The following is a 57,671-nucleotide window of genomic DNA, read 5'->3' as shown; positions in this document are numbered from 1 at the left end:
CAGCTCACCATTTTTACCAATCCTCTGCGCAATGTGAAAAGGTGATCCTTTCGAATCCAATTTTATAAGGATTGTTAGTATCATAAGTATCGGTAAAATGCAGATGAAAACAACACTGCCGACAACTATGTCAAACAGACGCTTTAAGACTTGATTAGACTTACGATTTAAGTTATTACAAGTATTAATCAAAAGAGCTTGTTCATTAAACAAAACTTCCGTTTTTATATTACCAATTGGTACACCAAATACATCTGGTACAATTGTTAGATTTCTTACATAAGGTTGAATCCGATAAAAAAGCTGCACAAGCTCTTCTCGTTTGAGCCCAGGTGTTGCCAAAATAACATCCTGCACATCAGCCGCTTTTATTATCTCTTCAGCTTGATCAAATTCACCTAAGTGTTGATATTTTGCTAATAAAGGTCGATCTTTTTCATCTTCAATAAATCCAACAATTTTATAGCCCACACTTTTATCTTCTTCAAACGCAGCAGCCAAAATTTCAGCCGTCTTCCCTGCTCCTACAATAATGACTGGCCATTGCCACATACCAAATTTCACCAGAAGTTTTTTTGTCCAAAAACGTTCTAGAGAAATAAGCAAAAAACTAACAAGCCAAAATAAAACCATAAAAACTCGTGATATTGGCTCTGCTATATTTATCAAATATCCGATAAATATAATCATAATCGATACATACGTAGAAATGCGAAACAGTGAACCCGCAAACTGATAGAACATCATGCGGCGCCTATACATATCAGCATAAGCAATAAAGCCAATATAAATGATCGGTAAAACAAAATACAAGTGAATATCTTTTATTGTCAAAACATTACTGTCCATTCCACAAAATGCCACTATTGCATCTCTAAAAAATATTGATGTGTAGATTCCCAGACATACTGCCAGATAATCTGTAACAACTAAAATACCCGGACTAAGATAATAATTCAACTTTACTGCCCAGTTGCGTTGCCGCAATATTACATTTATCATAACTACGCTCCTCAAAAGCCTAGACAGCAAGAGTATTCTTTATTACATCAAAAATCTATCCATAATAAAGAATACCATCTATCTCCTTATATTATCTCCGTTTACTATACAGTAGCAGCGTATAGCCAAATGCAATGATTAAACCGACAAGCATTCCAATCGCTGTGATTAATTTTTTATTTGGTCCACTTGGTCCGTTCGGTAAATCCGCCGCATCAACAATTTGAATATCCATGCTATTCATCGCTTCTTGGACACGTGCTGTTTCATAGTTTTGCACCAAACTCACATAAATACCCTGTTTTATGGTTACATCACGTTGTAGTTTAATATATTCCATACTGTCCGAAGATAGTTTGCTCATATCGCCTTCTGCTTTTTTTTGCAGTCCTTGAATTGCACTTAAGCTTGCCTGTGTAACAGCAAGATCCGTCTCAGCACCTACTTTATCTTTAATAAGTCCCGCCTGCACCGGATTCATCGTCACGGTTCCGGCATCCACATAGTTAGAAACTTCCCTGCCAAGCTGCGTGTTAAGCTCTGCGATTTCCTGTTGTTTTGCAATAATATCAGGGTGCTTATCTTGGTATCGCTGCTGCAGTCCCACTAATTCAACTTGCGCTGAAACAATGCTATCACGGATTTTTTGAATCGTAGGATTATCCGCTACATTAAATTCTTTTAAAGCAGAATTCTGTTTACCAAGCTGCGACGTAGCACTCTGCAGCTGTGCATTGGCGCTATCTTCTTTAACTTTTAGTTGACTGTACATGGTATCAAACGCTGCCATTTTTTCAATTTCTGCTTTTGCTTGCACTTCTGGTACATAAACTTTTTTGTCTTGTCCAAAAGCATCTAACTTCTGTGTAGCCTGATCCAGGTCATCTCGCGCTACATCAATCCGCCCTGATAAGAACTTCGCCATAAGCGATTGTTGATCCTGATTCATCTGGGTCATCAAATTCAAAAAACCATCCACCACGCCTTGGGAAATCTGTTGTGCTTCTTCTGGGGATTCCCCTTTCGCCTTGATTTCAATCAAATCCGTACCTTTCGTATTTATAATTTCAAGACTACTCTTAGCAAAACCTTTTGCTGTGAGATTTTCTTTTTTTTCTGCTGGTAAATCAAGCTGTTCAATAATCGGGTTAACTACCGCACGGCTTTTCATAAGCTCTATATACACCATGGTAGGTGATGTTGCAGCCCCACCTACCCCAAGTGCAGCCATCGCTGCTGAAGCCCCTGACAGATCCAATTTGCTGCTTGATTTGGCTCGAACCAAGGTTGTTGATTCGTAAGTTTTTGGCAATATAAAAAATGCCGTAATCATCGCTATTGCTGTACACACAGTAATTATAATACACATGATTTTTTTATGTCGAATAACGATCTGCATAAGTTCCCGCAAATCGATTGATTCTTCTTTATCCATAAAAGTTAAACTCTCCTTGTTTTCTTTTAGTAATTAATTGGTCAAACCACGATATACACCATATAAACTCACTAATGGTAAAATATCTTCTGTAATATCAATCTTGTTCGAAGCAGGAACATAAACAATATCGCCATCTTGTAAGGCAAGATTCTGACTCAAATCATGCTTTTTGATAAAGGCATCTATATTCACTTCTTTATAATACATCGTATCACCGATACTTCGTAAAACTTGAATATGTTTTGGTCGACCATGGGTAGCTACACCACTTGCTGACGAAACAGCGGCAAACACATTCATCGAATCCACGGTAAGTTCTTGAATCCCTGGTTTTTTCACTTCTCCCATAACATAAACTTTTCGCGGTCCATACCGTTTAATCATCACCGACATGCTAGGAATTTTTATATATTCGCTCAGTTTTTGTGATAAAACATCCGTTGCCTCTTTCACGGTAAGTCCAGCAAGCTTAACTGCTCCAGCATAAGGAAGTTGAGCATAACCATCCGGTCCTATCATAATGTCATTTGCACCTAGTGTTTCGGTCGTAGTAGCAGATTGCGTGGACGATATGCCAACACTATTATCACTGTTACTAACACCAAACGTATTGGAAAACCCAACAATCATGATATTGATTACATCATATTTAGACAATCTGTATTCATCTGTCAATTGTCCCGCACCCAATTGAGCAATTTTAAATTGATCATTCGCTACAAGTTCTACGGGTTTTTCTTCTTGAGCAGCATAGGCACACGAAAAATTCGCCACAGCAAATGTCAACGCGAGCAAGCCTGCCAATATAGAACGTTTAATGATATTAAACACTCCCATCTCATTTTATTTTATTTTATTATAAATATACCTTGTATTATAACATATTTCAATTCTATGGTGCATGAATTTTCCAGTTATAACTCAAATCTTCTACGAAATGATATCATCTTTATACATATTTCTATTTCAAGCACACATAACATGTATGCTTATGCACAAACTTTATCTCAGTATAATACAAAATCCTTTTATTATACTTTGAATTTGAAATATTACCACTGCCTTTTATAAAAAACAAACGCTCTCTATAAAAAAAGTGAGAAACAAAAAAGGTATACGTACACTTGCCAAACCGCAAATGTCTATACGTATACCCTACACAATAACTGTAAAACTTCTATTGTGTTGTTATATAGTTCAGCACATTCCCTTGTTATTTCCACAGTCCTTTGTGGTTTTCATTCAAACAGTTTACTTATTCTTTATAAATCTTAATATTCTCACCTAATTTTGATTTATACCCTTTAACAATATAGCAAACGTGTCCCTGAAGTAAAATAGGCTTATTGTCCTATTTTATTGTGTTAGAATTCCAGATTTAAAAACCCTATCGACTGCTTCGGTTTTTATATGCATACCATCATAAAAATCAACTGCAGATAAACCATTGATAGCTGGATTGTAAGACCCCAATACACTAATGTTGTGTTGTTTGGCAAAATCTCTAAAGTAAGTTTCCGTTTCTCTTGCGACCGAATATTGAGGATTTATTTGCAAAACATTATAAACAAGTGGATGGTAGGGCGGTAAAAAGAAAACAACTTCTATATCTTGAGATTGTAAATAGGCAATAAATTTCTCAAATTCTTGCTGATAATCTTTGTCCATTTCATTAAAATCACCAAGGAACTCTATTGGTTTAGACGCAGCCAATTTAACAGCTTTTGCTTCTGCATCTTCTACTGTGACATTGCGCTGCGCAGCTGGATAACCTAATGCCCCATCCGCAAACTTAATAGAAACTGGTAAGTCAGTTGCCGTCGTTTCATAATATGTGTTTTGTTTCGTTTTGCGCTGTTTCCAATTTTGATAAGATGCCTGCAAATAAGGCAATGATATCAACTCCAGATATTTTTTATACATCCTTTGCTCTAACGTTTTTCCTTTTGCTGAAGAATAGCTTATCCCCATATAACCACACGCATTTTTGTAATCATTCGCAATAGACTGCCAATCCATACGTCCATTATATTTATTTAAAAGCCATGGATCTAACCCAATAATAACTTTTTTAGGAAGTATTTTTTTTTTCTGATACATTCCGAAGATAGCAATATCATCTTCCAAAGCAGCACTAGACACACTATTATTAAAAAATTTCTTTTGAGGGAATAAGTAGCTATGAATTTGCATCGTTCGACTTGAACCCAGAACCAAAACGTCTAATTGATCTTTGCTATTTTCGACAATGTATTTTTGTACTAATCTTTCATCACAATTACCTACATTAGCTGCATTTTTTCCGCTAAGAATTATATTGGCAATTCCGGCTTCATATTGGCTCGTCCGAAAGATCCCCGCTGGATCGATATAATAATTAAAAACGGCACTTCCCGCTAATCCAAATAATAATACAGATAAAATTAAAATAAAACTGCGTTTGTATGACATGACGTAACCACCTATATAATTTAAAATTGAAAATATAAAAATGCTGAGACATTTGACATTGATAAAATGCTAAGAACAGCAATAATTCCAAGTGCAATAGACCATACATAAGATGGTTTCCATTGCCAATATTGTACATATTTTGTCTCAATATTTTTTGCACTAATTCGCAATGCAGGTTTATAGGCAGCCGTAAGTTCCATAGTATTCGGCAAAAGCAAAACAATAATCAAAGCTATAAGAATCCAAGGCACTACTTTAGTTAGCGACAAATTTGTTATTGTCATAAACCCAGAAAAATCAAAGCCAAAGCCTGATAATAGTGGTATTCGATAAGCTAGGTTTTCTGCTAAGCTTATCCCATTGAAACCAAACATGCCCTTTATTATAAGGATCGCCGTCTGTAGTGTATCGGCACGAAAAAATACCCAGGCCGTCACTACACTGACAAAAGTTAGACCCCAATTTATAATATTTGGCAAACAAATTTCAAATTTTCGCCAGGTATGGTTCACTATTAAATAAAAACCATGTAACCCACCCCAAACAAAAAAAGTCCAACCTGCACCATGCCATATACCACCAAGCAACATAGTCACAAGTAAATTTCTTAAACGACGAAATTCCCCATACCGATTTCCACCTAATGGAATATATACATAATCTTTTAGATAACGCGATAACGTCATATGCCATCTACGCCAAAAATCAATAACAGACTTTGCCTTATATGGAGAAAAAAAATTCACAGGCAATCGAACATTACATAACAATGCAAGTCCAATAGCCATATCCGAATAGCCTGAAAAATCAAAATACAACTGTAATGTATAAGCCAGAGCTCCAATCCAAGCTTCAAATAATTGTGGTACATTGCCTTGTGCTGCAGCATCAAAAATTGGTGTAGCATATAGTGCAAGATGATCCGCAATAATTACTTTTTTAAAAAGTCCTAAAATAAAAACCACTGTGCCAATTATTATATTTTCCCAGTTAACCTTCAATAATTTGTCTGATTCAAATTGCGACATCATTTCTTTGTGATGTAAAATGGGACCCGCAATTAAATGTGGAAAAAAAGTCACAAACAACATATAAGAGATAAATCTATATTCTTCAACGCAACCACGGTAAGCATCAACTAAAAAAGCAATTTGCGTAAATGTAAAAAATGAAATGCCTATAGGTAAAATTATATTTTCACTTGGTATAGATAAATTAAATAAAGTATTCATATTTAAAATAAAAAAATTAAAGTATTTATAATAAGCTAATGCCAATAAGTTTATAAAAACCCCAAAAATTAATAGATATATGGGTTTTATATTCTTATAAGAATGGTAATTTTTCTGCAACAAAAAATAACCAACACCATAGTTAAAACAAACGGAGGCACCCAACAATATTAAAAAGACTGGATTCCACCATGCATAGAATATAAAAGATACAAAAACGAGCCACGGCACAGCCAATCTTTTAGATTTTAATTTTACAATGAAATAGAAAATCCCCATTGCAACCGGCAAAAAAAAGAATAAAAACTCATAGGAATTAAATAACATCGGACTAAGAAACCTTCCTTTTCTGTAATGTATTGACCTTTATTTAACCAAAAGTTTTACCATATATTTTATTTTTTGATCAACCAGTAGAACATAAGCTAGTGTTTTTAAATAATCATGTTCAAAGAGCCATGCGTATATTTTATTTTTCAATCGTTTACTCTGTTCTGTTTTATGAAAACCAACAAAAGCAGGAAGATAATATGTTTCTCGTAGCGTATGAAGAACCTGCAATACTTCTTGCCATGATAATTGTGCTTCTGGTTTTCTCATGATACTGCAAATTAAAATCACATAGGTGATAACTCGCTGCTGCCAATAAGCAGGATAACTTTTTGATAATTGCAGGCTATCAAATAAATTTTGTTCATATGTCAACAGCCTTTTCGTATCGTCAATGCGATCAATTGAAAAAACTCTTGATGTCGATGTTTTATAGACAATATGTTGATAATAAATTTTAGGATTTATCACTACACACTTGCTATGTGGATATAACTGCATGCAAAAAACTCGATCTTCATGTCCATATTTAAACTGCGAGTCAAAGGTAATTTGTTTTTCTCGAATCAACTCCGTCTTAAAAAGACCATCCCACACATATACTAATAAGTCCGCTTCATTCAGTTTCTTATATTCTGCCGGCAGATCATTTTTCCTTATAACAAGCAACGCTTCTTCATTGAGCTTTCCCGATGAATGAATCGCATCAACTGAAAATTTTTTTGTTTGATATATTGGTTTCCATATTTTAAAATATCAGCATTATATTTTTTTGCCAAAATATAATTTTCTTCTAATAAATCCGGCAAATAAACATCATCATTATCAATAAATGCGATATATTCGCCTCGAGCTAATGTCAAACCTTTGTTACGGGCTGAGCAAATTCCACCATTTTTTTGATGAATCAGCGTTATTCGTTGATCGTTTCGTGCATACGATGCACAAATTTCAGCACTTTTATCAGTTGATCCATCATTGATTAAAATAAGTTCAAAGTCTGTCATCGTTTGGTTTAAAACACTGTCAATTGCCTGTGATACATATTTTTCAGCATTATAGATTGGCATCACTATACTTACTAAAGCCATAACTCACCTGTCCTTTGTGGCAAAACCAACATTGTATTTATCCTTGTCTCGGACATCTCCATATTTTTTCTTTTCCATATTTCAGATACCATTTTATGGCTTCTTGATATCTTCTTTCCTGCCAATGTTTTCTGGCCTCTCTTTTATAGGTCTTATAAAGCGGCTTAGCATGTTTAATCGACAAATGCGTCGCCCCAAATTCTTTTAATACCATAAACCAATCCATCACAGCATGCACAGAAAACAAGCTTGGTTTTTCACGATAAGCCATAACAAGCAAGGTCTGATCTGCATCAGCTAATCCGCAATGCGTTAGATGTAAAATCGACTGTCTGAATAGTACCGCGAGCTCCGCCCATAATGATGCAGGAGCTACAATAATTCCACCTGATATATAAACTTTCATTTTATGGATAATATCAAATATGGGCATATCATCAATATCTTGTGTCGTAAAAATATGAATATGCTTTGAAAAATCATATTCCCATAAAAAATCAAATTCTTTTGTATTTGGATATGCTTCACCATTATGATTATAGCCAAAATCAACCCACGCTATCATTCCATCAATTCGTTGTTTTTTTATCGCATCAGCAATAAAATATGGTTTCAAATAGGTAACATAATTATATTTGGCACTATGTGATTCTGGATTTTCTGGTCGTTCACGAAATTTTAGCAGAATTTCATTGGCTACTACTTGATTTAACTGCGAAGCGACCTCTGGATCTAATTGATCAATTTCATTCACTATTATAACTTGTGTTTGATTTTTCAATCCATATCCTTCGCGAATTTTCCACACTTGCTGCGCTGTAGCTTCATCTGTATACACAACCAGTTTATTTTTTATTCGAGCCCAAAACTTGAAATACTCCACATATTTATTTGAGTTTCTTTCAAAACCTTTCCAATTAGCTCTGCCTATATCAAAGAATGCAGTTACGATTGTAAGTTCAGACATTATTTTCCCCACACCACCAAATCTACTAGATTAACTTTTTGCTTTTATTTTCGCAACGGCATAAGCAAGGTACCAATAAAGCGCCTGCAAATACATATTTCGCTTCCGATAAGAACGAGCCATTCTTTTTTTCTCTTTATAATGTTTTGGTTTTACTAACGGAACATTAGCCCACGGCGTTTTTTGTGCATATTTCTGATAAAGCTTCACCATGAAATGATGTTCAGACCAATGCTGCCATGGTTTATCACCAATAAAATGTATAAAAATAACGTCTTTTGGAGGTTTATTATCCATTTTGCGCATATCATATAGATAATTCCACTGCTGTGCAATAAATAAAGTTTTACCATCTAATAGTATATTCAAGACATCCTGATCAAGATATGTATATTTTTCTGGATTTTCCGTTAATAAAGCAACCGCCTGCTCGGCAATCTGAGCATCGTTCCATTTATTAATGTCAATATACAAGAAACCAGCGTTAAAATATTTCCCGTTTTTCAGTGACAGCCGATTTACATTAAATTTCCCCTCTTCACTGATTGCTAAAACAATGTTACCCTTCATATCCATCGTTTGCAGTTTGTCCAGCATTCCAATACATAAAATATCCGCGTCAATATAAAGTACTTTATCTACCAATCCATGTAAAACTTTCCCCATAATAAAGCGATAGTAAGTAGCATATGACCAAGCCAATGTCGTTGGTAAATTTCTAAATGCTTCAATATTAATATAATAAATTTTTATACTAATATTATTATATTGTGTTAATTCTTGTAATTTTGCTAAATCTTGCTGCTCAATTCCATCTGTAAAAACATGAAAACTAATGTTTTTTTCTTGATTATGGCAATGGATACTATCCATTAAAATCCCCATACCTCTGGCAAAATTTTTATCAATACCAAAGGCAATGTGAAAATCAGTCTGACATTCTTCAACGTTACGTTTCATGTTTATTTGTTCTATTTTTAAAATAATATTATCAAATAGTTCCATCAGTAAGACCCTCAACTTATCGTTTTGTCTGAAGTTTTTCCCTTGCATATTTTCCATACCATTTTAAAGCTTGTGTATAGTTACCAGCTTGCCACAAGGCTTGCGCTTGTTTTTTTGATTCTTTATATTGTATTTTTGAAGCTCTTGTCAAATGTTCACCGCCCACTTCTTTTAAAGCAATAAACCAATCATCCACGGGATGAATTTCAAATAGATCTGGATTTTCTCTATATGCCATAACCGAAACGGTCTGATCATCATCAGCAAACCCACAATGCGTTAAATGCAATACCGACTGCTTGTACAAATCGGCAAACTCCTGCCATAGTGGCGCTGGGGCTGCCATAATAGCACCTGCGATGTAAGCCCGCATGGTTCGTACTATTTCAAAAACCGGCATATCATCCATTGGTTCCATAGCAAACAAATGAATTTTCGGAGTAAAATCATAACACCATAGAAAATCAAACTCTTCCGCATGAATGCAGGTTTGTCCACCATGATTGTAGCCAAAATCAACCCAGGCTACCATTCCATCTGCATAACCATTCTTTACTGCATCAGCAACAAAATACGGTTTTAGACAAGTAACGTAGTTATACTTTGGATTCCAAGATTCTGGATTTTGTGGACAAGTTCGAAAGTTAACTGCCTCTTTATTATCAGTCACAACACAAATTTGTTTAAATAAGTCCGGTTCAAGTTTATATACATCATCAATAATAATAATTCGTGTTCTATCTTTTAAATGAAATGAATCTCTTATTTTCAATACTTGTTCAGCCGTAACTTTATCTGTATAAACAACAAGTTTATTCTTCATTCTTGCCCAAAATCTAAAATATTCTACATATTTTTGAGTACTACGCTGAAAGCCTGCCATATCACCTCGGCCAATATCAAAAAAGCCACTCACGATCGTGATTTCAGACATACGGATTCGCCTCCTTTTCATTCTTTACATTTTATTTGAATTCTTGTATATATATATTTGACAAACCATATGAATGCCTGTAGGTACTCCCCATTTTTTTTGCAAGATTTCGCCATTCTACGTTTTTCCTTGTAATGGAAAGGTACTGTCAGCGGCACACTATTCCATGGTGATTTAAGACTATAAGCTTCGTAGCATTTAACCATAAAATGGTGTTGCGTCCATTGCTGCCAAGGTTTATCACCTGTAAAATGGATTAAATTTACATTGCCGGGCAAAACCTGTTCCATATAGCCTAAATTATAAATATAGTTCCATTTTCGATCTATAAAATTTGTCTTTCCATCCAGTAAAACATTTAAAACATCCTGATCAAATGATTTATATCGTTCTGGATATTTTCGCAATAAATCGATCGCTTTATCTGTAATCTTTTCTTTATTCCACCGATTAATGTCTATATACATTACACCAGAATTGAAATATTGTTTACTTTGCATCGATAAATATGTAATTCTTTCTTGCAGTCCACCAACTTGATCTTCAATAGCTAAAATTATGTTTCCTTGCATATCTTCTTGAATAAGACCATCTAAGGACCCTATACACAAAATATCTGCATCAAGATATAAAACTTTATCTACTTTATCGCATAAAAATTTTGCCATTATAAATCGATAATAAATAGCCTGTGACCATGCTATCGTAATAGGAAAAGCTTTAAATCCATTGGCATCTATATAATAAATCTTAATGCTTATGTTTTTATACGTCGTTAACTGTTTTAATTTTTCTAAATCAACAACATGTAGTTGATCTGTGAAAATATGGAATTCAATTTTTTTATCTAAATTATTTAAAATAATAGACGTGATACAAACTCCCATACCGCGAGCAAAATTGGCATCAATTCCAAAAGCAATATGTATATCTATCTTTTTATTTTTAATTTCATCTCCACTGAACGATTCCATTCTAGTTATAATATTATCAAAAATATCCATAAAAAACCTCGCAATCTATTTTTTTAGCTGTCTCGCTACAAGATATTTCCAATACCACTGTATTGCAATAATATATTCCTGCCGCCGAAAATATGATCGCGCCAATTTGCGTTTTTCTTTATAACTGGAAGCGTCTCTCATTTTAACATTATGCCAAGGAGATTTTTGTATATATTCCATATAATATTTCGCTAAAAAGTGATGCTGCGTCCAACTTTGCCATGGTTTATCACCCGTAAAATGAATTAAAATCGTATCGTTAGGCAATAGATGTTTCATTCGTATCGTATTATACATATAATCCCACTTTTTATTAACAAACTTTACTTTTCCATCCAAAAGAACATTCAATACGTCTTGATCTAAAGACTTATATTTTGTTGGGTCTTTACTCAATAATTGTATGGCACGCTCAGATATTTCATCCTCACACCAGCGCTCAACATCAATGTACATAACACCTGCATTGAAATATTTTCCATTTTTTATTGATAATTCTTGCATGCGTACGATAAAGTTTTCTAAAAAATCACAAATTCCAATAATTGTATTATTTTCCATATTAATTTCAATCAATTCTTTTAAAGAACCTATACATAATACATCTGCATCTAAATATAAAACCTTCTTAGCTTGTCCATATAAGACTTTCCCCATAATAAACCGATAATAGGTAGCATAAGTCCACCCGACAGAAGTTGGGAATTTCTCGAAAACTTTTTTGTTTATATAATATATTATAAGCTTCACATTTTTATAATGCGTCAACTGTTTTAAGCGTTCAAAATCTTCGGCTTGAATGCCATCTGTAAAAACATGAAAATTTATTTTTTCTTGCTGGTTATGTAAAGCGATTGACGTCATACATACACCCATGCCTATTGCAAAATTAGCATCTATTCCAAAGGCAATATGCAAATCTTCTTTTTGCATTTCAAATGTTGGATTTTCATCTATAATTTCAGTTTTTAAAATAACATTGTCAAAAAGGTTCATAATTCCACCGCCTCATTTCTTTTCCACCCGCTTAGCCTGCCAGTATTTCCAATACCAAAGAATTGCTTCTTTATATTTTCCCTGCTGAAGTTTGGCTGCCCCCATCATTTTCATCTCTTTATAACTACGCGGTACAGAAAAAAACGGGACATCGCACCAAAGAGAAGCTTTGGCATAACGAATAAACAATTCTTTTTCTTTATGCATACACCAGACATGCCATGGTTTATTTCGAGAAGCAAAATGGACAATTATGGCTTCATCCGAAATCTTGCTATATTTTTTCTCCATATTACAAATTTCATTCCATTTACGTTCAATAAACTTGGCTCTGCCATCTAACAGAATATTTAAAGCATCCTGATCGAGCAAAAAAAACTTTCTTTTTGCTAAAAGGTCCATTGCCTGTTCTGAAATCTGATTTTCATTCCAGGCTTTGAGATCAATGTATAACATGCCTGCATTAAAATACTGTCCATTTTTCAAATCTAATGTTTTCATATGGTTTGCCACAAATTTCCCCTGGTCGGCAACAACCATGGCAATCTTATCAGAAAAATCAAACTGTACCAATTCTGCTAAATCTCCCTTACAGACCATATCTGCATCCATATAAATCACTTTGTCAATCGAAGGATACAGAAGTTTCGCTACGATAAACCGGTTGTACGTAGCTGCTGTATAATTCCAGGTCGTTTGCATCGACTCAAAAATAACTGGATTAATATGATATAAATGGATAAGAACCTTCTCCGCCTGTGCCAACTTGTTTAGTCGTTCAATATCTACCAGTTCAATCGAATTAGCAAACACATGAAACACCAAACTATGCTGCTGGTTATTATCGAGCAATGACGTCATCGCTACGCCCATTGGTCGAATGAAATTCGCATCCACACCAAATGCGATATGTATAGGCTGTTTGTCTTCATATTTGAGAGCACCAAAAGTTTCTTGTTTTTTTACCGCATGATTTAAATTCATAGTGTTCTCTCCTTGATTTCGCTTGCTAACCAGCCTTGTTCTATAATCACTTGTTTTACTTGTTCCGGAAAAATGAGTTCCATACAGTTTTGTTCACATTTTGGCAACGTACAATCCAGTCTCTGACAGGGCACACAAGGTAGGCTGCTCTTTAGTATGATAGCATTTCCTGGAGCCCAGCGTATTGGATCACTGGGACCATATAAGACAATAGTCGGCACGTTTACCGTACTTATAATATGCATAGGCCCTGTACAAACTGAAATGGCAAATGCGGCCTGTTTAGCAATTGATGGCAGTTCTCGCAAACTAAACAGACCGGCCGCATTGATTTTATTTCCTTTAATCTGGTTAATATAGTCTTTATCACCATTTGAACCAATATACAATGGAATAATGCCTTCTGCATTTAAAAAATCATTTATTTCACTGAAATATGAAATTGGCCAATTTTTATTAAGCGCTGCACTTTTGGGTACAACAAGAACTAGTTTCTTTGTTATCTTTTTGTGTTCTGCCAGCCAGTTTTCTAGATAATGGCTTCTTGTTTTATCAGGATTTCCCAATACGGCTGTTATTTCATAATTTTCTGCCTGCGGATTGATCAGTTTAATATAAGAAGCAAAGTCCTCTATTGCTTTTACGTTATGAAGTTTACGCTTAAAGAGCCGATTTGCCCCTAAAGATATCTCAAATCCCTTATTTAACAATTTACATTTTGCTTTCCAGGCTAATACGGTCGAAGTAAAACGATCATCCACAATAATAGCTTCATTATACCCTTTTTCCTTGATATCCAAAATGATATTTTTTTTATTTTTTTTGCTATAAGGAAAAACATCATCAATATAAGGATGATTAACGAGTAAATCCGCAGACTTTGCCGCAACGACAAATCCAACTTTAGCACCATTATACTCCTTGATGAGTTTTGCCAATGGTGTAGTCACTACGACATCACCAATTCCCAATCGATTGATAATTAAAATTTTTCTCACCAGGGAAACCTCCTTCTATGTAATCCGTTTAAATACATCCATATAAGCTTGTGCCATCGTGTCTAAACTCAAACGATCTTTAATATAATCAGCAATTTTCTGGCTTTCCTCTTGCTCTAGTTGAAAGGCCCGCTCCATCGCACTTGCCATATTATCTGCATTTACCGGCTGATCTTTCCCATCGAAATTCACATCACAAGCATACGCAATATTGGCTCCATTTATAGCGCCAATAAACGTATCAGCATTTCGAATCGCGACAATCGGCTTTAAACAAGCCAAAGTCTCCATCGCAACGCGCCCTTCACCAATCAGTATGTCAACAGCATTATACCATTCGGTAAGGGACGAAACAAAATCATAAATTTGAATTTTATCGCCATATTGCTGATTAAAAGCAAGAATTTTTTCATTGATTGTTGCTCTTAATGGCCCCTCACCGATAAGGATCAGTTTTGCTTCGGGTCTTTTTTGCAGTACCCTTGGTATACTGTCAATAATCTTTAACGTCACTGCTCCCTTGACTCGACTGAGACGACTGACGTGCAGGACAAGAGGGGCTGTTGGATCAAGGCCTAGTTCCTGCCTGCATGTTTGTTTGTCTTTTGGTTTAAATTTTCTAAAATCAATACCATTATTGATGAGTTGAATCTGCTTGGGAAGAAAACCAAAGTCTTTTTGTAATGTATCGGAAAGATTCCGACTAACACAAAACACCTGAGAAAATATTTTTGCATAAACCGATTTGAACATAGCGCGATGCCATGGATCATGCATGGTTACCGTATAAGGGATCCGCGTATAATGACGAATTATATACGCCCAAATCCCAGCCGTTCTTTGTTGCGCTGAAATCACCTGTATATGTTCTTTTTTTATGAAAGCACATAAGCTTTTAATGTCGCTTATCCACCGAAAAATATTTGCGCCACGTGCTTGTATTTTGATGATTTCTACGTTAGGGAACTTTTTTTGCAGCTGTCTCAATTTGTCTGTATCGCTGCCCTCATTAACCGTTAAAAATAAAGTATGCCCGACGAGTCCCTGCATTAATGCTTCCACATGTGTTTCAGCTCCACCAACGCGCCATGGCTGTGAAAATAAAATCAAAATATTCACGATCCCTGTACTCCTTATAATTGATTTCCTTTGACTAAAAGCCACCAGGACAGAGTTCTCATCATAGATATTTTATCTTGTGAACTATCTTGTGCTGCCTCTATCTTTGACAGATCACCATGATTGAATACTTCATAATCTGTTGGATTTGTTATCTTGCCAATCGCATAAGGCGTAATCGAATAGTCATTATTAAAACCTATTTGATTGCCTTTGGTTAAACTATTTGCAATCGAATAGTAAGTAAAACCTTTCGGTGCTAAAAGTTCAATTAAAGTTGGCATAATATTCACCTGACTGCCAGCTATATCACTTGGCAGCAAAGCTTTGGTAATACCAGGTCCAGAAATAACAAGTGGAATCGTATACCGTTCATAAGGGGTTGGTGTGTCCGTAACATTAACCCGATCTGAATGATCCCCTGTAATAATAAATAGGCTGTCCGGATATTTTTCTTTTGTTTCTTTGACAAAGTCATGAACCACTTTATCCATATACCAGTAATGTCCAAGTTTACGAATTAATTCTTTATTATTTTTCTGATCTTCTGGTAGTCCATCCATGATTTTTGCCGCATCAAATCCAGCCTTATCCAAGTCTAAATTATAGGGTGGATGATTGGATACAGTTAAAATTAGATGCACCGTCGGTGCTTCTTCATCAAGATGTTTTGATAACGCCTGGAAGATATATTCATCTTTTGTTCCCCAAATATTATCTGGTTCAGCACCAAAATCTGCACAACTATAAAAATGATCAAAACCTTGAGCCAAGGTAAAATCTTTAATCCGTTCCCAAGAGGGAAAACCACCATACCAAAAATCAACTTTATAGCCCAATTTCTGCATTTGTGGTGCCAATGCCGTAATATAGGTTTGTTCATAGCTCCGCTGTTGATAATTCACGGGAATTGAAACGTCTGAGAGCCCTGTGACGAGTGCTGTAACAGCCATTGCGGTAAAGGATGCATTGGGCAAAAAAGCCTGCGTATACGCTGTGTCATCTTGTTTGATGATATCTTTCAAGCCATTTGCTAGATTCAATTTATCAAATTTTTCCATCAAAGGCCATTGTGAATAGGTTTCACCAATCACGATAAAAATATGACGTGGTTTTGCAATCTTAGCACCCGCTGCCTGCCGTGCTAAGTAAGGTGTCAAATCATCTGATTCTACATTATTCCCAGCAACCAGTTTGCTGTATTCGCGGATTTTCTCTTTGTGAATACCACTTATCTGATCCCCCTGTGCCATACGATCATGAACAGCATACGCACGATACAATGCCTGCATATCATCCAGGATAGCTTCATTCAAAAAGCTGGACTTCGTAATAGCTCCATTTTCCCAGTTGATAGAATGATTATAATTAAAACTGCCACCAAATCGCATAAAAAGCATAAAAATTGGGATCATCACTATGACAACGACACGAAAAAATAAATGTTGTGTCTTTGTCGTAAACTGTGGCAAAGGATAATTGGGACTTTTCAGCAATGTTTTGAACAAAAAATACAAAAAATACAAAATAACCAGTGCGCCTAAAAGTCTGACAGGTAAATTGTACTCTTGAATCATCGTAATAAACAATGCATAGACATCATCATTCATGGTATTAAACACATTTTGATTAAATGTCACATGAAATGCATTGTAGTAGGGAAAACGTGCCTGAAATAGAATCGACAAAACGGCAATGTAAAGGCCGCCCAGCCATAAACGAATTGAAGTTGTTTTAAGTTTTGGTACAAAAACATTGCTCATTGTGCAGACTAAAAAAGATAACAAAGCCAAGACTCCAGCTGATTTCAAGCTCAGACGAAACCCGGCCCACATAGCCAATGCTATATCAGTCATACCTGTATTCGGTTCGATATAACTTTGCATAATCCATATAAAAGCTCCACGATACAAACAAAATAATAATAATAAAAACACATACGTTTTTATATCTCTTTGAATATTTTCAAAAAACACCGAAAATCGCGACATCATATCACTCCACAATTCTATCTTTCATCCTATCTAGAATTACTTAAAATAACCCTAAATAAGATTTTTAATTTTTTCAATCACTTGTTGTACGGATATCGCGTCGAGACAATCTCTGTCAAACTTACACGTACGATTCCAACAGTGTTTACAATCATAGGACACTTCGATCACGTGATCCAGCTGACGATATGGACCATTGCGATTTGCATCCGTTGGTCCCATTAACATAATGGTTAGTATATTAAGCCCCGCTGCCAAATGGACGGGCCCGGTATCGCCACCGAGCGTAACTTTTGATTTTTTAATAATGTGGGCTAGCTGTTTGAGCGTTGTTTTTCCCACAAGGTTCACCGGAGGAATTTCCGCTGCTGCTGCAATTTCATCAGCCAAACGTTCATCGACTACACCACCGCCAATCAGAACCGGAATAATATTTTGATTATAGAACCAGTCGACTAATTTTGCATAATATTTAGCTGGCCAGCGTTTATTCGGCCAATTTGCACCGACGGCTAAAACCACATATGGATTTTGACTATTCATACCAGCCTGCACCATTAATTTATCAGCAATATCAGCTTCTTTGTCCGTTATTACAAGGGGAAATATAACCTGTTCGACCTTGCAGCCAAGTTCACGTACCACATCAAGATATCGTTCAACAATATGGCCTTTTGCATTTGTTCCTATGACTGGTCGACTTATTTTATCGCTAAATTCACGCATATCCACACATCCCAGCTTCAAAGACGCTTTGCTAAGCCAGGCGATGGCAGCAGATTTAAAAAGCCCCTGCAAATCAAGAACGACATCATATTTTGTTTTTTGTAGAGCAGACGAAAACGGCCCTATCTGTTCCATAAAGCCGCCGATTGATTTGAATTTCTTTTTTTCAAAAACAATAATTTCATCTATGTAAGGATTATTCGTCAAAAGGTCATAAGCCGGCGGTTCAACAACCCAGGTAATTTTTGCCTTGGGAAAGGTTTCTTTAAGCGCATGGGATACTGGCAGGGCATGAATAACATCACCAATTGCGCTGAGTTTGATAACGAGGATATTTTGAATTATCATCAGAGGAAGACCCCTTTCTCTATGAATTCGGAGCTGCTTTTATTTTTTCAATTACATTCGTCGTTGAGCGTCCTTCAACAAGGTTCACAAATTCAATTCTACCACCATTCGCTTGAACTGTTTTTGCTTCAGGCAATGTAGCAATTGTGTAATCGCCGCCTTTGACATAAACATCTGGTTTTACTTTACCAAGCAAAGATTCAGCCGTGGGTTCATCAAACAGAACTACATAATCGACCGATTTTAGCGCCCCCACAACTTCAGCCCGATCAAGTTCATTATTGATTGGACGGTTCTCGCCTTTGAGACGGCGTACGGAAGCATCCGTATTGAGTCCAAGTAGAAGACAATCACCAAAGGACTTTGCTTTATTTAAATACCGTACATGTCCAGCATGGAGAATATCGAAACATCCATTGGTAAAAACAATGTTCTTTCCATTTTTACGCAGTTCGGCACAGAACGCTTCTATTTTAGTGGCATCAATCAGCATACATTTCTCCTACCTTCTTCACAGTTTTTTAATTTTTTATTTTACAAGTTTCATTAATTCACTAGCCGATACTGTGGCCGTACCCAATTTTCGAACTGCAATTCCAGAGGCAAAGTTCGATAATTCGGCAGCCAAAGCCGGTTCAACTCCAGCAGCAAGGGCCAAAATCATAGTTGCAACACAAGTATCACCAGCCCCCGATACATCATACACTTCGCTTTTATCCGATACAGGTATATCATGAATCGCTCCATTGTTTTCAAACAAAACCATCCCTTTTTCACCACGAGTTATAAGTACGCCTTTGGCTTCCATCTGGTGTAGTAATTTTGTTCCAGCTTCATATAAAAGTTCTTCTGTAGTCAATTTAAACCCCACGGCTGCTGCCAGTTCACCATCATTTTGCTTGATAAAATCTATACCTTTAAAACTCAAAATATCGTAGCGCGAATCTACCATCGTTGGAATACTATTTTTTGCACAATGATAAAGTATCATTGCCTTAATGCTGTCCGTCAAGGTTCCACTGCCGTAATCACTTAGTACCACACCTTGAACCTGTGGCAATATTGATTCCAGATATTGCATGATATTCGCTTCAAAAGCTGGAATCATCGGCATTTTGCTTTCTTTATCAATCCGAACGATCTGCTGACTCACCGTTGCTCTGCCGCCGGCAATAATCCTTGTTTTCGTGATCGTTGGTCTTTTTTCATCACAAAAAAATCCCGCCGTATTGACGCCCTTTGCTTCCAGAATTTCTTTTAAGCCGCGCCCGGCATTATCCAGACCAAGCAGGCCTACGGCAAACACTTTACCGCCAAGCGTTGCTGCATTGTGTACGACATTAGCTGCGCCGCCGGCAATGATTTCTTCATCCGCTTGTTCTAAAACTAACACCGGGGCTTCCCGCGAAATTCGCGAAATTGTTCCATGCAAATAAACATCCGCCACCATATCACCAATGACAAGTACCCGTTTACCTTGCATCTGCTCTATTACATCTAATAAATCACTTTTCATAACGATCTCCTACCAATTCTTTAAATGAAATTTCACACTCCAGGCATCCCGTTTTTCACGATAACGGACTTCCATTTGTGCACAATGTAAATCATGGTACCAATAATAATCAAAATCATGCGTCTGTTTTTTATCTACATCATAACTTTGTTCTGCAACAAAGCGATTTTTGTCATCAAATTTATAAGAAAAGCCACTTTCAATATTTTTGGCAAAATCTGCATTTCCATAGTCGAAAGCGGATTGTACTTTACTGTCTTTTGTATAATGATAACTTGTATAAACTGTTAATTTAGGATTGATATCTTTCAGTAAAACGCCATCATACATGACCGTATTAATTTGTGAATTATCATACGATTCTTTAATGATTTTATAACCAAAGCCTGTATAAAGACTTAAGCTTGGACTAAACTTAATAGGATCACGATCTACATAGACAGAATAGCTTTGATGCCAGCTTGTCTTGATATCATCATCCCATTTACCATATTCAGAACTAAAGGAATAGTGGAACGGAAAATCACCGATTTGCTTTGGACCATAATCGATCAAAAACGTTGGTTCTTTTTTAATCCAGTTGTTATCGCCATCTTCGTAATCACCTGTTTCAAGTGCTAGTTTCAATAAACTATTTTTCCAGCCAACACCATACACATTTTTAAAATCGCGTTTTGGTGAATAGGATAGCTCCGCATAGGCATTCACATTTTTTTTGAGTTCTTGTTCAAAGTCCTGACGGATGGTTATACCATCTTCTTTACTATAGCGAACGCGGGGAAAGGCTGTGTTTTCGCCTTTTTTATTTTTCCCGATTTTCGTTTCATATTTTTTGGTCGAATAAATGACTTGATTTTTAATATAAAATTTAACATTATAAGCAACCATATGATCATCCGGCCAAATTTCAATTTTTTCCGCACTAATATGATAGTCTGGTTTAATCGCCGGACATTTTGTAACGGAACCATTATAAATGATCATTTCATCCGGATAAAACTCCAGTTTTTCGCCTTTTATATACCGTCCATCAACTTTGCCTTTGGCATTTTCCATAGTTCCTGTTTTCTTTTGATAATTATAGTTTGTCTTATAACCATCCAAAACCAATGGTGGTGCTTGAACCTGCAAGAGATGCATTTTGTCCTCGACATATACATCTGAGTTTTGTGTATTGCCACGCAAAGCATCTGTCGTCATCCGTGCCTCCAGCTGCGTAACTTTTACATGCCCTTTTGCAAAGACTTCGCCATTTTTTTCATTGAAAGAAATATCATCGCCTTCAAAGGTTACCGGGGGCGGCAATTTTGCATCAATAGTTTTCGGTTCATTTTTTTGCTGAGCGGCAAGTTCGTCATGCAGTGCCTGCAGCTCCGGGTCCAGACGGTCTTTGGCTGCTTCTCGTTCATTTTCCCGATCTGTTAAAATATCTAATGCATTCGGTGCCGCTTCTGCTAAAAGATAGGAATTAAATACCGTAACCAAAGCAAACAAACCTGAACATATTTTTATCTTATTTTTCATTACGTTCTCCTGTCTATATCCGTCAGAATCTCTAACTTAATTTATGTTCGACATCCATTCATAAATACCTGCTCTTATGATACTCCCTTATATTGTATCAAATAACAAAAAAAAAGACAGCCTTTTTTGACTGTCTTGTTTTTCCCATATAAAATTTATTTGGCAGCAGCTTGAATACCAAAGACAGTTGTATCCTCTTTTGTTTGGATATACAGCTCCGTACCAGCTTCAATATTAATGTTTTTACCATTAATAAAAGCACCTGTCACCACGCCAATTGGTCCTAAAAGAACCATGCCCGCAACCGTTGCACCTGCTGCCATAGCAACGGATTTCATTTCTTGTTTGGCTTTTTCGCCCAGAAATGTCGTTACGGTACTGCCATCAATCGCGGTCGTCTGATCAAAACCAATTTCGACTTTCGCATCACGACCAAAATTGCGTGCCTGTGTCACTTTGTTAACAGTTCCTGTTCCCGGTGCGCCTTTGGCAAAAACCAAAGTCCCGTTGATCATAACATCTTCCGCTACCTGATATTTTATTGTATCACCCACTTTGAGTTCCTGACTTTTAATTGGTGTCACAAGCGCTATTTTCACCAAGGTATCGGTTGGAATACTGGTCTGCACCAGAGGAATTTTCACTCCCCCAAAAGCCAGTTCTCCTAGTTTCGCTATACGTTTTTTCAAGGTACCTTCTTTTGGTCCGCCTTCAATGACAGTTTCCAGTTGTTCACTTCTTGCCTGGATGGAGTTCATCGTAACTTCATGTGTCACCGCCCATTCAATAGCATTCAATTGTGTTATAGCCGATGGTGCAGATGTATTATCGTACAAAATATTATAGAGATTATCAATACGGCTAATCATTGTACCGGTGGGATGCATTCCCAAATAGTCTTTTTCTAATTTATTGGTTCGTTCCAACAATGCACCTGTTTGTGTATGCCCGTACATGCCATTTTCAATTGCCACGAGTTTGCCTTGTACTGTATTGTCGATCTCCTGTGCGGATACCATTACGGTCGAAAAGAAGAACATTCCTGCCAGCAGCAAGGATGTAATTTTACGAAATTTCAACATATTTTTTTAAAACCTCCTATTATTTTCCTGGTTATATTTTTACATCGATTTGTGCAGATACGCCAACTCCCTGAACACGCGAAAAGTTAGTAGCGGTTTTCGTGTTGATTGGAATCAACGCCTTGACCCGGAAACGATCCCCACTAAAATCTCCTTCAAGCTGCAAAACCGCTTTCGTTTGATCAACTAAATCCTGCGGCCCGGTAACCTGTGCTGCCCCGGCATAAGTTCCATTGCCCACAGTAATAACTGGTACGACTTTTGTTGCATAATCTGAGCTAACACCATTTTTCGCTGTAAGCGTATTAATGAAACTATTCAGCTGCCCGGAAAATGTATCCACCAATACGGCAATCCCACCAGCTTTTATGATGCCCCCCAGGCTACCCAGACTAAAAGCCTGCGTTGAATTGATCGCTGCCGTACAAGTCAGGCTTAACACCAAAATTGATGCAATAAGTATTTTCTTAAAATTCATACGATCCCCTCACTTTGAATAAATACATTTTTTGTTGACTCTTTTACAGATTCGCGATGAAAAAGAAAAACCCTTTTAATTGAGTTCATTCCAAGAGAAATCAAATTTATAGCAGACAAAAAGAGCTTTTGCCGAAGCAAAAGCTCTTTTTGTCTGCTATAAATAGCAAATTATAAAATCTAAAATTAGAATGCGAATTCAAGACGTTCGAATACTTTTTTAATATCTTTACCACCCGTGATATTTTCACCATCATAGTAAACTGTTTTGGATAAAATATTTTTATCAAGCATATACATTGCGCCTAGTTCATACCCTTTTGTGCCAGTTTCAGCACCATTAAAAGTCGTATTGATGGTTGCAAAGGAACCAAGCTGACGATAAGCAGCCCAGAGACCATAAGAACCAGGAACGCTGGCTTTTACGCCTTTGTAAGTTAACTGTATAGAATAAGATTTAGCTTCACTACTATCGGCTTGAATGGAATTAATCGTTGCATTATTTGTTTCGGCATCACTTTTTACATAAACACCGCCAAAAGTGAAATCTTTTGTGAGTTTATAATCAAAACCAGCATTCCAGAAACCATAATTATCACCTATGTTTTTTCCGGCATATTTAACATTTGTGAAACCATCATCACTCAAATAATTATAACCAGCTGCTACGGTTAAAGCTTTTGTCGGTGCATAGCTAAATTGTGCCGATGCATAATCTGCAACCTGACCAGCTTTTGAACCAACTACGCCAAGAATGCTCCCGTTTGCAATGCGACCATAAGTTAATGTAGTTTTTACTGCTTTACCAAAGGCAAATTCTGCCCCAGTAAGTTCTTTATCGATAATAAGACCACCATTGGTTAATGCAGCATTATCGAATGTACCAAATTTACCAATTTTTGCTGTTGCACCAAATAATGGTCCTTGAGCAAAAATTCTTTTGGTAGTAACCTGGTCTTTACCAGTCGATGTGCCAATTGTACCATTATCATTATTCAAACTAGTTTGTCCATCTAAACGGGCTCTTACTAACCAGTCATCATTAACAGCGGCATTAATTTCTAAACGAAGCAAGCCTGTACCTGCGATGTCATCATTACCTTTATACGCTTTGTTATAACGTGTACCTTCCAAACGCATTAAACCATTGAATTTAACATTATCAGATTTTTTTCGAGGTTCGTCACACGAACACCAAGGTTGTTTAATTCATCGGCATATTCAGCTGACAATTTGTCAATCATTGCTTTATCAGCAGCAGAAACATCGGATTTTGTCATTGCTTTTGCTACCATTTGAGCCATTTCATAGCGAGTGATTTTCTGGTCACCACGGAATGATCCGTCGCCATAACCTTCAATAACACCGTCTTTTGCTAATTTGCTGACAGCATCATAAGACCAATGGTCTGTTGGAACATCGCTGAAAGGATTGGCAGCAGCAAACGTTGTGCTGGCAGCGCCTACTACTAATGCAGTTGTGATCGCTGTGATTAGAGTTTTTTTCATAAAAATAAGTCCTCCTAAAATTTATTGATGAATTCTAAATTTTTAGAAAGAAGAACAATTCGCTGAGTTTCCTCGTTTCCTCATTGCTGTTTTCTTCCAATGAATCTCAAATTCTTTTTCATGATAGCATGTAAAGCTGTTAATTACAAGATGTACACCAAAGATTTACATAAATTTAACCAAAAATCAATATAATCACCCTGATTTTGGTTATTTTACCCAATGCACATCTTTTATGCTCAATTTATCTATATGAGTTGTATTATATTTCTTTAATGCATTATTATATATGGTATTTGACGTAAAAAAAGGCTCTCACCGAAGTGAGAGCCTTTTTGATATTGTATCTCAAATTAGAATGCGAATTCAAGACGACCGAATACTTTTTTGATATCCGTATCGGAAGTAATTTCGCTACCATCAAAATAAACTACTTTAGTCATGATATTTTTATCAAGCATGTAATTTACACCAAGTTCATAACCTTTAAGACCAGCTTCAGCACCATCATATGTTGGAGCAATTGTAGCTAATTCACCGATTGAACGGTAAGCAGCCCATAAGCCATAAGAACCAGCAACATCGGATTTAGCACCTTTGTATGTTAACTGTGCAGAATAAGCCTTTTCTTCATCGCTGTTATAACCAACGTCTTTAGCATCAGCATCACTGCTTGCATATTCGCCGCCGAAAGTGAAATCTTTGCTTAATGCATAGTCAAAACCAACATTCCAGATTCCAACTTTGTCATCACCATAATTGTTTGTAAATCCAGTGGTATTACCGCTAGCATTATCTTTAAGATGTGTATAACCTGCACCCAAAGCTACTTTACCTGCAGTATAACCAAACTGGATAGCAGCATAATCAGCAGCAGATGTAGAATAACCAATATTAGCGATATCTTCTGTATCTAAACGACCATATGTTACTTTTGTTTTTAAGGCATTACCAAATATAAATTCAGCACCAGTTAAGTCAGTATCGATGATTAAACCACCATTGGTTAAACTTTCGTTGTCAAAAGCACCAAATTTACCAACTTTAGTATCCGCACCGAACAAAGGACCTTCTGCATAAATTCTCTTAAGTGTAACTTTATCTTCACCATTAAGAGCTTTATCCTGATTCAAGCTAGTCTGACCATCTAAACGTGCTTTTACATTCCAGTTGTCATTTACAGCTGCATTAACTTCTAAACGAAGTAAGCCAGTTCCAACTGTATCATCATTATGAACAGGACTATTATTGTATCTTTTACCATCCAAACGCATTAAACCAGTGAATTTAACGTTATCGGATTTCTTTTCAAGGTTTGATACACGTACGCCAAGGTTGTTCAATTCATCAGCATATTCAGCAGCTAATTTGTCGATCATTGCTTTATCAGCAGCGGAAACATCCGATTTAGCCATTGCTTTTGCTACCATTTGAGCCATTTCATAACGAGTGATTTTCTGGTCGCCACGATATGTTCCGTCGCCGTAACCATCGATAACACCGTCTTTTGCTAATTGGCTTACAGCGTCATAAGACCAATGGTCAGATGGAACGTCGCTGAAAGGATTTGCTGCAGCAAAAGTTGTGCTTGCTGCGCCTACTACTAATGCAGTAGTAATTGCTGTGATTAAAGTTTTTTTCATTTGAAAAATCCCCCTAAAATTTATTTTCGAACTATCGATTTTTTTAGGAAGAATAACCGTTCGCTGAGTATCCACGTTTCCTCATCCAAGTCTTTCCTCTTCATCCAATCTCAAGTTCTTTTTTATAATAGCATATTCCGTTGATGATTGCAACAAATATTATGAAAAATTTTACAAAAAATTTACGAATTCTTAATAAAATATCGTTCAGCTAAAATCACGGCAGCATAATCATCCACCGGATCCGGGGGTACCTGCATCGTCGTTGGCAGTAAGCGCCTCCAGCCGCTCGGAGGATTTTCCTGCCAGTAACGAATTTTTGCCGCATCAGTGGTGCGATATTCCTCACAAATTTGCAGGGGCATATCAGGAAAAGCGGCTTTGATTTGAAGCTGCGCCGCCTTACTGGTCGTGCCATTTCCCATGATAATCAGATCAACCGGATAATAATCGCACAGTTTTCCGATTTCTGGCAGGATATTTATTGTTGCCACCACTCGCTTGATTAGTATACCGGCGCGTGAAACAACCGCTACTCCGCATTTTTCACGTCCCGGATCAATGGATAGTATTGTCTTTTGCATTTCAATCACCTTGACTATTTCTTTCATTTTTGCCCCAAAATTTCTTCTACCTTTATCCGTAACTTAAGCGGCCCCAGCGCATTGGTATCTGATTGAGCATAGGCAGTAAGCAAAATATCGCCGCGTATCGGATCGATGCTGTTAATAATATCATAAAATTGTGATCCCGTCATAACACCTACGGAACCTTTAATCGGATCGGACAGAATACCTTTTTTAATAGCCGAAATGTTGACATGCTTCAGAAATTCAATAACCGTGCGTTCTGCTTCATCCGCACTTTGTCCTTTTACACTGAATTTTTCAGCAAAAACATAATCATTTTCATGATAAATAAGACTGTTTTTATAAATCTGTATATTAGCCCGAACCGGTTCACCATAGACAATATTGCCAGCAGCTACAATACGAATAACTGTATTTTGCCTGGCATTTTTTATCGTATTAAAGGCTTCATCAAATTCCTTTTGCGAAATCCAAACCCCTTCTATCGGGCTCTTAGCTCCCATGCGCTGTGTAATATTCCGGTTAGCCAGATAGACAAGGCTCGTAAGATCAGCATTGATCGTTTTGTCATTGTTTGCGACATCCACCACACCACTGGCAATAATTTCTCCGGCCCGATAAATGATATCACCTTGACGAACAAATTGCAGACCTTGGCGAAATTCGGCACTTCGCACAGCCAATATATTATTCTCTTCATTCAATGAACTATTAGCTTGCATGAGACTGGTATTTTGATCACCTAAAGCGCTGTTTTGTGCCATTAAATCATCATTGTGCAAAACAAGCTGGGCATTCCCAGCTTCAAGGTTTCGATTATTGGATTCCAATGCCGTATTGCGGCTTTCCAGTTCCACCTGAATTGTTTTTAATGAACTTACCTCGTTTTTTGTTTTCGCCAAGTCTTTATTTGTGTTTTCCTGTTCAAGATTAGCCGCAGCCAGTTCATCCGTTACTACGGTGAGGTTTGTCTGCGTTTCTTTAATCTGCTGATTGAGTTTTTCCATACCGAATAATGCCGTTCGTACGTCTTTCGACACCGCAGCCATAATACCAAATGTCAATGTTGTAATCAAAATCCCCGTGATAATCGTTACAATAATCGAAGTATGCCTTGGACGCAGCCCAAAAATCGACAATTTTTTCTTACCGACTTTTGTCCCTAACCGATCACCAATAAAAGCAATCGCACCACCCGTAATCACAAGAACTATGATAAGAACGATTCCATACATAAGGTGTCACATCCCTAATAAAATTAAACTTTATTATTTCGCTGCTTTGCGCAATAATGTCACTCCAGCAATGAACCCGATCAAATTTGGAATCCAAACCGCATAAGCCGGGGACAGTATGCCGCCCTGACCAAGCGCACTTGATACCGTCATGATACTATAATAAATAAAAATAATGATAATACTAAGTCCAAAGCCAATGGAGGAGCTGGTCCGATTCGGCTGCAGCCCCAATGGCATGCCAATTAAAGCAAAGACCAGGCTTGCCATGGGAATTGTAATCCTCTGATACAATTCTGTTTCAAGTTTTTTCGTATCTACATACTGCGATTTCATAATGTTAATCTGAGCCCTTAGCTCTTTCATCGTAAGTTCTTCCGGTTTTTTTTGTTCTCGTACCAGTGCCTTTGGATCTTGCATAATTGGCAGATTTTGTTTATCAAATCGAATCGTTCGTTCTGTTTCTCCACCAGAAAAATCATACAGCATTCCATTATACATAGTCCAATGATCCGATTCCCATGTAGCATATTCGGCATTTTCCACATGAACGAGGACTTCTTTTTCAAACTCCTGCACGGATACGCCCTGCATAGAATTGGTTTCTGCATCATAACGCCGTGCATAAACAAGCCGTTGAATATTATTATCTTTTATCTCTTTCACTATGATATGATCCTGTGATTTTGGCGAAGTATTTCCCTGAATTTCATAACGCACAATATTATTATACGATTCGTTTGCTTTGGGAACGACAAACTCACTAAAGGCAATCGCAAAGATGCTGACAAAAAACGCAATACAAATCACCGGCATTGCAATTCGCGAAAAACTAATACCACAAGATTTCATAGCCGTGAGTTCACTTGATCCTGATAATTTACCAAATGTGAGTAATGTAGCCAAAAGCATTGACATGGGAAATGTTAAAACAATAATGCTTGGCAGACTAAAAATAAACAGCCGTAATACTGCCGTAAAGGATGCTCCATAATCTGTCATATATTGAGCAATTCGGAATAAAGTTCCTGAGCCAACAAAAACAGCGGAGAATGCAAATATACCGAATATAAAAGTGAGGAAAACTTCTTGTATAATATATCTGTCTAAAATTCGCATTGCATTTCTCCTATAATGTAAAGTTGTGACCTAAATAGAATTTTTTGGCAATATCACTATTGGCTATTGTATCCTTGTCACCTTCAAGCAGAATTTTACCTTCATTTAAAATGTAAGCCCGATCGACGATACTGAGTGTCTCTCTGACGTTGTGATCGGTAATCAATATACCAATACCGCGCTGCCGAAGATATTCAATAATTTCTTGTATATCAGCTACTGCTATTGGATCGACACCGGCAAATGGTTCATCCAGCAAAATAAAATGCGGCTCAATCGCCAGACACCGGGCAATTTCGACACGGCGGCGTTCTCCACCGGAAAGTTCTGTACCTTTACGACTGCGCACATGCCCAATGTGGAACTCCGCCAGCAGTGCATCCATCTTTTTTTGCCGATCTTCTTTGGATAAACTGGTCGTTTCTAAAATTGCCATGAGATTTTCTTCAACCGTAAGCTTGCGAAAAATGGATGCTTCCTGTGCTAAATAGCTGATTCCCTGCACGGCTCTTTCATACATTGGCATATCCGTAATTTTGACATCCGATATATATACATCACCATTACTTGGTCTTTCGAGACCTACAATCATATAGAACGTTGTCGTTTTGCCTGCACCATTTGGTCCCAGTAAGCCGACAATTTCACCTTTTTCGACTTTCAGAGAAACCCCATCCACGACATTGCGATTTTTATATGTTTTAACTAAATTTCTAGCTTCTATAAACACGGGGGCAATTCCTCCATTTTTCTTACATATATATGGCATTAAACATTTTATATGGCAATCGTCAGGAACGGGGTGTAGGGTTGAGTGGTGTTATCCTGGCGACTCATAGGCTGAATGAATTTCTTTAATGCGTTCTATATATAAACTGCATTATATAATACTAAACTAATTTCATTATGTTGTTACATCCGCTTTTCCACCCGCGAGATAAATCGTTAATTTGTTGCTGCGCAGTGTATTATTATTTTGTGTCGCCACAGCATTACCCGTCAAAACAACTTTTCCATCATCTTTGCCATAATAAACTGCCTGATCGCCGACTGCATCTAAGTTTCTCGGCGGGCTGACAATATGGACATTACCTGTACCAATCAAGCGATTTTCATTAAGATATGCTTCCATACGATCTGAGGTAAATGTACCATCTGTCATTGTCACGCGCGCATCAGATTCTATAACCGCATAACTTGTGTCCGGATAATAATCAATTTGCGGACCGGTTAATGTTTTGTCGGCTTTAACAGCAACAACATTCCCCGTTGCTATCATATGATTCGCGCCTGCCGTTTTAATCATTGCCGCTGTCATATGCATATCTTCTTTATCGACCACAACCCCACCCGTTACAAAACCTTCTTGCGTCTTGGAATTATACTGTGCGGATGCTCCCGTTAAAACAGCTCCATCCTGTATCATTTTCACACTGCCAGTAGCTGTAATCAGGCCAGTCTGCGTATCATATTCAACGGTATTTGCATTGAGTTCAACGGGTTTACGGTCGGCTGCAGCATACAATGTACTGGTGGTCAGAATGAAGCAGACAGCTGTGCTAAGCAATACCTTCTGCATTTTTTTCAGTTTCATCATTGAGCTCCTCCTTTTGTAATATGTGCATTCCCGCTTACTTTAACTTTTTGGAACCCATCCTGCGTTTCAATTTTATCTCCGACAATCACAGTATCACCATGGGTCAGGATAATATTTTGTTCGCCTGTCAGGGTTTGCGCAGCCGCATCCCAAAACATTTTTTCTGCCTTCAGATCACTATCATCCGTCGTGGTTGCATGTACACCACCAGCGATGGTAATGTTTTTTGCTTTTGCTTCATATTGAGCCTGTGGTGCTGTAAGCGTAACCACGATACCATTTGGCTGATAAAATTTACCATTAATATTTTTGAGTGTAACATTTTGAGTAGCAGCATCAACTTCGATAAATTCAGCTGTCATTTCCCATAATTTCACACCATTTTTTGCTTCTGTAATGGTATTGCCTGAATAACTCATACTTTTATTGTCCATTGTAACTGGTTGGACATCTTTATTTTGCGGAGCCGGCTGGGTGACAATCGCCCAATAAATTAAAGCAGCCCCCATTGCAATAAATGCAAAAATAATCATTTTGCTTTTTTTGTTATTCATTTTCTGCCACCTGTTGCTTCACCGTATGATGTTTTGTTTTTTTCATCTCGGGTGTCGTATTCCAACGTTTCTGAAACCACAGCCATTGTGTGGGATTCTCTTGAATAACCTTTTCTACAATACGAGTCATCTCGACCGTAAGATCATATAGATCCTGATCGGAGTTACCTTTATCTTCATAATGGAGTACTTCACCAATGATGACCTTGTGTTTTCCATCTGGTTTACGAACAATAAAAGCGGGTACAATGGGAGCAGCAAATTTTTTTGCAAATACCGCCGGTCCCATCGGTGTTGAGGCAGTTCGCCCTAAAAAATCGACAAAAGCACCGCCCGGCCCGGCATCCTGATCAACAAGGAAGCCTAATGCCTTCCCCTTTTTCAGAGCTTTTGCAGCACCAAGAAGTTCACTGGTACCACGAGAAAAAATTTCCACCCCGACCATCGCCCGAAATTCATTTAATATTCGGGTATGCTGCTCGTTTGGTTGTGGTTTGGCTATCGCCGTAAGTGGTATACCAGAAAAAACAAGTGCCGCTGAAAGCCATTCCCAGTTTCCAACATGTGCCGTTAAAATAACGACACCATGTCCTTCAGCCAGAGCAGCTTTAAAACGTGCTATATGATCGATTTCCATATAGGTTTCGAAATTTTCTTTTTTTAAATTCGGCATATACATAATTTCCAAAAAGTTACGACCAATATTGATAAAAGAACCTCGAATCAGCTTTTCCGCATCTTTTTGTGATTTACCAAGTGATTCCCGGAGCTGCCGAATAGCACGATTGCGTTGTTTCGCCGCAATGTTGAAATACAATAAACCCATATATTTGCCAAGCCACAAAATACAAGAATGCGGTAGTTGGCATAAAATATAACTGATCAATTTTAAAATTTTATATTGCATGGAGTTCGAATCTCCTTTTCCATCAGTCAAATGTAATAAAAATCCCCCAAAAAGGGGAATGACTTCATAATCTATCATACCATATTTTTCTCTTTATTGCTCTATATCTTCGAACGTTTTTGCCTGCGTATAATCTGAAATAATCTGATCCCAAAAGCCTTGTGCCCTTAGAATCATTTCAATAACCTGCCGTACAGCCCCATGTCCGCCATGAGCCACTGTTATGTAATGTGATCTCGCTTTAACTTCGGACACGGCATTTGGCACGGCACAAGCTAAACCGACTCGAGTCAAAACTGGCAGATCAATCAAATCGTCCCCTACATAGGCAATTTCATCGAGATTGACATGAAATTCCTGCTGCAATTTGACCAAAGCATTCACTTTATTACTTTGACCCTGATAAAGCGCGTCAATTTTAAGTTCATTAGCCCTGAATTTGACCATTTTTGATGTTCTTCCTGTAATAATGGCCGTTTTTAAACCAAATTTTTTGCTAAGCGCTATTCCCAAACCATCGTGTACATGAAATGTTTTGCAAAGTTCACCGGATGGGCCAATCATGAGCTTGCCATCTGTCAGCACACCATCCACATCGAGAATCAAAAGTTTGATTTTTTTCGCACGTTCGATAAGATCCAGGCTTACTGTCTTTTCCATCCTAGACAACTCCCTGACGCAATAAATCCGTAAGATGGACAATACCAATTGGTTTGTTTTCATTGTCAACAACAGGAAGCACCGTAATCGGACGAGGTTTGTTTTTTTCCATAACACTTAAAGCTGCTGCTGCCAATTTTTCTTTGCTGATTGTTTTTGGTGTTCTTGTCATCAGATTTTCGATAGGCTCATCAAGGAACTGACTTCCTTTGGCAAGGCCGCGGCGAATATCCCCATCCGTCACGAGTCCAATGAAGAATCCGTTCGCATCAACGACAGAAGTTGCACCAAGCCCTTTATCTGTCATCATAAACAATGCTTCTTTAGCTGTTTGACGAACCGAAATAATCGGATTGTCTTCACCTCTATGCATGATATTTTCTACCGTCAAGAGCAGTTTGCGGCCAAGGGCACCACCCGGATGGAATAAAGCAAAATCCTGTGCAGTAAAGTTGCGTGCCGACAACAGGGCAATGGTTATAGCGTCCCCCATAGCAAGTGTAGCCGTCGTACTGGCAGTTGGTGCGAGCCCAAGTGGACAAGCTTCCCGTTCTACACCAATATCAATGAAAAATTCCGCATTTTTCCCAAGTGTAGAATCACGACGACCGCTCATCGCAATAATCGTAGCGCCAATCCGTTTAATTAAGGCTAATATATTTACAATTTCAGTCGATTCACCACTATTGGAAATTGCCAAAACAATATCATTCTCTGTTACCATACCAAGATCGCCATGAAAAGCTTCGCCGGGATGCATAAAAAATGCTGGTGTCCCTGTACTTGCCAGACTGGCAGCGATTTTTCGGCCAACATGGCCTGATTTTCCCATACCAGTTACAACAACACGCCCTTTGCCGGCCAGAATAAACTGCACAGCTTGCTCGAATTCGTCATCAATTCGCGGGATGAGGGCCCGAACAGCATCTGCTTCAATGTTGAGTGTTTCAATTGCTTTTTCTTTAATCATGGAAATACCCTCTACTTTCTTATTTATGTTTATTCACAATTTCATTAATCGCTAATGCATCTTTTAAAAGATCTTCCAATTTATCAAGATAAACCATATTAGGTCCATCACACAGAGCTTCTTCCGGATTATCATGAACCTCCATAAAGAGTGCATCAACCCCTGCACCAACAGCCGCCCGCGTAAGATATTCGACATATTCCCGATTTCCCGCCGAAGAGGTGCCTGCCCCACCAGGAAGCTGTACACTATGCGTTGCATCAAAAACAACCGGATAGCCAAAAGAACGCATAATCGGAAAAGATCGCATATCTACAACAAGATTATTATATCCGAACGATGCGCCGCGTTCTGTCAGGAGAATATTTTTGTTCCCGCCTTCTTCAATTTTATGGATGACATTTTCCATGTCTTTTGGAGACATGAACTGGCCTTTTTTTACGTTAACGGTTTTGCCGGATTTGGCCGCAGCATATAAAAGATCCGTCTGGCGGCATAAAAATGCTGGTATCTGAATGATATCAAGCACTTTTGCAGCGGCTTCAATCTGATTTTCATTATGAATGTCACTGACAATTGGCACTTGTAATTCGTCTTTGATCGTCTGCAGCATTTTGAGACCATCTTCTATTCCCGGGCCGCGAAACCCATTGAAGGAAGAACGATTGGCTTTGTCAAAAGATGCTTTAAAAACATAAGGTATACCAAGTCGCTGCGTAATTGCTTTGATACCTCTACCAATCTTAAGACTGCGTTCGAGTCCTTCTAATACACAAGGTCCCGCCAATAAAACCAATGGATGTCCTGTACCTATTTTAATATTTCCCACGGATACTGTATTCATACTATATACCACCTTTCAAAATTTACGAAATTTATATATGGCAATCGTCAGTAAGGGAGTATAGGGTTGAGTGGCGTTACGGAGGAAGCAAACGATGCCCTATATTCCCTTACTAACAGACTGCCAGACTGGCTGTAATTTCTTTTATGATTTTTCATTTAAACATTTTCTAACGCTTTATAGATTTCATTGACTTTTAGCAGGTCTTCTTGTGTATCAACGCCAACAAATTTAAAATTCGTTTCCAATACTTTAATTTTATAACCATTTTCAAGGGCTCGCAATTGCTCGAGTGATTCGGTCTTTTCCAGTGGTGTAGATTCCATCACTGCATACTTTAACAGAAAATCTCGTCGGTAAGCATAAATCCCGATATGTTTATATACTGGAACCCCCGTATCAACACGTGGATATGGCATCAAAGAACGCGAAAAATACAAGGCATAACCATTTCGATCTGTTACAACTTTTACGTTATTTGGATTTTCTTTTTCAGCATCTTCAATCGGTGTTTTGATTGTTGCCATGTTAAGCTCGGGATCTTCTATAAAAGCAGCAGCCAGCGCGTCTATAATCTGTGGTTCAATCAGAGGTTCATCTCCTTGCACATTGATAATGATATCCATATCTGTATATTTTTTAGCCACTTCAGCCAAGCGGTCTGTACCTGTGGCATGATCTTTTGCTGTCATCATTGCTTGTCCGCCGCATTTTCTGACAGCATCAAATACCCGCTCATCATCCGCAGCTACCAAAACCTGTGCGGGAGTTTTTGCCAGGCAGGCCCGTTCATAGACTCTTTGAATCATTGGTTTCCCATTGATATCGGCAAGCGGTTTACCAGGCAGACGTGTCGAAGCATATCTGGCTGGAATTACACATAATATTTTCACGCAAAACAACTCCTATCTTGCCTTACATTTTATTTATTTTCCCAACTTTTTTTTAAGACTTTGACTTAACAATTCATGGAATTCAAGATCGCCTTCCTGGAAGGTAATTTCAATACTGATTACATAAATTGGGATTGGATGATCCGCATGGATAATCTCATTTGGAATCTTAACAGCATCTTTTTCTGTAATGATGATTGCTTCTACACCTTGTTTAAGCGATTGCCGAAAAACATCCTGCATTTCTTCTGTCGTATAATCATGATGATCCGGATAACGCAGGCTTTCAACAATAACAGCCCCTATATCACTGATTGTCTGCTCAAAAGATGCAGGATTCCCAATTGCGGAAACAGCCATAACTTTTTTGTTATGCATATAACTTATGTCGATGCCCTCTGCCGCAATATCACGATCCCAGTCCGCTACTTCAATAAAGCAGCGTGGTAAATGAATGCTTTCGACAATAAGCGCATGTTCATTGTATTTTGCAACTGTTTCTTTAATTTGTTCACAAACCCCCGGAGCAGCCTGGTCGACTTTCGTCATCAGACAAACATCAGCCCGATCCAGGTGAGTGACCGGTTCACGCAGCGTACCACGCGGCAGCATATAACTATTGCCAAACACATTAATTGCATCAATCAGTAAAATATCCATGTCACGCTTAAGCTGCCAATGTTGATAACCATCATCCAGAATGGCCACTTCCGCGCCAAAATGCTCAACAGCATATTGCCCCGTAATAGCTCGTTCGGCCCCAATAAGAACCGGTACATTCGGTAAATTTTTAGCCAGCAGGAATGCTTCATCGCCAGCTTCAGCGGCCGACATATAAAGCTTCTTACCATCTGATACCACACCGACCTGGCCCTTCCATTTAGCCCGATAGCCGCGATTCAAGATTACAACCCGATAGCCCATGTCACGAATAGCACGAGCTAATCTTTGGGCAGTTGGGGTCTTCCCTGTACCGCCTACAGTAATATTCCCTAAACTGATTACATGACAGGCAAGCTGCTGTTGTTTTAAAATACCCCAGCGATAACCTGCCAGTTTAAAATTCACCAGCAAGTGATAAATAAACGAAAAACTATAGAGAATACTGATGGCAAATTGTGACAAAATACCATGCTCCGCTCGCCCATGAACCAGTTGGTACAAATACGTCTGAAAATTTTCTATTTTTTCGGTTGATTTAACAATCCCAGAATTTTGTCGTTGTTCACATGCATTTAAAAGTTCATGCAGCAAAACCGCACTTTTACGAGCAGCACCACGATTTTCTTTCATAATGGCTAATGTTTCCTGCTCCATGCGGCATCGTTCGACTGAGTCACGAAAAAGGTTTTCAATGCTCACACCTAATTGAGCCTGATTTTCGACCGTAATACAGGCATTCCGTTTTGAAAAAAGGGCATGAGTGTCTTTAAAATTAAACATTTTATTGCCAACAATAATGGCCTTGCCATGTGCAGCCGGTTCCAAAATATTATGCCCGCCATGGGGAATTAAGCTTCCACCGACATAAATGACATCCCCTACACTATAAACTTTCCCCAGTTCGCCAATTGTATCCAATATCACCACATCATGATCCGTTGCGGGATGAGTTTGCAGCTCCGTCCGGGTTTTGACTTTAAATTGAAACATTTGGCAGAGTGTCATGATTTCATCTTTGCGCATGATATCACGTGGTGCAATCACTAGTTTTGCCATTGGAAATTTTTTTCTAAGCTGGCGAAATGCCTCTAATATATGATTTTCTTCGCCTTTATGGGTACTGCCAGCCAGTAAAATCCCGGTAGCATTTGTAAGTCCCATCTCAAAAATCATTTGCTGTTTTTCATCGAGTGATACATTGGTGTAAGTCTGATCAAATTTCGTATTACCAGTAACCGTAACGAGATTTTCAGCTGCTCCGAGACGAACAATATACTGAGCATCAATATCGGACTGCATCGCAAAAGTATTAACGGTACCAATCATATCTTTTAACAAACTGTGTAAATGATGATATCGTTTCACACTTTTATCACTGATGCGTCCATTGACCATCATAACTGGAATATGAAAGCGACGGGCAGCTTTCAGAAAATTAGGCCATAATTCTGTTTCTACTGGCAAAAAAACACGTGGCTGAACTTTTTTTACAAGGCTTTCGGCTATCCATGGTAAGTCCAAGGGGAAATAGATAATCGTATCGGCATCTTTTACAATCCGATTGGCCATAGCATAGCCGCTGCTTGTTACAACAGATACTAAGATTGGACTATTAGGAAATTCAATCCGAAATTCTTTGATGAGCGGACTGGCCGCTACGATTTCACCAACCGAAGCAGCATGAACCCAGATGCATTGTTTCTTTTCAACCGCATCCAGTGCATGTTTGGGAAGGTTCCCCAGACTCTGCTTTATTCGTTCGATAAAACCATCTTCTCTTATCGCGCGAATAATCAACAATGGTATTGCCATAATCGCCAGCAGAACTGTGGCTATATTGTAAAGTATCTGCATAGTGTCTCCACCTTTTGTACTAATTGAAAGTCAGCAAAAAATTTTAGATTTTTGTCAAACTTTCAAATGTTAGTCTTCATATTTCTGTTTTTTTATTGAATTGAATATTATATAAATTACTATAGAGCCCTTTTTGATGAAGAAGTTCTGCATGCGTGCCGACTTCCTTGATTTGACCACGATCAAGCACAATGATTTGCTCAGCCTGTAATATCGTCGACAGCCTGTGAGCTATAACAAACGAAGTCCGACCAATCATCAGCTTATCAAGTGCACCTTGCACAAGCTTTTCACTTTCAGTATCCAACGCCGATGTAGCCTCATCCAAAATTAAGACCCGCGGATTTTTTAGTATAGCCCTTGCAATTGCAATACGCTGTCTTTGTCCACCTGAGAGGTTGGAGCCGCGTTCGCCAATTTTTGTTTCATAACCATTGGGAAGTTCTAGAATAAATTCATGGGCATTGCCGGCTTTGGCAGCTTCAACCACCTCTTCCAGTGTCGCTTCCAAACGTCCGTATTGAATATTTTCCGCCACAGTACCACTAAACAGCATTGTTTCTTGTGGAACAATGCCGATTTGTTCTCGCAGTGAATTCATCTGCACATCACGAATGTCTATATCGTCAATCTTAATCGCACCAGAGTTCACATCATAAAAACGCGGGATAAGATTTGCGATCGTTGACTTACCGGCACCAGATGGACCAACAATTGCTACCATCTGTCCTGGTTTCGCTTCCAATGAGATTCCCCGCAGTGCCGGCGTGTCTTTTTTATATTCAAAAACAACATTTTCAAACGTAACTTTTCCGTCAATTTTTGGTAAAATAATCGCCGTTTCTTTATCTTTGATATCTTCCTGGGTATCCAGTACTTCAAACACGCGATCTGCTGCCGCCATGGCTTTTTGAATCGTTCCATATACCCGGCTAAGGCGTTTTACCGGGTTTGCTAAATTTACAGCATAGGTTAAAAAAGCAATTAAAGCCCCTGCCGTAATTGTACCATTAACAACTTCATAACCACCATACCAGACAATCAACGTAACTGCAATCGCTGCTAAAAATTCTACCGTTGGGGTAAGAATCGCCATGAGCTGCGTATTTTTCATTTGCGCCCGAAAATTCAAGAAATTTTGCTTTTTAAACCGTTCTATTTCATAATCTTCCCGTACAAAGGATTTCACCACACGAACCGCTGATATTGATTCTTGTAAAAGTGATGTAATGTCGGCAATGCGTTCCTGAATGACGGTACCACTTGATTTTAACTTACTGCCGAAAATCTTCATTGCCTGCGCAATCAGCGGAACGGTAATCAGTGTGAGCAGCGTTAATTTCCAGTGCAGATAAAACATCGTAGCTACCGAACCGATCAAGATAGACCCTTCCGTAACCATTTCGATTAAGCTGTCTACCAGCGCTGATTGCAGAGCTGCCACATCATTCGTAATATAACTCATGATGGTCCCCGTTTGTTTTTTTTCATAGTAGGCCAGTGATAAACGCTGGAATTTCATATAAAGCAGCTGTCTTATATCGATAATTACTTTTTGGGCAATATAAGACACCAGGTAAGTTTGTCCGTAAAAAAACAACCCTCGCAAAAAAAAGACCACAACAATCCCAATGGCAATTGTATTGAGCATCTGCATATCACGGTTCGCCAGAACATCGTCAATAATGTCTTTAATAATCCATGGTACGTAAAGATTCGCGGCCGCTGCAAAAACAATGCAGACAACTGCCATACCCAATCTTGGCAAGTAAGGTTTTATAAACAAAAGCAAACGTTTATAATTATTCATTTTATGTAGTTCCTCCGCTGATTCAATCTCAATTCTTGTTCGAATTTTGCAATGCACAATGGTCAGCTGTTTCTATAATGAGCTTTGCGATGCGATCTACTGCATGTGGCTGGCCAAGTTTAGCTTTGGTTTGGGCCAGCATAAGTTTAACAGCAGCACCACCGGCCGTACCTTTAAACAAGGCAAGCATTTCACGTGCAATTCTTTCTGTATTAACTTCTTGCTGGAGAAGTTCCGGAATGATCCGTTCGCCCGCAATAATATTTGGCAAACTAAAATTAGTAACATGAATAAACAGCTTACCAATGAAATAAGAAATAGGTGACATTTTGTAAAGTACTACTGTGGGCAATTCCATTAAAGCTGCTTCTAATGTGACGGTTCCCGAAGTGGCAACCGCTACATCACAAATATTCATCAAATCATACGTATAGGTATCCGTTATACGAATCGGCAGATGAAATGGTGCAATAATTGTTTGCAGCATCGTCCGTGAAATCGTTGCAGCTGCCGGCAGATAAAACTGTGTTTCTGGATATTTAGCATAGATACGTTCTGCTGCTTTTAACATTTCCGGCAATAAAATTGTTACTTCCTGCTGCCGACTGCCCGGTAAGAGCAAAACATTAGGGTTATTTAGATTTGCGTCAAAATAATCTGCCGCCGTTGCCTTATCCATCTCTGGTTTTACTGAATCAATCATAGGATTGCCAACAAATTCAATATTAGCACCAACTGCTTCATATGCAGCAAGCTCAAAGGGAAAAATCGCTACAATTTTATCGGCAATTTTCGCCACTGATTTCGCACGGCCTTTGCGCCAGGCCCAGGCCGATGGTGGAATATACGAAAAAATCGGCACACCCAGCTTTTTAGCTTTTTCAGCGAGCCGCCAGTTAAAATCAGGATAATCAATTAAAATTAGAAGATCTGGTTTTTCTCTTTGGATGACCATAAGTAAATCATCGCGAAGCTTAAACATCCTCCGCAAATTTTTGAGTACTTCCCAAAATCCCATAACATTATACTCTTTCATATCATAGAGGATATCTACACCGGCTGAGCGCATCTTTTCACCGCCGAAACCAAATAGTTTGCTTTCTGGCTGGATTTTCTTCAGTGCCTTAGCGATAGCCGCACCGTGTAAATCGCCAGAGACTTCCCCGGCAGAAAACATAATTTTATACATGCTCCTCTTCCTCCAACTTCTATCCATTCAAGCATAAAAAGACGCGAGGACACTTTCTGTAAAAGTATCCGCCGCGCCTCATAAATCTTGATTTACATAGCGACAATGGTTATTTCATTTTTATCAGCCAGTGCAATCACTTTTTCTTTTTCTACCAGCAAAGTTTTGCCAGCTTCTAAAACAAGCCCTGCTGCACCTGCCTGAATCATAGACTCTATTGTTGTAACCCCAACCGCCGGCACATCAAAGCGAATATCCTGCTTCGGTTTTGCAACTTTCGCCACAATGGCACCGCCACGCGCCAGCTTCCCACCACGAAGAATACAGGCATCCGTGCCTTCAATTGCTTCTACGGCCATTACTGCCTGATGTTTTACAACAACGGTTTGTCCTATATCCAAACCGCCAATGGCTTTCGCCATCTGAAATCCATAGTCCATATCTACTTTTTCCTCTGCAGACGGCTCCCGTCTGGTAAGAATCCCCTCATGCACCATCAGCTTCCGAATCAAAGCCGTTTGATCAAATACCTGAATATTTTCTTTGGCAAGTTCCTGTATAAACGCAAACATCATTGTATCATCACTACGATCTGATAATGATAACAGCAGCCTTGTCATCCGCTCATCCGGCTGTGCATGTTCGCCGCTAAACATAATTTCTTTCGTGACTTTACCAATCATTGTAACCTGCGTAATACCATGTTCTTTTAAATATTTTATAATTGTATCAAGACGCGCAATACTTATCTTTTGCATGTCTGTAACATTCTGTTTCAATGCTTCGTCTGTACCATCAACCAGAGCAACAGCAAAAACTCCCAGCCCCATGGCTAATGCAGCCCGGGCAAATTCTACCGGCAATTTACCAATTCCGGCAAGAAGACCTATTTTCTCCATTTTCTATCCTCCGCAAACACTTTTTCACTTTATCGAACTATAGTTATGATTATACACCCAATAATTGCATGATACATCTTGAAAATTAATTTATTCTATATCGCGGCGGCTTCGACAAATGCCACATTCCGCATTGCGTAAAAACCGCAAAAAATGTTCGACCTCGGAGCAAGAATCTACTTCCTGTTCAATCATAGAAATAGCCTGCGTCAGGCTTAAACTCGAACGATATAATAGTTTGTAAGCTTTTTTTATATTACGACGTGAATCCAGCGCAATGCCAGCTCTCGCCATACCAACACTATTAAGACCTGCTACTTTCGCCGGATGACCGTCTACAATTGTATAAGGCACAACGTCCTGAACAATCTTTGATGCACCGCCAACCATTGCGTTGCGGCCAATTTTCACAAATTGATGTACGCCTGTAAGCCCACCGATGACAGCACGGTCTTCCACAACGACGTGCCCCGCTAATGTCGCAGCATTCGACATGATGACATTGTTACCTACAATACAGTTATGGGCAACATGCGTGTAAGCCATCATAAGACAGTCTGTACCAATACGAGTCTCTTCGCCTTCACCCGTCGCACGATGTACGGTGGCACATTCGCGGATTTTGGTACGATCCCCAATAAATACATAAGATTTTTCACCAGCAAACTTAAGATCCTGCGGTTCTTCACCGATCGAAGCCCCCTGAAAAATCACACAATTTTTTCCAATACTTGTCCAGCCGGTAATAACTACATGCGGACCTATTTTAGTACCTTCGTCAATTATAACATTTTCACCAATTACTGCATAAGGCCCAATTTGCACATTTTTCCCAATACGAGCCCCTGGATGAATCACAGCAGTGTCATGTATATAAGCAACGACCTTGTTGTTTGATATCATTCGTATTTCAACTCCTTAAGCTTCTCAGCCCCGCTAGTATCCCAGCGCATTATTTTTTCACATAGCAGCTATCTTGATGATAACTGCATCTAATTTTATAATCCAATTGTTCATCATAAATTCCACCTGTAGAATTTAGTCAAATTTACCTATAATTCAGCAAAAATCGATCTTTAGCTAAGGCATACACAAAAACCCAGCTGATTTACTGTTCATTTGCCGGTTTTTTAAGGGCGAATGTAAAATCTGCCTGTGCCGCCAGCTGATCATCGACAAATGCTTCTGCATGTATTTTCCCAATATAGCCACGCATTTTAATCAGTTCCGCTTTCATGACAAGCTGATCGCCCGGCACAACAGGCTTTTTAAATTTCACATTATCCATCGCACCAAACAATGCTAGTTTTCCGCGGTTTTCATCCGGGTAAAGCATCGCCACACCACCAACCTGTGCCATAGCCTCTAAGATTAGTACGCCCGGCATAATTGGATTGCCAGGAAAGTGCCCGCGAAAATGTGGTTCCATCATGGTTACATTCTTTATACCAACGGCACGTTTCATCGGCTCTAGTTCAATAATCCGATCTACCAAAAGGAATGGTGGACGGTGTGGTAATATTTTTTGTATATCAGTTACAGATAAAATCATATTGTATTTCCTCTCTTTCATCTAGAACTTATAAAGTTTAAGTTTCTTCTCACCTGTATATTTTGAAAATCTTTTTATTTAAATGCAGCGGTAATTTTTTTTGCCAGTCGGGCATTTAAGGCATGTCCTGATTGTACTGCTATGACATGACCGCGGATAATCCCGGCGAGCCGCAGGTCACCGATAACATCCAGAACCTTATGGCGGACAAGTTCATCTTCATACCGAAGCTTATTGAGCCAGCCTTCATCATTATAAACAATGACATTCTCTAATGTACCGCCTAAGCCAAGTCCCATTTTTTCCAGTTCGGCCACTTCTTTTTCATACGCAATCGTCCGGGCCGGAGCAATTTCTTGCTGGTAAGTCAATGTATCAATGGTAAAGTCAACATATTGCGTACCAATCAAGCGATGCGGATTGATTGATGTAAAGCTCACGCGAAAACCGTCATAAGGCAGCACCATCACAAATCGCTTATCATCATCAATCCGATACACTTTATCAATAATAATTTCTTTGCGATAGGCAGATTGTTCTTTGATCCCCGTTTTATGTATTAAATCAAAAAAGATGAGCGCACTGCCATCTCCTACCGGCGGCTCTTCCGCATTGATCTCAATAAAAGAGTTATCAATCCGGGCAGCATGTAAAGCCGATAAGAGATGTTCGATTGTGAATACTTTTACATCATTCTCCGCAATCGTTGTCGCTCTTATGGTCGATGTGACATTGTCTGAAATAGCTGCTATTCTTGGCAATCCATCAAGATCAACACGAATGAACACGATACCTGTATCCACCGGAGCCGGTTTTAACGTAATGGTAACTTTCCGGCCTGAGTGTAAACCATTACCCGTATATGTCACGTCTTTTGCAATTGTGGTTTGGTATTGCATAAAAAATATCCTCCTGACATGATAGCCTTCGTCTATTTTACAAAATATTATCGATTCCTGCAAGTATTCAAAAAAATATCTGGGTTTTAGTCACGTTTTTCAACTGATTTCCAGCGATCATGCAGCCAAAACCATTCTTCTGGATAGTTTTGAATATGTTTTTCAATTATATTTGTTAATTGCGCTGTCATTTTGGCAATATCGTCCTGTTTATTCTTGGTTTGATTTACAAAAAGAGCTTTATAAATATGTATCGTATGTAAACCATCTTTATTTTCCGTAATAAATACAGGTAAAATCGGTGCATTTTTGAATCTTGCCAGTGATGCCGGGCCCTGTACACAAGCAGTATCCCGATTAAAGAACTTGGCAATTATTCCTTTTGATCCAGCATCCTGATCCATTAACAGTCCGATCAGCCAGCCTTGTCCAAGCATTTGAATCATTTCTCGCACTCCGGTTTTATACGTGACATGCATGCCTATCAATTCACGATATTCATTAATAAAGCGATCCATATTCTTATGTGTTTGTTTTTGAGCAACGCCAACAAGGGGAAATCCATTACTGGCTAATGCACCGCCGAGAAGTTCCCAGTTTCCGCTATGTGCTGTAGCAATAATACCGCCCCGTCCCAGAGCAAGTGCTTCTTCTAAATATTCCCGGCCCTCAATCACTGCATAACGATTAATATTCTGCTTAATTTTTGGATACAGCAAAATATCAATAATCATTCTGCCAAAGCGCGTCCAGCTCTTTTTGGCAATTTGTGCAGCTTCTGCCGGTGCAACATGTAAACATTGTAGAATATTACGAACTGCCATCCTTTTTCTTTTTTTAGGGACCAGCAGCCATGTCAATTCGCCAAGAAAGCTGCCGATACTGCGATTCACACTATTTGGCAGCAGACAAATAATATGGCTGAAAATTTTACTTATATAATAACTCATTTTATCATCCCCAGCTTTAATTTAAGCATACTTATCAATAACAGTTATAGGTGAAACCAATATAAGACGAATTGTCACGCCAGCCAGCATCGACTTTCAAGCCAGCGGCAATAGACATTCGAAGTCCATAATTCATGGCATGTCCATCATGTTCAATAATTAAAGATGTATCTGGAAAAACACCACCAATTGACATTGGAATCAGTTTTTTTTCAACAGCAAAAAACAGTCCATCATAATGACCATTGCCAACTCCCGCATGTACTCGCATACCCAGCGGCAGTCCTTTGCTTATAACGGCATACACCGTCTGTTCTTTCTGATTGGTTATATCTTCAATCCCCACGGCCACACCAGGGGTCAATATGCCCTCATGCAGTACACCATATTTTAGATTCAGACAGGTCTCAGCCGCTGTATGTTTATATTCCTGTCTGGCTCCACTCAATTCAAGGTTTTTCGCGATGTTTATCCCAAAAGTGAGATCGTTTCCTTCGTTTAGTTTATAATACGCAGCAGATGCCTGCCCGGGTCTTAAAACATCCGCGGATGGTGTATCAATATTTCCGGTAGTTCCCGTAGTAGCAGGTGCCGCACTCGCCTGTGAAAAAATCCCCAGACAAACAATCATAATCAGTATGGATTTTTGCATAAGACCTATCCTTTCTCCAATTATAATCATAAAAGAGACTGCCCTATGCCCGCAGTCTCTTTTATGATTGCCTTAAAACAATCAACATTTATCTTGTTCAAGTTTTTTCAATCGTTTTTCGAGATCTCGAATCGTTTTCATCATTTCCGGCAAACGTTTCGATGCGACTTGGTTTCGCAGCCATTCTTGGTGCGGCCGCGCCGGAAAGCCTGCATAAAACACATTAGCTGGAATATCACTGATTGGTCCCGAACGAGCGGCCAAAACAGTGTTATCGCCAATATGAATATGTCCAACACACCCAGTTTGACCACCAAATGTTACATTGCGGCCGACAATTGTCGATCCGGCAATGCCCGTTTGTGCAACAATCAGGTTATTGGCGCCGATTTCACAATTGTGTCCGATATGTACCAGATTATCAATCTTTGTTCCCTGTCCAATAATGGTCGATCCCGTAGTAGCTCGATCAATGCCCACATGCGCGCCGATTTCGACATCATCTTCAATCCGAACATTACCCACCTGCGGTACTTTAGAATGCTTGCCGTCTTTCGTAATATAGCCAAAACCATCAGCACCTATTACTGTACTGCTGTGAATAATAACCCGTTTACCAATTTGACAAAATTCACGAATGGTCACATTCGAATAAAGCAGACTCTCATCACCAATTTTTACATGTTGTCCGATATAGGTATGCGGATATAAAATTACATTGTTGCCAATGATTGCATGATCATCCACAACAGCAAATGGCATAATTGAAACATTTTCACCAAGCTTTACGTCTTGACCAACAAACGCCTGTTCACTGATTCCCCGGCGGATGGTAAGCGGTGGATTAAATACTTCAAGAAGTTTTGTAAATGCGGCCCTTGGTTCTTCAACACAAATCGCAGTTTTAGCAAAGTCAGTAATCGTATTTGGCAATAAAACAGCACCGGCATTACAATTTTCTGCTTCTTGTAGATGCGGTTCGACCGCAAAAGTAATATCATGTTCTCCAGCTAAAGCAATATTCGTTACTCCCGTGATCGTTATATTACCGCTGCCTATAATCTTCCCATTTACAATATGAGCAATTTCTGCTAATGTTTTTTCCAAAAGAAACTCCCTCTTTTACTATTGTAATTTTTGGATCAGGTCATCGGTAATATCTATACCACCCTGAATAACAAACTGTTCTTTTGTCGGTTGACCCATCTGATTTGTTTGTACAAGATCTTTCATCACGACTGCAGATAAGTCTTTTTCTTTGCTTACATCTGCCATAGCTTTATCAATCGTAGTTTTGAGTTCAGAATTAAATTGGCTTTCCATGCCACTAAGTTCTGCTTTTGCTGCATTAACGGATTTTTGATAATCTGCATCTGACATATTCGCTTTATCATTTTGCAGTTTTTCCGTAAGGTCTTTTTGTTTTTGCGTATACTGTTCAGTTTGCGCTTTCGTTATTGTTTGAATCTGAGGACTTTCTTTCATGATACGTTCCGTATCAACTACCCCCATTTTTGTATTTGAACAGCCGCTGACAAATATGGCGATAATACCGACCATAAGCAGCGCACATAGAGATTTCTTATTTAAATTCATTGTTGTGCCTCCACTTTTCTGCTTTCTTTATTCGTTCTTTGTGACCTGCCTGGTTGTTTGAAATTCTTTGATTACATCATCCGTAATATCAAGTGCATGAATATTGACTTCTACATTGGCAAAGACACATTCCAAATGATTGGTGATAGCAATTTTCGCTGCAATACCAGCAATATCTTGATTGATCAAATCTTCTAACAGGGTTATTTCTTTATCCTTGTTATTCAGCGCTTCATTTTTTTGCATGATGTCATCTACCGAAAATGGCATTGCCTGATCCTTCATAGTTTGATCATCACGACTTTGTGCCTGCTGCCGATTTGCGGCCGCTTCTTGCTGTTTTTTCTGCAGTAATGCTGCTTCAAAGGCTTGCTGTTCTTTTTGTTTTTGTGCGATAAAAACTTGCAATGACTGTTGAATCTTTTTATCATATTGTCGATTCACTGCATCAAGTTCTTGATTACGTTTTTGCCGTTCTGCTTCTATATCAGCAGCCAGCTGCTGTTTAACTTCATTGTTCGCTTTTAAGTTATCATATTGCAGCTGCAAATTAAATATAACATTTAAATATTTTTCTCGAACTGCTTCAAGATCAGCTTCTCGCTGCGCGGCCACCGACGCACCTAACGTCTTTTTCTGATTAAGGACTGTTTGCTTCAGCTTAATTTTATTTTCTTCTATTTGCTGACTACTTTGCTGCTTTACAGAATCATCAAATGCCTGCGCATCGATAACAGGTGGTGGATTAACAAGATTAAAATCCGTTTTAACTGCTGCTGCTGCAGCGAGTGTACTGCGTTCTTTACGCAGCTTAACCAGATCATTGTATCTTGGGTGAGCTTGCATTGCCTGTTTCAAATCAATGACACCAATGGTATAGTCTTGCGTCGAAAGATTGCCAGCAGTAGTCGTTTCTTTATGGTTTTGCCAATAAAGTCCACATAAAAAAGCTAAAACTACTAAGGTTAAAGAACCTGCAATAATCTTCTTTTTACGTTCTTCCACAAAACCCACCCTTCCTAATAAATACCGAGCGCGGTCACCCAGGCTCGGTATTTATCGTTTCATCAATAAAGCTATTTTTTTTTCTTATTTCGTAATTTTTTTAACTACATCAGCCGTAATGTCCTGACCGCCGTAAACTACATTACTTTTATCTAAAACAACGGATAATCCTTTGGCATCCGCAATGCTTTTAATGGCTTCTTCGATCTTCGTACGAATCGGTTCAATCAGCTCTTTTTCTTTATTTTGTAAGCGCTGCTGTGTTTGCTGATAATATGCTGCTTTTTCCTGATCATTCATACCAGCAGATTTTGATTCAAAATCCGCTTTAGCACTATCGATTTCTTTCTGCATTTCTGTATTAGCAGCAGCAAGATCTGGATGCTGTGACATAACCTGACGATAATCTACAATACCAACATTCGAAGAAGAGGCGGCAGATGCAATCCCCATGCTGCCTGTTTGCGATACAGCAATTGCTACAATACTAAATACAAAGACCAACGCAATTGCAACACTAATTAATTTTACCTGTTTTTTTTCAAATTTTATCATGTTTTTCTCCTTTACCCTTGCGGGAATTTAATTAATCAACGACGAACATAGTTTCGTTCTTTCCTTACAATAAAAAACTGCCTAAATAAACAGCAACTTCATTATAACAAACTCTTTTTTGAGATTCAAGGAATTTAAAAATTACCAATAAGCCTGAGCCAGCTGTCTTTATCATCCATAATATATTCGAGACTGACAAAATCATGTATTTTATAACGCAGACCCATTTCTTCTGTCTGATCCGCAAAAGCATATTCATAACGCAACAGCCATTTATTATCAAACTTTTTCTTTAAAAGAAAAACTCCATTATGGGCATTACTGTCATATTTCATTCCCATTCTGACCGTTGGCAGCATTTCTCGTTCGTACCCATAAAATGCTTTCCAGGTAACAGACTGTGGATAAAAATCAAGTTCTGTGAAAACTTCATCCTGTGATGATATAAATCGCCCTAAATGAATACGAAATGCAGTATTATCTTCTTTACTATTTATATCAAAATATCCTTCCAAGGTAAAACGATAACGCTCGGTATCTGAATAGCTTTTGACATACGTTTTTTCACCGGGATTCAATTCAATATGAGTTTTAACATGAAACGAACGGAAATCTTTCTGTTCATCCAGTGAAGTTACAAGGACTTGATTAAAATATGCATTATGACGTTTGACAAAATCAACAGGAACCCCCAGCATGATATCCGCTTTTTTTTGAATTTGCGGCCGATAGTTTAAGAGCAGTATATTTGGCATGGATTCAGAACGCATTGCTAAATCGACATTGCGCACCACCGGAACTTTTGGATAAAGAACAATTTTCACCTTTGCCACGGTTCCTGGTTCTACATCAAAATCAGCCCTGAATTCCGGTAAATGTTCCTGCATGAAAGAATTGAGGCTGCTTTTTAAAATACCATTCGTCCAATCCGCTGCATCAATGGGAAGCCCCAGCATATTTTGTTCAAAAAGGTTTTCAATACCAGTTACATCCTGCAAAGCCAATGCCGCTATTTCAGGCGGCATGCCTTCTACCTGGACAGTTGTATCTATTTTTTTAATTACATCATCCCATGGTACAAGTTTGACGGTTACCTGCGTATCACTGCCGGGAATAACCTGTACCGCTGTTACTGTATAACCTATCAGTATTCGATTAAAAACTTCGCGAATAAGCTGTTCATACTCCATACGTTTCAGTATTGCCTCATTTACATTGTGCCCAGTAAGGACTTGTTCGGCAATCGTATGTACACTAGCTTCCATACGTCTTTGAATTAGAAGTGGTAAATGTCCATCTGCCTGCACTTCTACCTGCACCGTATCAACAAGTGCCGGAGCTGCTTTGGCAACAGCACTTGCCAAAACAAGACCAATCGTACATAGTATTATAATAAGCAGCCATCTGCGCAGCATATAGCAACTCCTCCTGCGTCAAAACACGGATGTATATTAGAATGTACCGCCCAAACTAAAATGGGTCCTGCCGCCATCTTCACCGCGTCCATAGTCTAAACGAATCGGGCCGATTGGTGTTTGCAGCTGTATTCCAACACCGATACTTTTATGAAATTCAAAGTCTTCATTGGATTGACCACCCCAGGCATCACCAAAATCGGTAAACAAAGCTCCCTGAACTTTACTCACAATTGGAAAACGATACTCGACCGTTCCCAGCATCATCGTATTGCCGCGGAACTGATCATCGCGATAGCCGCGCAGTGTAGTCTGCCCGCCAACCATATAGCGAGCCGATTCCGGTAGTGATCCGTTTGCCTTGCCAACTTGCCCCCGCAGCGCGATGACTTGTGCATGACCAACTTTGAAGAATCTTTGGTCTTCAACCGTATATTTCTGATAATTAAAGTCGCCGCCTAAACCAGCAAATTCGGTAGTCAATGCCACACGAGTGCCTTCGGTTGGCGAATAAATATTATCGCGCGTATCCGTCACATGGGACAAAGTCACACTGCGTGTTTCGCCAAAATTCGCATCCCGCCAAGATTGGTAAGCAGGTGTACTGCGATCTATTGTGTTAGAATCATCAACATGCCCTTTGTAATAATCTGTACGGTCTCTTAATGTAACATAATTCGTTGAATATTCACTGACCGGACGGCCTAAAGAAATTTCACCGCCGCTGTATTTCTTATCATACGTTTCAGTTAAATGTCCGTTGGTATCATAGTCATCATATTCAGAGGATTTATTATAAACACGAATTGTGCCAGTTGTCTGTTTACTGTCGAGCCAAGGCCTTGTATACGTGAAAACAAAACCATTATAGGCATTATCCGTACCGCCAAATTCATAATTAATCTTAACCGCATCGCCGATGCCACGGAAGTTCGTATCTCCCACTTCAATTAAACCAATCATACCATCTTTACTGCTGTATCCAGCCCCCACGGCAAATGTTCCTGTACGTTTTTCAACAACTGTCGTTTCAAGAACTACAGAATTTGGTTCACGCCCCGGATTTAATTTCATATTAACATCTTCAAAAAAGCCTAGATTGTAGACACGCTGCATACTACGGCGGGCCTGTTTTACATTAAAAGGTTCACCTGGCTTCATGCGCATTTCACGCGTAATGACTCGTGCTTTCGTTTTCTCATTACCCTTAACAGTATAGCCTTCGAGGATTCCTTCATTAAACGTTAATTTCAAGACACCATCTGGTGTAATACTGATATCGCTGATTTTGGCAAGAATATATCCATCCGTTTTGTACCTGGCTTCAATCGCCTTAATATTTGTGTTCAAGGTTTTTGTATTCAGGATGGTTCCTGGCGATACCGTAAGCAAACTTGCAATCGTTTTTGTATCCAGGGCTTTATTACCGCTAATTTCAACAGATTTTAAAATTGGATTTTCAATAACGTGATAGGTAAGTTTCACACCTTCGGGAATTGGTTCAAACGTATAATACACATCATAAAAATATCCCGTTTCCGCAATCGCCTGGCTGGTCTGTGTAACAGCATCAATACTGACCGTATCACCAGCTTTTATCTTAACTGGTGCCATGGCATCCGCTTCTTGAACCTGTTTCAAGCCTGTGATATTAACTGAAACTATTGTTTGCCCAACGTATTGTTTTAATTCGGCTTCGACCTGGCTGCGTGCCTGCTGTTTGGCTGCGAATTCAGCAGCAGCCAATGAGGCAGGTGTTTGTGCCGGTGCACCGACGGCAGGGGGAGGGGTTGATGGTGGCTCAGCAGCTGGATCAGGTGCTTTTTTATTTACATCTGCTTCAGCTTGCTCTTTTGTAGAAACTGCCTGATTATCCACAGCTGTAGGCTGATCTGATTGTTGTGCAGCTACTTGATCCTGGTTATCGGCTGCCACCTCATCTGCATAAACTGGATTTAAATTTGTAGCGATAAAACTTGTTGTCAATACTAACGCACAAGCAATTGATCTATATTTATTCTTACTCAATCCAAGACCTCCTAAATTTGTTTCAAAACGCTATTTAAATTATTATTGCTGACCTCTTAATGTTTTACCTGCAGCACGCATCAGCAGCTGCATTTTAGGCGGGGGAACTTCTAAAGACGGTTCTTGCGGTATCGATATCTCCTTATTAGACATTTCAGATTCTACTGTTGTTTGCTGCATCGGTTTATCAACTATAATTTTTTTTGGTTCAGATACAGCAACCGCTTTTTCCCCATCTTCATATATTTTTTTCTGTTCCAACGGCTCTACAACAGCTTGTTTACTCTCAGCTTGCAGAATTTTTTGATTGTTTTTATGTTGATCTTCAGCTGCGGTTTGAACCTGTATTCCTTGCTGATTTATTAGGTGTTCACCCGTCTGACTCGTTGAACTATGATAAACACTATTCCAGCCAACAGCAATGATAATCCCCGCTGTCATAACGGCCGTTACAGTTCTAACCCAAAAATAAATTCGCGTAATCCGGCCTGTTTTTGTTTCTTGCGCCCGCTGCAGTTCAGCTTGGGCAAGCATCATATTCAAGTCACCTTTTATTTCATTTTCCTGATCAAAGGACTGTTCTGCTTTACCCAGCCATTCCTTAGCGGCTGTGACATGTTTTTTCATGCCTTTTTTCTGATCCGACATCGTATCACCCCTAAGCAAACATCCTACTTAATATATTCCATCATTCATGGCATATTGACACGAATGAAATTTCCGTAAAAATGAACGATATATGGGATAACATGAATTATACTCGGTATTCCATCTCTTAACAGCCTATTTGCTCGATTATACAAATATTTATGCATTTATCGCCATTGCTGCATCAGTTTAGACAGCATTCCCCGCACGCGACGGATACCCGCCTTTTGCAGCCGATAAACATGGGTTGTACTGACCGAAAGGGCTTGCGCCACTTCGCGCGGTTCCTGATTATCCAAATAAACACTGCTTAAAACCATCTGTTCTTTTTGTGGTAAGCGCTCCAAGGCACTTTTGAGCTCATCCACCAGAAAATTAGTCTCTGCCTGCTGCATAACACTCGCAGCGTTATCAACAATATTTTCGATATTAAAAGTTTCCATTCCATCTGCCGAGACAGTATTTTCATTATAAACAAAATCAAAGCTATTTTCTTTTTTGATGTAATTTAACATTCTGCCACGAATACGATGCAGCGCATATAAACTAAACGCCACACCACGTTCATGATCATATTTTTCTACCGCCTCAATAAGTCCTACGGTGCCTTCTTGAATAATATCCATGATATTACTCAGCCGGCTAAATTGCATTGCAGCTTTGAAAACCAGTGGCTGATAGGATTCAATTAATATCCGTCTGGCATCCATATTCTGCTTAATTTTACATTCACTCCACAATTCCATCTCGCGGGGTAAATCTAAGATCTCAATTTTCTTTAGTTCTTGCAGATATTCTTGGAGTTCCATGCCTATCACCTCACCGTTTTTCATTAAAAAATCTGTTTAAAATTTAATTCGAGCCTCAATACCAACACTATAATTATTATCCTGATTGACATCACTGGTCAAACTAATACGATTATTTAAATCATATTGTATGCCTATTTTATACAGATTGCGTGTAATCCCAGTTGTATATTTCAGCATGAATTTATCACTTAGATATTTACCAATCTCAACGTTATAAATTTCCCGATTAGCAGTATTATTGCTTTCAGTCGATGACAGCGTATCGCGCACAACTTTGAATTCATCAACACTCAAAGCATTCCTCAGCGTTGCTTCCACTTCGCTCAAAAAGCTCATCTGCAAACCAACATCAAGAATATTTGCCAACTGATCTTTGCCCAAATTATTGTCTGTACCATGGGATTGATAATTGCTGCGAAGAGTCAACAGCTGCAAAATTTCCGTTTCACTCATCGATGGATCTGAGCTCAGCTTGACACTCATCGTTTCCGCGGGACCATCTACTACCAGATAAACCTTAGTTCTGTCAAGTTTTGTATCGGCTTCAAGATGAATGCTTGGCAGAAGTGAATTGACTTGATTGAAATAAGCCGATGCTTCATGAACTTTAAACGATGTTTTAAGATAGCTGACCGTACCGCGAATCGCTGAAATTTCACCTGAAGTCTGTGGGTGTACTGTAGTCCCGGCAAACTTAGCCTGTCCTTGCAGCATGAGGTCATAGAGAAAAGAATTATAAAGATGAACTCTTTTACCTAAATTCACGCTAATATCCAAAATAGCTGGTGGTAGTTCGGTTGTACCATTCGGCATCGCCGGAATATTAATCGTACAATCGGCCAAATCAATGTTACCAGCAATTTTAGGCATTTGCCTGCCAAATCTTTCACCAGTTGACAATGTAAGCTGACCGGTAAGCGGACCTTTATAAACTGCACTATCTAAATCAAGTTGATTCAAATTGAGAGTGAAATCATAATTAGCCAAACCACCGCCTGTGATCAAAGTCGAACCACTCAAATCATAAGACCCTTTACCCATCACACCACTAAATTTTTTAACATTCAACTTGTCATTGATAAATTCAAAATCAGCCTCTATATTTTGCACTGGTTTGCCAATACCTTTAAATTTCATTGCACCATTAGGAATCACAATGGAACCATTAATAAATGGATGTGCGACTGTTCCCGTAATTGTAACGCCGCCCTTCGTCGGCCCCATAGCCCACTCAACCTGTGTAGTCAAAAATGGCAGAATACTTAAATCAGCTTGATCCAATGATATTTTAAGATTCATCTGCTGATTTGGATCCGGCATTTCCCATGGTTTTGAGGTCAAAGCCACAAGCGGTACCATGCCATAAGCAGAGGCTTTGTACTGTCCTTTTTGAATAAGCAGCTGATTTACATTCACTATACCATTTTTTAAATTAAATAGACCCTTCATTGCATCAAATGTTGCAACGCCAAGGCCCCCGCCTTCAATATCAATTGATACATTGGCTTCGGGGTTACCTACAGTACCACTAAATTGCGCTTCCAGATCCAAAGCTCCGGTCGCCGGCAGTTGTGAGCCCATCAAATGCATTAAAAGTGCCGCATCGATTCTTTGTGCCGAGAGCTGTGCATCTATTGGTCCATCAAGATCAATTGTGCCCGCTGCCCGGAGAATGCCTAAACCTTGTTCTCCATAAAACTTATGAATCGTAGCCACTCTATTTTCCAGTTCAATGTCAAGAGAGATATTGCTAAGCGGATAGCCTTTTAATGTGCCTGATCCCATAGACCCAAGCAGTCTGACATGCGGATTATCTACGGTACCACCAAGATCAATTGTACCATTCAACTTGCCATCAACCCATTCATTTTTCAGGTTTACCATAGCCAAAATCGCTGCTAAATCAGCATTTTCCACCGTAAGTTTACCCTGGAGTGTACTCGTATTTAAATTTGTACTTCCTTGCAGCGCAAATGTACCGCCAGATTGATGAAATGTAAATGACGTAAGATTAATTATCTCATTGCTATACTCTATATGTCCATTGATATCTGTGAGATCTTGTCCATTTAAGCTCAGTTCACTTGATTGCAGTAACCCATTAAAAACGGGTGAATCAATTGTACCTTGCAGCTTACCCACAAATTGTGCCGTACCAGAAACAGGATAAGGCATATGCAAATTTAATTTATCGAAATGTATATCATCTGCCCGAATATCAAAATCAAGATGATTATCACGGTCTGCTGTTCCGTTTAAATGCAAATTAACATTTGGCGATGTGATATAAAAATCCTTAAATGTAGTAATTCCATTTTTTCGTTCATATTTCCCATCAGCACCACTAATCAACATGCCCCGGTAGCTGCCTTCATAAAAATGCAGGCTCCCCACAGCTTCTATATCATTAAGTGTTCCCGTAAGGTGAACTGTATTATCAATATTACCGGTTATAGTTTGTCCAGGTGCAATAAGTGCCGCAAGATCTTCCATGCGAGCCCCTTGCGTGGCAATTGTCAAATCCAAATGTCGGTTGCCGGTAAAGCCAACAATTCCATGGGCAGTATGTGTTATCTGTCCATTGTTTTCCATAGTGAATTCTTTGACAAAAACCCCATGTAAACTTCCTGCTGCACTACCATGCAGTGTTTGATATGGCTGATAAAACAATTGACCGTTTACTGCCGAAAAATCTAATCTAATTTTGGGATCATCAAAGCTCCCTTTAACATGCCCTGAAAAATCCGCTGTACCACTGGCATTAATCTCTGGATTTAATTTAGCCAATAATGTCAAATCAACCTTTGATCCATAAAAATCTAAATCCAATGTCTGTCCTTTAATGGTGCCGGAAGCTCCAATTTCACCCTGAGGCAATATAAGACTCAGTGAATCAATTGTAATCTGGTCACCGGTTTTATAAAAGCTTGCATCCATTCTTTGGAAAGGATTGTTTAAATAAAAACCGTTTTGTATAGATGCGCTCCCGTAAACCAACGCCTGATTCAGATTACTGCCTTCTCCACTAATACCGACATCAGCTGTAATCCTGCCTGAAACACCAGGAATAAATTCCTGCAATTGATTAGCATCAATATTTTCCATTTTCAGGTGGGCATTGTAGGTTTCATTGCCTGAATCATATTGTCCTTGTGCTGTAACATTACCACCAAATACCTGTCCTTCAAAGGCATCAATAAATACAACATTTTTCGCAAACTTCACTTTTGCCGTTGCATTTTCAAAATGATATCCATAAGCTTCAGCCGATTTGATTTTTAACTGACCATCCGCTAGCGGATCAGCCAATGTACCAGCAATATTCATCGTAAAAGCAACATCGCCGTGAAAGGGAATATTCGGCAGCACAGTACTCGGATCAAATTTTTCTGATTCTGCGATC

The 57,671-nt window shown here is 38.7% G+C and carries 54 protein-coding genes (2 of these 54 only partly in view); all 54 read right to left on the bottom strand.

The window, feature by feature from the left end; translation table 11 throughout:
• On the bottom strand, positions 1–1,002 hold the 5' portion of the coding sequence (wbaP, locus tag BMY14_RS01035; RefSeq protein ID WP_091828424.1) for an undecaprenyl-phosphate galactose phosphotransferase WbaP. The gene continues 456 nt to the left of window position 1, outside the view; 1,002 of the gene's 1,458 nt are visible here — the first part of the coding sequence; the start codon lies at positions 1,000–1,002; its stop codon lies beyond the left edge, outside the window.
• A 91-nt stretch (positions 1,003–1,093) separates the two neighbouring features.
• Complete coding sequence (locus tag BMY14_RS01030) at positions 1,094–2,437, bottom strand: GumC family protein (protein ID WP_091828423.1); 1,344 nt, start codon at positions 2,435–2,437, stop codon at positions 1,094–1,096.
• 33 nt (positions 2,438–2,470) lie between these two features.
• Positions 2,471–3,277, bottom strand: a complete 807-nt coding sequence (locus BMY14_RS01025; RefSeq protein WP_177177431.1) for a polysaccharide biosynthesis/export family protein — start codon at positions 3,275–3,277, stop codon at positions 2,471–2,473.
• A gap of 519 nt (positions 3,278–3,796) precedes the next feature.
• Positions 3,797–4,891 (bottom strand): DUF1574 family protein, encoded by a 1,095-nt coding sequence (locus tag BMY14_RS01020; RefSeq protein ID WP_091828422.1) that lies wholly within the window; start codon positions 4,889–4,891, stop codon positions 3,797–3,799.
• Between the two features lie 20 nt (positions 4,892–4,911).
• Positions 4,912–6,126, bottom strand: coding sequence for an MBOAT family O-acyltransferase (locus tag BMY14_RS01015; RefSeq protein WP_281246404.1), 1,215 nt, complete (start codon positions 6,124–6,126; stop codon positions 4,912–4,914).
• A gap of 366 nt (positions 6,127–6,492) precedes the next feature.
• Positions 6,493–7,125 carry a hypothetical protein gene (locus BMY14_RS01010; protein WP_091828420.1) on the bottom strand — a complete coding sequence of 211 codons (633 nt, stop codon included), beginning with the start codon at positions 7,123–7,125 and terminating at the stop codon, positions 6,493–6,495.
• Positions 7,113–7,547, bottom strand: a complete 435-nt coding sequence (locus BMY14_RS01005; RefSeq protein WP_091828419.1) for a glycosyltransferase family 2 protein — start codon at positions 7,545–7,547, stop codon at positions 7,113–7,115. Before BMY14_RS01005 ends, BMY14_RS01010 begins: the two co-directional genes overlap by 13 nt.
• A gap of 37 nt (positions 7,548–7,584) precedes the next feature.
• Positions 7,585–8,514: a WlaTC/HtrL family glycosyltransferase gene (locus BMY14_RS01000; protein WP_091828418.1), complete on the bottom strand. Its 930-nt coding sequence runs from the start codon at positions 8,512–8,514 to the stop codon at positions 7,585–7,587.
• Between the two features lie 30 nt (positions 8,515–8,544).
• Positions 8,545–9,519 (bottom strand): glycosyltransferase family 8 protein, encoded by a 975-nt coding sequence (locus tag BMY14_RS00995; RefSeq protein ID WP_091828417.1) that lies wholly within the window; start codon positions 9,517–9,519, stop codon positions 8,545–8,547.
• A 16-nt stretch (positions 9,520–9,535) separates the two neighbouring features.
• Positions 9,536–10,453 carry a WlaTC/HtrL family glycosyltransferase gene (locus tag BMY14_RS00990; RefSeq protein WP_091828416.1) on the bottom strand — a complete coding sequence of 306 codons (918 nt, stop codon included), beginning with the start codon at positions 10,451–10,453 and terminating at the stop codon, positions 9,536–9,538.
• A 17-nt stretch (positions 10,454–10,470) separates the two neighbouring features.
• The gene (locus tag BMY14_RS00985) at positions 10,471–11,457 is read right to left on the bottom strand and encodes a glycosyltransferase family 8 protein (protein ID WP_091828415.1); all 987 of its coding nucleotides are present in this window, start codon (positions 11,455–11,457) and stop codon (positions 10,471–10,473) included.
• 15 nt (positions 11,458–11,472) lie between these two features.
• The gene (locus tag BMY14_RS00980; protein WP_091828414.1) at positions 11,473–12,453 is read right to left on the bottom strand and encodes a glycosyltransferase family 8 protein; all 981 of its coding nucleotides are present in this window, start codon (positions 12,451–12,453) and stop codon (positions 11,473–11,475) included.
• Positions 12,454–12,465: 12 nt separating this feature from the next.
• Positions 12,466–13,437 (bottom strand): glycosyltransferase family 8 protein, encoded by a 972-nt coding sequence (locus tag BMY14_RS00975; RefSeq protein ID WP_091828413.1) that lies wholly within the window; start codon positions 13,435–13,437, stop codon positions 12,466–12,468.
• A complete protein-coding gene (locus BMY14_RS00970; protein ID WP_091828412.1) occupies positions 13,434–14,435 on the bottom strand; it encodes a glycosyltransferase family 9 protein in 1,002 nt (333 codons plus the stop codon). The genes BMY14_RS00975 and BMY14_RS00970 overlap by 4 nt, the downstream gene beginning before the upstream one ends.
• 15 nt (positions 14,436–14,450) lie before the next feature.
• Complete coding sequence (locus tag BMY14_RS00965; RefSeq protein ID WP_091828411.1) at positions 14,451–15,554, bottom strand: glycosyltransferase; 1,104 nt, start codon at positions 15,552–15,554, stop codon at positions 14,451–14,453.
• A 14-nt stretch (positions 15,555–15,568) separates the two neighbouring features.
• On the bottom strand, positions 15,569–17,440 hold the full coding sequence (locus BMY14_RS00960; RefSeq protein WP_245741189.1) for an LTA synthase family protein: 1,872 nt from the start codon (positions 17,438–17,440) through the stop codon (positions 15,569–15,571).
• A gap of 159 nt (positions 17,441–17,599) precedes the next feature.
• A complete protein-coding gene (locus tag BMY14_RS00955; RefSeq protein ID WP_177177430.1) occupies positions 17,600–18,622 on the bottom strand; it encodes a glycosyltransferase family 9 protein in 1,023 nt (340 codons plus the stop codon).
• Positions 18,623–18,641: 19 nt separating this feature from the next.
• Positions 18,642–19,115 (bottom strand): D-glycero-beta-D-manno-heptose 1-phosphate adenylyltransferase, encoded by a 474-nt coding sequence (rfaE2, locus tag BMY14_RS00950; RefSeq protein ID WP_019551900.1) that lies wholly within the window; start codon positions 19,113–19,115, stop codon positions 18,642–18,644.
• Between the two features lie 36 nt (positions 19,116–19,151).
• A complete protein-coding gene (locus tag BMY14_RS00945) occupies positions 19,152–20,138 on the bottom strand; it encodes a bifunctional heptose 7-phosphate kinase/heptose 1-phosphate adenyltransferase (protein ID WP_091828409.1) in 987 nt (328 codons plus the stop codon).
• 9 nt (positions 20,139–20,147) lie between these two features.
• On the bottom strand, positions 20,148–21,662 hold the full coding sequence (locus BMY14_RS00940) for an LPS-assembly protein LptD (protein ID WP_019551898.1): 1,515 nt from the start codon (positions 21,660–21,662) through the stop codon (positions 20,148–20,150).
• 155 nt (positions 21,663–21,817) lie between these two features.
• A complete protein-coding gene (locus BMY14_RS00935) occupies positions 21,818–22,744 on the bottom strand; it encodes a hypothetical protein (RefSeq protein ID WP_091828408.1) in 927 nt (308 codons plus the stop codon).
• Positions 22,745–22,775: 31 nt separating this feature from the next.
• Positions 22,776–23,222: a hypothetical protein gene (locus tag BMY14_RS00930; RefSeq protein ID WP_091828407.1), complete on the bottom strand. Its 447-nt coding sequence runs from the start codon at positions 23,220–23,222 to the stop codon at positions 22,776–22,778.
• 185 nt (positions 23,223–23,407) lie between these two features.
• Complete coding sequence (locus tag BMY14_RS00925; RefSeq protein ID WP_245741188.1) at positions 23,408–24,355, bottom strand: putative porin; 948 nt, start codon at positions 24,353–24,355, stop codon at positions 23,408–23,410.
• A gap of 5 nt (positions 24,356–24,360) precedes the next feature.
• Entirely contained in the window at positions 24,361–24,729 is a 369-nt protein-coding gene (locus tag BMY14_RS20790; RefSeq protein WP_245741187.1) for an S-layer homology domain-containing protein, read from the bottom strand.
• 353 nt (positions 24,730–25,082) lie between these two features.
• On the bottom strand, positions 25,083–26,372 hold the full coding sequence (locus BMY14_RS00920; protein WP_091828406.1) for an S-layer homology domain-containing protein: 1,290 nt from the start codon (positions 26,370–26,372) through the stop codon (positions 25,083–25,085).
• Positions 26,373–26,554: 182 nt separating this feature from the next.
• Positions 26,555–26,983, bottom strand: a complete 429-nt coding sequence (locus BMY14_RS00915) for a RuvC family protein (protein WP_245741186.1) — start codon at positions 26,981–26,983, stop codon at positions 26,555–26,557.
• A complete protein-coding gene (locus BMY14_RS00910; RefSeq protein ID WP_091828405.1) occupies positions 26,980–28,197 on the bottom strand; it encodes a DUF3084 domain-containing protein in 1,218 nt (405 codons plus the stop codon). The genes BMY14_RS00915 and BMY14_RS00910 overlap by 4 nt, the downstream gene beginning before the upstream one ends.
• A 33-nt stretch (positions 28,198–28,230) precedes the next feature.
• A complete protein-coding gene (locus BMY14_RS00905) occupies positions 28,231–29,316 on the bottom strand; it encodes an LptF/LptG family permease (protein WP_091828404.1) in 1,086 nt (361 codons plus the stop codon).
• A gap of 10 nt (positions 29,317–29,326) precedes the next feature.
• Positions 29,327–30,085 carry an LPS export ABC transporter ATP-binding protein gene (gene lptB, locus BMY14_RS00900; protein WP_425438900.1) on the bottom strand — a complete coding sequence of 253 codons (759 nt, stop codon included), beginning with the start codon at positions 30,083–30,085 and terminating at the stop codon, positions 29,327–29,329.
• Between the two features lie 135 nt (positions 30,086–30,220).
• The gene (locus BMY14_RS00895) at positions 30,221–30,913 is read right to left on the bottom strand and encodes an LptA/OstA family protein (protein WP_091828402.1); all 693 of its coding nucleotides are present in this window, start codon (positions 30,911–30,913) and stop codon (positions 30,221–30,223) included.
• Positions 30,910–31,467, bottom strand: a complete 558-nt coding sequence (lptC, locus tag BMY14_RS00890) for an LPS export ABC transporter periplasmic protein LptC (protein WP_091828401.1) — start codon at positions 31,465–31,467, stop codon at positions 30,910–30,912. The genes BMY14_RS00895 and lptC overlap by 4 nt, the downstream gene beginning before the upstream one ends.
• Positions 31,460–32,374, bottom strand: coding sequence for a lysophospholipid acyltransferase family protein (locus BMY14_RS00885; RefSeq protein ID WP_091828684.1), 915 nt, complete (start codon positions 32,372–32,374; stop codon positions 31,460–31,462). Before BMY14_RS00885 ends, lptC begins: the two co-directional genes overlap by 8 nt.
• Positions 32,375–32,467: 93 nt before the next feature.
• On the bottom strand, positions 32,468–33,034 hold the full coding sequence (locus BMY14_RS00880) for a KdsC family phosphatase (protein ID WP_177177429.1): 567 nt from the start codon (positions 33,032–33,034) through the stop codon (positions 32,468–32,470).
• 1 nt (position 33,035) lies between these two features.
• Positions 33,036–34,004, bottom strand: a complete 969-nt coding sequence (locus tag BMY14_RS00875; RefSeq protein ID WP_019551885.1) for a KpsF/GutQ family sugar-phosphate isomerase — start codon at positions 34,002–34,004, stop codon at positions 33,036–33,038.
• A 19-nt stretch (positions 34,005–34,023) separates the two neighbouring features.
• Entirely contained in the window at positions 34,024–34,848 is an 825-nt protein-coding gene (kdsA, locus tag BMY14_RS00870; RefSeq protein ID WP_091828400.1) for a 3-deoxy-8-phosphooctulonate synthase, read from the bottom strand.
• Between the two features lie 158 nt (positions 34,849–35,006).
• Positions 35,007–35,741, bottom strand: coding sequence for a 3-deoxy-manno-octulosonate cytidylyltransferase (gene kdsB, locus BMY14_RS00865; protein ID WP_091828399.1), 735 nt, complete (start codon positions 35,739–35,741; stop codon positions 35,007–35,009).
• A gap of 33 nt (positions 35,742–35,774) precedes the next feature.
• The gene (lpxK, locus tag BMY14_RS00860; RefSeq protein ID WP_091828398.1) at positions 35,775–38,258 is read right to left on the bottom strand and encodes a tetraacyldisaccharide 4'-kinase; all 2,484 of its coding nucleotides are present in this window, start codon (positions 38,256–38,258) and stop codon (positions 35,775–35,777) included.
• Between the two features lie 76 nt (positions 38,259–38,334).
• Complete coding sequence (locus BMY14_RS00855; RefSeq protein WP_019551881.1) at positions 38,335–40,068, bottom strand: ABC transporter ATP-binding protein; 1,734 nt, start codon at positions 40,066–40,068, stop codon at positions 38,335–38,337.
• A gap of 28 nt (positions 40,069–40,096) precedes the next feature.
• The gene (gene lpxB, locus BMY14_RS00850) at positions 40,097–41,257 is read right to left on the bottom strand and encodes a lipid-A-disaccharide synthase (RefSeq protein WP_091828397.1); all 1,161 of its coding nucleotides are present in this window, start codon (positions 41,255–41,257) and stop codon (positions 40,097–40,099) included.
• Between the two features lie 92 nt (positions 41,258–41,349).
• Positions 41,350–42,156, bottom strand: coding sequence for an LpxI family protein (locus tag BMY14_RS00845; protein ID WP_091828396.1), 807 nt, complete (start codon positions 42,154–42,156; stop codon positions 41,350–41,352).
• A 90-nt stretch (positions 42,157–42,246) separates the two neighbouring features.
• Positions 42,247–43,059, bottom strand: coding sequence for an acyl-ACP--UDP-N-acetylglucosamine O-acyltransferase (lpxA, locus tag BMY14_RS00840; protein ID WP_091828395.1), 813 nt, complete (start codon positions 43,057–43,059; stop codon positions 42,247–42,249).
• Positions 43,060–43,264: 205 nt separating this feature from the next.
• Positions 43,265–43,708 (bottom strand): 3-hydroxyacyl-ACP dehydratase FabZ, encoded by a 444-nt coding sequence (fabZ, locus tag BMY14_RS00835; RefSeq protein WP_091828394.1) that lies wholly within the window; start codon positions 43,706–43,708, stop codon positions 43,265–43,267.
• A 74-nt stretch (positions 43,709–43,782) separates the two neighbouring features.
• Positions 43,783–44,607 (bottom strand): UDP-3-O-acyl-N-acetylglucosamine deacetylase, encoded by an 825-nt coding sequence (gene lpxC / locus BMY14_RS00830; protein ID WP_091828393.1) that lies wholly within the window; start codon positions 44,605–44,607, stop codon positions 43,783–43,785.
• 86 nt (positions 44,608–44,693) lie between these two features.
• Complete coding sequence (locus BMY14_RS00825) at positions 44,694–45,557, bottom strand: lysophospholipid acyltransferase family protein (protein WP_091828392.1); 864 nt, start codon at positions 45,555–45,557, stop codon at positions 44,694–44,696.
• 34 nt (positions 45,558–45,591) lie between these two features.
• Positions 45,592–46,239, bottom strand: a complete 648-nt coding sequence (locus tag BMY14_RS00820) for a YjbH domain-containing protein (protein WP_245741184.1) — start codon at positions 46,237–46,239, stop codon at positions 45,592–45,594.
• Between the two features lie 51 nt (positions 46,240–46,290).
• Positions 46,291–47,316 (bottom strand): UDP-3-O-(3-hydroxymyristoyl)glucosamine N-acyltransferase, encoded by a 1,026-nt coding sequence (gene lpxD, locus BMY14_RS00815; RefSeq protein ID WP_091828390.1) that lies wholly within the window; start codon positions 47,314–47,316, stop codon positions 46,291–46,293.
• An 18-nt stretch (positions 47,317–47,334) separates the two neighbouring features.
• On the bottom strand, positions 47,335–47,805 hold the full coding sequence (locus tag BMY14_RS00810) for an OmpH/Skp family outer membrane protein (protein WP_091828389.1): 471 nt from the start codon (positions 47,803–47,805) through the stop codon (positions 47,335–47,337).
• 27 nt (positions 47,806–47,832) lie between these two features.
• Positions 47,833–48,810 (bottom strand): hypothetical protein, encoded by a 978-nt coding sequence (locus tag BMY14_RS00805; protein WP_091828388.1) that lies wholly within the window; start codon positions 48,808–48,810, stop codon positions 47,833–47,835.
• Between the two features lie 84 nt (positions 48,811–48,894).
• Positions 48,895–49,365 carry an OmpH/Skp family outer membrane protein gene (locus BMY14_RS00800; RefSeq protein WP_091828387.1) on the bottom strand — a complete coding sequence of 157 codons (471 nt, stop codon included), beginning with the start codon at positions 49,363–49,365 and terminating at the stop codon, positions 48,895–48,897.
• Positions 49,366–49,499: 134 nt separating this feature from the next.
• Positions 49,500–50,780: a hypothetical protein gene (locus BMY14_RS00795; protein ID WP_091828386.1), complete on the bottom strand. Its 1,281-nt coding sequence runs from the start codon at positions 50,778–50,780 to the stop codon at positions 49,500–49,502.
• Between the two features lie 36 nt (positions 50,781–50,816).
• Positions 50,817–52,808 (bottom strand): outer membrane protein assembly factor, encoded by a 1,992-nt coding sequence (locus BMY14_RS00790; RefSeq protein ID WP_091828385.1) that lies wholly within the window; start codon positions 52,806–52,808, stop codon positions 50,817–50,819.
• A 42-nt stretch (positions 52,809–52,850) separates the two neighbouring features.
• Positions 52,851–53,456 carry a hypothetical protein gene (locus tag BMY14_RS00785; RefSeq protein ID WP_091828384.1) on the bottom strand — a complete coding sequence of 202 codons (606 nt, stop codon included), beginning with the start codon at positions 53,454–53,456 and terminating at the stop codon, positions 52,851–52,853.
• A 167-nt stretch (positions 53,457–53,623) separates the two neighbouring features.
• Complete coding sequence (locus BMY14_RS00780) at positions 53,624–54,265, bottom strand: sigma-70 family RNA polymerase sigma factor (protein WP_091828383.1); 642 nt, start codon at positions 54,263–54,265, stop codon at positions 53,624–53,626.
• Between the two features lie 36 nt (positions 54,266–54,301).
• Positions 54,302–57,671, bottom strand: partial view of a translocation/assembly module TamB domain-containing protein gene (locus BMY14_RS00775; RefSeq protein ID WP_091828382.1) — the 3' portion only. It continues 935 nt past the right edge of the window; only the last 3,370 of its 4,305 coding nucleotides appear in the window; the start codon falls outside the window, past its right edge — the gene reads right to left on this strand; it ends in the stop codon at positions 54,302–54,304.

Origin of the sequence: Propionispira arboris (assembly GCF_900109225.1) — a bacterium.
Lineage (GTDB): Bacteria > Bacillota > Negativicutes > Selenomonadales > Selenomonadaceae > Propionispira > Propionispira arboris.
The sequence above is the reverse complement of the archived record's forward strand: the minus strand, read 5'-3'. Positions and strand labels throughout refer to the sequence as shown.

Excerpts from the sequence above, each read along its gene's own strand:
- BMY14_RS00975 (WP_091828413.1), bottom strand. The coding sequence starts at position 13,437 with ATGAATTTAAATCATGCGGTAAAAAAACAAGAAACTTTTGGTGCTCTC.
- BMY14_RS00825 (WP_091828392.1), bottom strand. The coding sequence starts at position 45,557 with ATGAGTTATTATATAAGTAAAATTTTCAGCCATATTATTTGTCTGCTG.
- BMY14_RS00800 (WP_091828387.1), bottom strand. The coding sequence starts at position 49,365 with ATGATAAAATTTGAAAAAAAACAGGTAAAATTAATTAGTGTTGCAATT.
- BMY14_RS00810 (WP_091828389.1), bottom strand. The coding sequence starts at position 47,805 with ATGAATTTAAATAAGAAATCTCTATGTGCGCTGCTTATGGTCGGTATT.
- lptC (WP_091828401.1), bottom strand. The coding sequence starts at position 31,467 with ATGAATAACAAAAAAAGCAAAATGATTATTTTTGCATTTATTGCAATG.
- BMY14_RS00960 (WP_245741189.1), bottom strand. The coding sequence starts at position 17,440 with ATGCAAAGTTATATCGAACCGAATACAGGTATGACTGATATAGCATTG.
- BMY14_RS00845 (WP_091828396.1), bottom strand. The coding sequence starts at position 42,156 with ATGGAGAAAATAGGTCTTCTTGCCGGAATTGGTAAATTGCCGGTAGAA.
- lpxA (WP_091828395.1), bottom strand. The coding sequence starts at position 43,059 with ATGATATCAAACAACAAGGTCGTTGCTTATATACATGACACTGCTGTG.
- BMY14_RS00895 (WP_091828402.1), bottom strand. The coding sequence starts at position 30,913 with ATGATGAAACTGAAAAAAATGCAGAAGGTATTGCTTAGCACAGCTGTC.
- BMY14_RS00955 (WP_177177430.1), bottom strand. The coding sequence starts at position 18,622 with ATGATAATTCAAAATATCCTCGTTATCAAACTCAGCGCAATTGGTGAT.
- BMY14_RS01015 (WP_281246404.1), bottom strand. The coding sequence starts at position 6,126 with ATGAATACTTTATTTAATTTATCTATACCAAGTGAAAATATAATTTTA.
- BMY14_RS00930 (WP_091828407.1), bottom strand. The coding sequence starts at position 23,222 with ATGAATTTTAAGAAAATACTTATTGCATCAATTTTGGTGTTAAGCCTG.
- BMY14_RS00940 (WP_019551898.1), bottom strand. The coding sequence starts at position 21,662 with ATGAAAAATAAGATAAAAATATGTTCAGGTTTGTTTGCTTTGGTTACG.
- BMY14_RS00995 (WP_091828417.1), bottom strand. The coding sequence starts at position 9,519 with ATGGAACTATTTGATAATATTATTTTAAAAATAGAACAAATAAACATG.
- BMY14_RS01005 (WP_091828419.1), bottom strand. The coding sequence starts at position 7,547 with ATGGCTTTAGTAAGTATAGTGATGCCAATCTATAATGCTGAAAAATAT.
- lpxB (WP_091828397.1), bottom strand. The coding sequence starts at position 41,257 with ATGTATAAAATTATGTTTTCTGCCGGGGAAGTCTCTGGCGATTTACAC.
- BMY14_RS00780 (WP_091828383.1), bottom strand. The coding sequence starts at position 54,265 with ATGGAACTCCAAGAATATCTGCAAGAACTAAAGAAAATTGAGATCTTA.
- BMY14_RS01000 (WP_091828418.1), bottom strand. The coding sequence starts at position 8,514 with ATGTCTGAACTTACAATCGTAACTGCATTCTTTGATATAGGCAGAGCT.
- BMY14_RS00990 (WP_091828416.1), bottom strand. The coding sequence starts at position 10,453 with ATGTCTGAAATCACGATCGTGAGTGGCTTTTTTGATATTGGCCGAGGT.
- rfaE2 (WP_019551900.1), bottom strand. The coding sequence starts at position 19,115 with ATGCTGATTGATGCCACTAAAATAGAAGCGTTCTGTGCCGAACTGCGT.
- BMY14_RS00880 (WP_177177429.1), bottom strand. The coding sequence starts at position 33,034 with ATGGAAAAGACAGTAAGCCTGGATCTTATCGAACGTGCGAAAAAAATC.
- lpxK (WP_091828398.1), bottom strand. The coding sequence starts at position 38,258 with ATGCAGATACTTTACAATATAGCCACAGTTCTGCTGGCGATTATGGCA.
- kdsA (WP_091828400.1), bottom strand. The coding sequence starts at position 34,848 with ATGAATACAGTATCCGTGGGAAATATTAAAATAGGTACAGGACATCCA.
- BMY14_RS00980 (WP_091828414.1), bottom strand. The coding sequence starts at position 12,453 with ATGAACCTTTTTGACAATGTTATTTTAAAAACTGAAATTATAGATGAA.
- BMY14_RS00820 (WP_245741184.1), bottom strand. The coding sequence starts at position 46,239 with ATGATTATAATTGGAGAAAGGATAGGTCTTATGCAAAAATCCATACTG.
- BMY14_RS01020 (WP_091828422.1), bottom strand. The coding sequence starts at position 4,891 with ATGTCATACAAACGCAGTTTTATTTTAATTTTATCTGTATTATTATTT.
- BMY14_RS00945 (WP_091828409.1), bottom strand. The coding sequence starts at position 20,138 with ATGAAAAGTGATTTATTAGATGTAATAGAGCAGATGCAAGGTAAACGG.
- BMY14_RS00920 (WP_091828406.1), bottom strand. The coding sequence starts at position 26,372 with ATGAAAAAAACTTTAATCACAGCAATTACTACTGCATTAGTAGTAGGC.
- lptB (WP_425438900.1), bottom strand. The coding sequence starts at position 30,085 with ATGCCATATATATGTAAGAAAAATGGAGGAATTGCCCCCGTGTTTATA.
- BMY14_RS00855 (WP_019551881.1), bottom strand. The coding sequence starts at position 40,068 with ATGAATAATTATAAACGTTTGCTTTTGTTTATAAAACCTTACTTGCCA.
- BMY14_RS00785 (WP_091828384.1), bottom strand. The coding sequence starts at position 53,456 with ATGTCGGATCAGAAAAAAGGCATGAAAAAACATGTCACAGCCGCTAAG.
- BMY14_RS00915 (WP_245741186.1), bottom strand. The coding sequence starts at position 26,983 with ATGAAAGAAATAGTCAAGGTGATTGAAATGCAAAAGACAATACTATCC.
- fabZ (WP_091828394.1), bottom strand. The coding sequence starts at position 43,708 with ATGATTTTATCTGTAACTGATATACAAAAAATATTACCACACCGTCCA.
- BMY14_RS20790 (WP_245741187.1), bottom strand. The coding sequence starts at position 24,729 with ATGAAAAAAACTCTAATCACAGCGATCACAACTGCATTAGTAGTAGGC.
- BMY14_RS01025 (WP_177177431.1), bottom strand. The coding sequence starts at position 3,277 with ATGGGAGTGTTTAATATCATTAAACGTTCTATATTGGCAGGCTTGCTC.
- BMY14_RS00875 (WP_019551885.1), bottom strand. The coding sequence starts at position 34,004 with ATGATTAAAGAAAAAGCAATTGAAACACTCAACATTGAAGCAGATGCT.
- BMY14_RS00935 (WP_091828408.1), bottom strand. The coding sequence starts at position 22,744 with ATGTTGAAATTTCGTAAAATTACATCCTTGCTGCTGGCAGGAATGTTC.
- BMY14_RS00885 (WP_091828684.1), bottom strand. The coding sequence starts at position 32,374 with ATGCAATATAAAATTTTAAAATTGATCAGTTATATTTTATGCCAACTA.
- BMY14_RS01030 (WP_091828423.1), bottom strand. The coding sequence starts at position 2,437 with ATGGATAAAGAAGAATCAATCGATTTGCGGGAACTTATGCAGATCGTT.
- BMY14_RS00905 (WP_091828404.1), bottom strand. The coding sequence starts at position 29,316 with ATGCGAATTTTAGACAGATATATTATACAAGAAGTTTTCCTCACTTTT.
- BMY14_RS00985 (WP_091828415.1), bottom strand. The coding sequence starts at position 11,457 with ATGGATATTTTTGATAATATTATAACTAGAATGGAATCGTTCAGTGGA.
- lpxC (WP_091828393.1), bottom strand. The coding sequence starts at position 44,607 with ATGCAATACCAAACCACAATTGCAAAAGACGTGACATATACGGGTAAT.
- BMY14_RS00795 (WP_091828386.1), bottom strand. The coding sequence starts at position 50,780 with ATGCTGCGCAGATGGCTGCTTATTATAATACTATGTACGATTGGTCTT.
- BMY14_RS00910 (WP_091828405.1), bottom strand. The coding sequence starts at position 28,197 with ATGTATGGAATCGTTCTTATCATAGTTCTTGTGATTACGGGTGGTGCG.